Genomic DNA, 55,961 nt, shown 5'->3' on the forward strand with positions numbered 1-55,961 from the left:
GCCAGCCAGACGAGCGCCAGCTCGACGCCGAGGACCCAGGCCTGCGCCGTGGAGTTCCCGTCGAAGAGGCTCGACGGGATGCCCGCGATCGCCATCGTCGGCGGGGTGAGGACGCCGGCCACCACGGTCCGCAGCGCCGGCGACGGGCCACGCCGGGAGCCGCCCGCGAGCCGCACCACCAGGTAGGTCAGCGCGCCGAACGAGACGGACGCGAACAGCAGCATGCTGGTCATCGGCACCGACGCCAGCGCCGGGTGATTCACGATGCGGTTGCCCGGGTTCCACGCCCACCACTTCAGCCGCGGGCCGAGCTGGTCGAAGACCTCGTAGAACACCTGGCACACGAAGGCGACGGCCACCGAACCCGCGAGTGGGCCCCGACCGCGGAACCCGCCCAACGACCGCACGAGCTCATAGGCGAGCTGGCTGAACGCCGGGTAGAACGCGACGATGTACAGCGGCAGCCGGTCGGCCATGAACTGCACGGTGAACCGGTTGTGGGCGAAGATGAAGCCGTACAGGCGATCGAGGCCGAACCACTCCGGGAAGTACAGCGGCGGCTCGGTGACGAAGAGGTAGACCAGCGAAGCCCACCACAGCGCCAGGTTGACCGGATCGCCCGCGCGGTAGCGGCGAACGGCGTGCACCAGCGCGAAGACGGCGCCGCCGACGACGAGCAGTTCGAGCAGCGGCATCGTCCAGTGCGCGAGTGTCCAGGGGAAGCGGACGGAGACGACCGGGGCGACGTCGTGGCAGTCGAAGCCGAGCCCGCGGGTGACGGCGTCGGCGTCCGGCCCGCACGCCACGCTCATCGCGCGGTCGCCGTCGAATAGTCCGTGGCGGGCGGTTCCGCCTGGGCGTCGAAGTCGAACGGCACCCGGTGCCGGCCCAGTGCCGCGCGGACGCGGTAGCGCACCAGCCCGGCGATGACGCGCGGGTTGCGCAGCATGTCCCCCAGCGACTCGTCGAGGTTGAACACCTTGGCGAAGTGCTCGTCGACGACGTCGTCCTCGCGCGCGGCCCCGACGACGAGGCTGAACGCGGGCGCGGAGACGGCCGCGAGGATCCGGCGTTTCCACTCGCGCGGTTTCTCGGTGCCCTCCGCGCATTCGTAGCCCTGGTCGCGGGCCATCGCCAGGCGCCAGGGGACGTTGAGCAGCTTGCGTTGCGCCTTCAGGAAGTTCGCGGCGAACTGCGTACCGAGCCGTTCCGCGCGGGCGAGGTGGTCGCGTAGCAGCAGAGCCGATCCCGCCGCGGAGCTGATGCCCTGGGCGTAGAACGGGTTGAACGCGCAGATCGAGTCGCCGACGAACACCAGCCCCTTCGGCGGGGTGCGCAGGCGGTCGTACCGGCGCCACTTGTTGCCGGTCGAGCGGGTCAGGTGGACTTCCGAGGTGGGCTCGCACCGGTCCATCGCGGCGGCGAACATCGGCGTCCGCACCCGGCGGGCCGTCTCGACGAACGCGTCGGTCGTGCGCGGCATGTCCAGGCCCCACGAGCCCATGCAGGCGATGACGCGGTTGCCCTCGACGGGGAAGAAGTTGACCAGGTACTCGTGTTCGGCGGGGTGCTCGCCCTTGTCCGGCGTCGGCATGATCACCAGGTGGCGCCACCACCAGGTCGCGGGCCGCGGCGCGGGCAGGTCGTACCAGCGCGAGGTGTAGGTGACCTTGGCGTCGAGCGTCCGCACCTCGGGCTCGGGCCAGCCGGCCGCGACCAGCCAGGCGCTGACGGAGGAGCCACGGCCCAGTGCGTCCACGACGAAGTCGGCGTCGAGGTGCCCGCCGTCGGTGCCGACACCGGTGATCCCGCCGTCGCGCGTGGTCAGGCCGGTCACCGTCACCCCTTCGCGGATGACGACGTTCGGCAGCTCGCGCACCTTGTCGCGCAGCACGCGCTCGATGAGGATCCGCGAGCTGTAGACCATGGTCATCGCGCTGCGCTTGCGGGCCGACCAGCCTTCGCCGTCGAGGTAGGCCGCGTCCATCGACGGCATCAGGTGCAGGCCCCCGGCGGCGATGAGGTCGGCTTCGAAGCCGGCGAACAGTTCCCCGATCGCGCGTCGCCCGGAGTTGAGGAGGAAGTGCGGGTGCTTGCTCTGCGGCACGCCGCGGCGGTGCTCGGCCTCGGCGGGCAGCTCGTCGCGCTCCAGCACGAGGACCTCGTCGAAGTACGGGGCGAGCGCGCCGGCGGAGCACAGCCCGGCGGCGCTGCCACCCAGGACGACGGCGGTCTTGCCGAGCCGCATGCGGACCAACTCCCCACGTCGAATCATACAAAGTGACGACGAATGTATGAATGAGGGAGCGGGGGTGTCAAGGCTCCGTTCGCGCTGTGGTCAGTGCTCGGCCCGGCGGCGGTGGGCGAACCGCCGCACGACCCACCGCGTGGTCGACACCGGCAGTTCGGTCCTGCGCCCGGGTCGGGCGCCCAGGTCGGGCGCTCAGCGAGCCGAGCCGTGCGAGCCGCGGATCCGCAGCCCGTCCGACTCGATGATCAGCTCCGTCGGGCAGTCGTTGACCCCGACGCCGGCGAACCGGATCGGCTCGCGGCCGGCGCCCACCAGCGTCGTGGTGCCGTTCTTCTCCTCGAGCCGCACCGTCCGGGGACCCGAACGCGTGTCGAACACGTGCAGGCTGCCGAAAGCCGCGTCGAGGTCCGGCCAGGCCGCCTCGCGCGGGCCGTCCAGGACGACGGACGGCAGCGGTTGCGGCTCGCCGTCGAGGAGGACCTCCATCCGGCCGGACTCGCCGGTGTCGATCCGCAGGCCGGTCTGTTCTTCGCTGTCGAGCGTGAGTTCGACGTACCCGCCGCGCGGCGCCGTCTCGCGGATTTCGAGTTCCCCGCCGGGCCGCACCAGGAACTCGGCCGGGTAGCGGGCCACGACCGCCAGCAGCGGGTGGCGCAGGCCGTTGACGATGCGGATCGACTTCACCCGCTGCACTAGTGATTCGGTCAACGGTCAAACCCTTCGGAGTGGCTGAGATCGGCCGATCGTACCTCCGCTGGTCACGTCTTCGGCGCAACCCTAGGGGTTTGTAGGGGAAGGTCGTGCCCGTCGTTCACCGGATCGAGATTCTTCCGCCAGACGCGCGAGGAAGCCGGCACAGCCTCGACGAACTGCGCGCCACCGAGGTCACCGCATGCGTTCCCTGACGCAGGCGCATCAGCGGCGTCGCGTCACCCGCGGCTGCGGCGTCCGGACGGGTCGGGTGCCCACGTGCTCGCCCGGCCGCGCGGGTGCGGAGCGGGTTCGGCCGCATCGTCGGCGGGCGGCGCCGGGGTGTACACCGGCTGGCGGAACAGGTTCCCGTACCGGTCGTCCTGGGGAGCGGCGAACGCTCCGGACCGGGGTTCCTCGGCGACGGGGTGGCTGAACAGCGAACTGTCCATTGTGGAAGCAGTGATCAGGGGATCCTTTCGTGGACGCCAACGGATGCGGCGTGGGTGACTGGGGTCACGAGAACGTGCTCCGGGACCTCGGTGCCGGCCGCGGGCAAGGCGGGCAGTGCGGCGTACCGGTCACGGGTGGTGTTCGAGCCCGACGCCATGTCGGTGCTCCTGTCTCCGGCTTTCGACATCGGCCGGACCGGAGCCGAGGACGGCGCAGGTTCGACCACTTGCGCACGAAATGCTCTCGGGCACCACCCAGCGTACACGACGCCTTCGCGGAGTGTGTTAAGACTGGCATCTAGCAAAGGGGCCACCGTGCACCAGCTCAGTCTCGGCGTCATCGCGCGTTCACGGAAAGAGAACGAACGGCGGTTGCCGATCCACCCGCACCACCTCGACCGGATCGACGCCGACCTCCGGAAGACCATCTACCTCGAACACGGCTACGGCGAACCCTTCGGCGTGCCCGACGAGCACTTGAAAGGCGTCGTCGCGGGACTGCGCACGCGCGAGCAGCTCATCGCCGAGTGCGACGTCGTCCTGCTGGCCAAGCCGCTCCGCGAGGACGTCGCCGAGCTGCGGCCCGGCCAGGTGCTGTGGGGCTGGCCGCACTGCGTGCAGGACGTCGAGCTGACCCAGCTGGCCATCGACCGGCGGCTGACCGTCATCGCCTTCGAGGCGATGAACCACTGGCGGCGCGACGGCTCGTTCGGCCTGCACGTCTTCCACAAGAACAACGAGCTGGCCGGCTACTGCTCGGTGCTGCACGCCCTGCAGCTGATCGGCTCGACCGGCGACTACGGCCGCCGGCTGCGGGCCGTGGTGATCGGCTTCGGCGCGACGGCGCGCGGTTCGGTGACCGCGCTGAACGCGCACGGGATCCACGACGTCGACGTCCTCACCGCGCGTGGTCTCAGCGCGGTCGGCTCGCCGATCCACTCCGCGACGATGGTGCACATCGACCACGACGCGAACAACCCGGGCGATCTGCGCCGCAGCCACGCGGTCACCGGCCACGGCCGGGTACCGCTGGCCGGGTTCCTCGCCGAGCACGACATCGTGGTCAACTGCGTGCTGCAGGACACCGCCGCCCCGCTGACCTTCCTCATCGAGGACGACCTCGCCGCCTTCGCCCCGGGGAGCCTCATCGTCGACGTCTCCTGCGACGAAGGCATGGGCTTCAGCTGGGCCCGGCCCACGACGTTCACCCGGCCGACCTTCCCGGTCGGCGACGGCGTCACCTACTACGCCGTCGATCACAGCCCCTCCTACCTGTGGAACTCGGCGACCTGGGAGATCAGCGAAGCCCTCCTGCCCCACCTGCGGCCGGTCCTTTCCGGACACTCCACATGGGACGGACACGAAACCGTCCGGCGCGCCGTGGAGATCCGGGACGGCACGATCCGCAACCCGGCGATCCTGTCCTTCCAGCACCGCGCACCGGAATACCCGCACCGGCGCCGCTGACCGCCGAGCGGCCCGTGGGGCGCGGCCTCGGCGGCCGGGGAAGCGCCGGGACGGGCGCATCCGGCGGCGGGCGGTGCTGCTGCCCGGGTGGCGCCCGGCCGGGTCACCGCCGCACGGCCTCGTCGAGAGCCACCGCGCCCAGCATGCCGGTGCCCGGGTGGCAGCCGACGTACTCGAAGTACTGCTCGTCGGCGGCAGCCACCGTCACCTCGTGGTAGAGGCGCAGCCGGGCCGCGGGGCCGAGCGCCGACAGGTACTTCATCGCCTGGCCGAAGATCGCCTTGTGGGTCGGGTGGTCCTTCGCCCACCGGTCGAGGTCGGCGAGGCCGCGCCACCAGCTCATGCCGAAGCTCTTGTCGAGGAAGCCGCCGTCGGCACCGATCAGCCGCAGGTACCGGTTGGCGTAGCAGCCGATCGCGCGCCCGTGATCGCGCAGGAAGTCCATGCCCGCACGCAGGACCGGCTCGACCTCCTCGAGGTACATCCGGCGTTCGTCGCCGTCGGTGCCGGTCCAGTCCTGGCCCGAGCGGATCAGGCACAGGTTGTGCTGCCCGCGCACCACCCGGCGCTCGCCGTCCTCGACGACGGGCGACGGACCGCCGGGATCGAGCGGATCGCGTTGACCGAGCGGAACGCGGTCACGCGCGCCGCCCCAGTACGCGTGCTCGCGCACCTCGCCGCTGAGGGTGTCCGCGAGGTGGGCGACGCCCTCGATGCGGTCGTTCGAGAAGAGCGTCTCGAACCGCGACGCCGACGGACGCACGACCTCGACGAAGAACCCGTTGCCGCGCAACCACATCGGCCGCGCCTCGGCGAACCAGCGCTCGTGCCGGGCGACATCGTCCCAGTAGGCGATGGTGACGACCGTGCGGAAGCCGGCCTCGTCGACGTACCCGGCGCGGTCGACGTGACCGGGCCCGTCCGCGTCCGCGCAGGCCGCGTCGAGGTCGGCCAGCGCGGTGCGGACGAACGCCGGTTCGTCGTCCGACGGGTACTGCACGCCGAAGTAGGCCATGGCCACCTGCGTCACCGAAGGCGCGAAGCGGGCCACAAAGGACGGATAGGGCGGCTGCCAGCCCGGCCGCGGCCCGGGCGCCGCGGTCCGGTCCGTCACCAGGTGCGGGGGGATCGCCGATTCCATGGTCACCGCCCCCTTCAGGCGATCGGTGCGAACTCGAGGGCCGCCGGCAGCTCCTCCGCGGGCATCTCGACGACCGCGGGCGCGGGGTTGCGGTTGACGAGCAGCCGCAGCACGTCCGGGCGGGCGTAGTGGCCGACGGGGTCCGCGGCCGACTTGGCGATCGCGATCAGCGCGGGATCGAGGTCGGCGTAGAGGATGCCTTCGTCCGTCTCCGCCAACGGCTCGGCCAGCGGCGAGCCTTCGGGGCCGTAGATGCGGGCGAAGCCGCCACCGGGCTGGAGCAGCTGCCGCTTGAGGTCGGTGTCGCAGAACAGCTCGAGCGCGGCCGGGCCGATCACGCCGCAGGGCGCGACGACGAACGTCCCGCCTTCGACCGCGTACATCAGGCTGGCCGCGGTGTTGACCTCCGGGCCCAGTGCCCGCGCGGCCCCGCGGTAGACCGAGAAGCTGGGCCACGCGGCGACGTGGATTTCCTCGCCCTGGCTGTACATCGCGTATTTGGTCAGCGGCTGGAGGTGCTCCCAGCAGTTCAGCGCGCCGAGCCGGCCGAGCGGGGTGTCGTGGACCTGCAGGTCGCTGCCGTCGCCTTCGCCGAACACCGCGCGCTCGACGTGGGTGGGCTTGAGCTTGCGGCGCACCGAGATCAGCTCCCCGGTGTCGGCGACGAACGCCTGCGCCATGTAGAGGCTGCCGCCGGCCCGTTCGCTGAACCCGAAGACGACGTGGATCCGGTGCTCGGCGGCGGCCCGGCGGATGCGGTCCAGCTCGGCGCCGTCGCGGGTCATCGAGTTCGCGGCGTACCGCGGGACGAACGCCATCCCGGCCGCGGGCGAGTCGAGCCAGATCCACCACGGGTAGCCGGGGAGGAAGGTCTCGGGAAACGCCACCAGGCGGGCACCACCCGCGGCGGCCGCACCGATCAGGCCGACGACCTTGTCGACACCGGCGGCCAGATCCAGCCAGGCCGACTCGGCCTGGACGGCCGCCACGCGCACGGTTTCCTGCATTGCCGGACTCCTTAGGGGAAGTGCTGGGGCTCCCACGATGCGCCCGGCACACGGCGTCCGGCTGACCGATCGTGCCGCGGTGACTTACCCGCCGTGCCACGTGCGGCGGTGCTCGCCCGCGACCGACGACGACGCCACCACCCGCCGCAGTCCTCCCGGCGACCGGCGACAACGCCACCTACTCCGCGGGCCGCCCGCGGCGGTACTCGCCCGGCGACCGGCCGGTGACCGCGCGGAAAGCGCGGTGGAACCCGGACTCGCTGTCGAACCCGCAGGCCGCCGCGACCGAGCCGATCGTCCGCTGGGGGTCGGCGACCAGGATCTCCCGGGCTCGCTCGATCCGCAGCCGCCGGAGCCGCGCGGCGATGCCCTCCTCGCCGGCGATCCGGTACAGCGTGCGGCGCGAGACGCGGCACGCGCGGGCGACCGTTTCCGCGTCCAGCCCGGGATCGGCGAGGTTGCGGCGCAGGAACGCGAGCACGCGCTCCCGAGCCATCGCTTCGGTGGCGTCCGGGCCGGGCCGGGCGTTCCCGGCGAACGACGCGGTCGCCGAGAGCAGGCCGAGCGCGTGCGGGAGCAGCACCGCGGACTGGCCGGGTGCGGTCCGCGCGACGTCGGCCAGCGAGGTGAAGAACGTCGACACCACGGCGCCCGGCGTGCCGCGGCCGCACGCCCGCGCGGTCAGCCGCCGGGTGTCGCGGACCAGCAGCTCCCGCTTCGGCACCTGGACGACGAGCTGGTGGAACGGGTCGTCGAAGTGCAGCGTGTAGGGCCGCGTGCTGTCGTAGAACGCCAGGTCACCGGGCGAAAGCAGGGCGGTCCGGCCGTCCTGCTCGACCCGGCCGCGGCCGCGCACCTGGATGCTCGCGAGCAGGTACTCCTCGTCCCCGCGCGCGACCAGCGACCGGGTGCGCCGCACGTGCTGGCTCCCGGCGACGACGGTGGACAGCTCGAGATCACCGACGGGGACGTGCTCGATCCGGCCGCTGAACCCGGCGCCGGCGACCGGCTCGGCGTCGAGCCGGACGAAGGTCGCGCAGATCATCTCCCGCCAGTAGGCGAACGCCTCCCGAGCCGACACCATCGAGGTCGTCAGCTCCGCGTAGGCACCCCTGTCCATTGTGGCGGACACGCCCTGAGTATCACCAGGTCAGGGGCACGCTGTCCAGCGGGCGTAACCTCGGCGGGGTGGCACGGATCTTCGTCACCGGCTCCACCCAGGGTCTCGGGCGCCTCGCCGCCGAGGCCCTCCTCGCCGACGGCCACCGCGTGGTCGCCCACGCGCGGGACGCCGGCCGGGTGGACGACCTGGCCGCGCGCGGCGCCGACGTGGTGACCGGCGATCTCGCCGACCTCGGGCAGACCCGCAGCGTCGCCGAGCAGGTGAACCGGCTCGGGCGGATGGACGCGGTGATCCACAACGCGGGGATCATGACCGGCCCGACGGTGCTTCCGGTCAACGTGGTCGCGCCCTACCTGCTCACGGCGCTCGTCGACCGGCCCGCGCGCCTGGTCTACCTCAGCAGCGGCATGCACCGCGGGGGCCGGCCCGAGCTCGACGGCCTCGACTGGTCCGGCGCCCGGCCGACCGCGTCCTACTCCGACAGCAAGCTGCTGCTCACCACGCTCGCGGCGGCCGTCGCCCGGCGGTGGCCGGAGGTCCGCACCCACGCCGTCGACCCCGGCTGGGTCCCGACCCGGATGGGCGGCGCGGGCGCCCCCGACGATCTGCGCCTCGGCGTGCTGAGCCAGACCTGGCTCGCGACGAGCGAGGCACCGGAAGCGCGCACGACCGACGGCTATTGGCACCACCGGCACCGCGTCGACCGGCACCCCGTGGCCGGCGACCACGATTTCCAGGATCGGCTCCTCGACGCACTCGCCGACCACACGGGGACGCCGCTTCCCTGAACTCCTCGGCACTACGAATGGGTCTCCACGACAATTCCTCCGTCCTCGCGGCAGCGGATTTCCTCGTTCACGGTCGCAGCACGACGGGCGGGTCACCATCGCTCGCGGAGTGACGGAATCGCGCCGGGGCCTCATCATGGGACGGTGCCCTCGGACGATTCCGGAAAACCGGCCCGGCTCCGGGTCGACGCCGAGACGACGCTGATCCTGCGCGAGGCGTTCCACAAGATCGACGCCCATTACCGCACTGACCACTACGGCCTTTACGACTACGCCCGCGCCGTGATGAGCAAGATCGTGCCCCTCGACCATTTCTACATCGGCTTCTTCCACGGCGCGAACCGCGTCCGCTACCCCTACGGCTACGACGGCGGCATGTACACCGATCCGGAGTCGCACATCTACGGCCCGCACGGCCAGGCCGCGTGGCTGCTGAGGCACCGCCAGACCTACCGGATGCAGTACGACAACGGTGCCGCGCTCAACGCCGGCGTCGCGTCCGGGGACACCAGCCGCGCGTCCGCCGACGCCGTCACCACTCCCCTGTTCCGCCGCGGCCGCGACGGCGAGCCGGCGGTGTTCGGCATGATGTCCATGCAGAGCTACGAGCCCGACGTGTTCGACGACAATTCCGTCCGCGCCTTCGAGTGGCTGGCCGATCTGGTGGCCCGCGTGCTGACCACGGAAGCCGACGACCTCGACGCGCTGCGCCGGCTCCCCGCCGACGTCGAAGGCGCGCCCCAGCTCGTCACCGCGGACCACATCGTCGAGCTGCTCTCCTCGCGCGTGGCGGACGTCCGGCAGCGAGCCCAGGACGCGCTCGCCGCACCCGACGCGGGTTCGCTGCGCGAGGCCCTGCAGCGCATCGTCACCGACTGCCAGCAGCTGCAGTCGGACCTCGTCGAGCTCACGCTCAACATCGACAACGGCCCTGAGGAACGCTTCCGCTCGCTCACCGCCGCCGAGCAGGGGGTCGCGGTGCACCTCGCCGGCGACCTGCACAACGAGCAGATCGCCCACGAGCTCGGCATCAGCCTCCACACCGTGAAGACCCACGTGCGCAACATCCTGGCCAAGTACCGGATGAGCGGCCGCGCCGGTGTCGCCGACGACGTCCGGAAGCACCTGGCGCGCTGACCGGTCGGGCCGCCGGACGCACCCGGGTGACGAGGTTCCGCACGGTGGCGAGGGTTTCGTCCGGGTGGCCGAGCGTGCACGCTGCGCGGCGCGCCCGGCCGGCTGACGGCTTCGCCGCCGAACGCCGCCGCGACCCAGGACACGAATGGGCAACTTCGGCCCCGGGTGTCACACGCCGGGCGAGAATGATCGCTCCGCAACGGACGACGAGGAGTGGCGGGCGATGGCGTGGGGTGCCGCCGAGCGTGTCAACCGGCGGCTGGTCGTCGCGTTCCTCGAGCCGGGCACGGACCTCGCGGGCACGTGCGACGGCCTCGGGACCGCGGCGGACGGCACGCTGGCCCTGATGCTCTGCCGCGACGGCGACGACTTCAAGAGGTACGGGTGCTCGCGGCTGCCCGGCGACGACGCCGGCGCGTTCGGCAAGTCCTTCGTCTCCGAGCAGCTGATCGGCAACGGCGTCGACGGGTTCACCGACCGGCCGCTCGAAGCGCTGAAGGTCGCGGTCGTCAACTACGACCTGCTCGTGAAGACCGGCCAGGTGCCCGACGGCGCGCGCACGGTCAGCCCGTCGCTGCCGCGCTACCTGGTCGCCGCGGCGGCCGTGACGGCGGTCGTGCTCGGCGCGGCGGCGCTGTACCTCGCGGGCCGCCGCGCCGCCCGCACGACGCTCGCCCGCCGCGAACGCCGTGACGCCGCCGCCGACGCCCATGCCGGACTCGCGGCCGCGACCGCGGTCCTGGCCCAGCAGATCATCGACCTCGACACCCGTTACGCCCGCGAAAGCCGGTCCGAGAAAAGCGGTTTCGCCCGCGGCTACCGGCGCCTGGTGGCCGACTACACCGCACTCCTGCCCGCCCTCGGCGCGGACCACCCGGACGTGCCCGCCCTGACCGGCCGCGTCGAGGAAATGCTGCGCAGGTCCCGAAAACTGGCCACCGCACCCCGCCGCTGACACCGGACCGACCACAGTGGTCAGGCGAAGCTGTCCGTCCCCAGAACGGTGAGCAGGGCGAGCTTTTCGTGGCTTTCGGTGCCGGGCGTCGCGGTGAAGACGAGCAGCGACTGGCCCTGGTCCGGCTCGAGCAGCAGCTGGCAGTAGAGCTCCAGCGGCCCGACCTGCGGGTGGGCGAACCGCTTGGTTTCGCTCCACCGCAGGCCCACTTCGTGCCGCGCCCACAGCCGGGCGAACTCGTCACTGGCGCGCCGCAGGACGTCGGCCAGCTCCGCCGAAGGTGAACCGGCGCCGTCCCGGGTGACGGCGCCCCGCAGCAACGCGACGTTGACTCGGCTGTTCTTCTCGTGCTCCTCGGGGTGGTAGCGCTCGCGGGCGGCCGGATCGGTGAACCAGCGGTACGCGGCACTGCGGGCGTGGCCGGTGTAGCCGGTCTCGTCGCCAAGCAGCGCCACCGCGGACGGCGTCTGCAGCAACGTCTCCCCCAGCGGGCCCATGACCTGCGCGGTGCTGCCGGTCAGGCGGTCCATGACCCGCATGAGCCCGGGGCTGACGTGCTGCGAGCGCAGGTCGCGGCGGGCGGTGCGGTAGCCGGCGAGCAGGAACAGGTGGTCGCGTTCGTCCGGGGTCAGCCGCAGGCCCCGGGCGATCGCCGCGACCATGGGCTCCGACGGCTGCGGCCCGTTGCCGCGTTCCAGCCGGGCGAAGTAGTCGGCGGACATGGTGCACAGCTCCGCCACCTCCTCGCGGCGCAGTCCCGGGGCACGGCGGCGGTGCCCGCGGCGCAACCCGACGTCCTCCGGCTGCAGCGCCGCGCGCCGGGTGCTCAGGAACGCGCCGAGCGACGCGCGGTCGAAGGTGTTCATGATCCTCATCGTCGGCGGCCGGGCCGGGTTTGGCCACGCTCTGGCAGTCAGTGGACAACCGTGTCCTTCCTCGGTCCCCGGCGGCTGCCTTCACTGGTGGAGCGATCACCGATCGCCTCGGCCCACGGACTCGGGAGCGGAAATGGCCAAGTGGACAGCGGAAGACCTGCCGGAGCTGAGTGGCCGGACGGTCGTGATCACCGGCGCGGGCCGCGGGCTCGGGCTGATCACGGCGCGGGAACTGGCCCGGGCCGGCGCCCGGGTCGTGCTGGGCGTGCGGAACGTCGGCAAGGCCCGCGACGCGGTCGCCGGGCTGCCCGGCACCTTCGACGTCCGGCCGCTCGACGTCGCCGAGCTGGCTTCGGTGCGGGCGTTCGCCGGCTCCTGGTCCGGCCCGCTCGACGTCCTGATCAACAACGCCGGCGTGATGGACGTCCCGGCCACCCGGACCGCGGACGGGCTCGACCGGCAGACCGCCACCAACCACACCGGGCCGTTCCTGCTGACGAACCTGCTGCTCGGGCACGTCACCGACCGGGTCGTCCACGTGACCAGCCAGCTGCACCGGCTGGGCCGGATCGACCTGGCCGACCTGGACTGGCGGACGCGCGAGTACCACGGGATGGCCGCCTACCAGGCGTCGAAGCTCGCCGTCGTGCTGTTCTCGCTGGAACTGCAGCGGCGGCTGACCGCGCAGGGCAGCGGCGTCCGCTCGGTGCTGGCCAGCCCGGGGATCGCGCGTACCGGCCTGGCCGCGCAGTCACGGTCGAACGTGATCAACCGCGTCAAGTTCCTCACCAACCCGCCGGAGCTCGGCGCGCTCTCGGTGCTCTACGCCGCGACCCAGGACGTGCCCGGCAACGCATACGTCGGACCGGACGGCCTCGCCGGCCTCCGCGGCCATCCGGCGGTCGGACGGCAGAGCAAGGCCGGTTTCGACGGGGAGCTGGCCGGACGGCTGTGGGACGCGACCGCCGGCCTCGTCGGGCTCGGCAAAGCCGGTCAGAAGCCGGCCGCGAGGTAGTGGGCGAAGCTGACCGGCGGGGCGACGTCCACCGTCTTGTCGTGGCACGCGTCCTGGCGGCTCAGCTGCCACTGGGTCAGGTAGAAGACCACCTGGCCGGTGTCCTTGATCGCCTGGGCGATGCCGGTCGCGGCGGTTTCGTCGTCGTAGTAGCCCTCGCCGATGATCCAGCCCTGGTGGTAGCCGTGGCTCGCCAGCTCGTTGTGCGCGTCGACGAACTGGTGGTACTCGTCGCCGTTCCAGTCGTCGCCGTAGAGGTGGACGTCGAACACGTTCGGGACGTCGCCGCCGTAGACGGCCGGGATCTGCTGGGCGCGGCCGGCGATCCACACGGTCATCGAGAACCCGACCGTGTCGCCCTTGCCGTACGCGGCGGTGTAGTCGGTCCACAGCCGGTGGGCGTACTGGAGCAGCACCGGCTGGTCGCTCATCGGCATGCCCTCGTTGAGCAGGTCCAGCTGGTACGGGACCCCGGCCTTGGCGACGATCCCGCGGACGTTGCCGACGAGCTTGCGGTTCTCCTGGTACTGGGTCTCGTCCCAGCTGCTCCAGCCGTGCGGGTCGGCGGCGCCGATCGGGAAGAAGCCGAGCTCGATCTCCTGGAACCCGGCGGCCTTGACGGCGGCGAGCAGGTTCGCCAGGTTCCGGCGGTTGGCGGCGGACAGGTCGCCGCCGGTCGAGTTCATCACCGTGCCGGAGTCCGCGCCGTGCTGGTGGAACAGGCCCAGCCGCAGTCGACGCTGCCCGGCGGCGTACATCTGCTTCAGCTGGGCAGCGATCGTGGCCGGGGCCTTGTCGTAGCTGTTGATCACGCCGTACGGCTCGCGGTCGCAGCCGCCGGGGTCGTGGTCGAGCTGGTAGAAGTCGTAGTTCGAGCCACCGTGCCCGGTGGTCACGGGTGTGGCCGCGGTCGCGGACGCGGGGACCGCGCAGAGGGTCAGCAGGGCGCCGAGCAGCACGGGAAGAAGACGCTTCACGGCCGTCAGCCTGCCCGACCGGACAGCCGCTCCGGAAGGCCTTTCGACCGACGTTGCAAGGCTTGCGCGCGTCACGGGCACAGGTTCTCCTGGGGCCGGTCGGGAACGTAACGCGCCCATTCCGCGGGAGAAAGCGGTTGCCCAGCGAGCGAGCAGATCCGCGCGGCGACGTCGTCGGCGTCCGTGCTCCACAGCCGCGCGGTGTGGTCGTCGCCCGTGGTGGCGATCTGCCTTCCGTCGGGGCTGAACGCCACCGCGTTGACCGGTCCGGTGTGGCCCGTGAGCTCGGCCAGCTGCTGCGGCTTCGCCCGGTCGGTGACGTCCCAGACCCGGGCGGTGGCGTCGTCGTCGGCGGTGGCGAGCAGGTGCCCGTCCGGGCTGAAGGTCACCATCGTCACCGGCGCCGACGGTCCGGTCAGCTCGGCGAGCTGCACCGGGTGCGCCGGGTCGCGCACGTCGAGCAGGTGCACGGTGTGGTCCTCGGACGCGGTGGCGAGGGTCGTCCCATCCGGGGCGAACGCGACGGCCGTGACGCCGTTGCTGTGGTCGGCCAGCCGCGCCAGGAACCGCGGTGCCCGCGGATTCGACACGTCCCAGATCCGGCTCGAGTAGTCGTCGCTCCCGGTCGCGAGCAGCCGTCCGTCGGGGCTGAACGCCAGGCCGTTGACGGCGTTGGTGTGCCCGGTGACCGCGGGCAGCGGCTCCGGGCGCGCCGGGTCGGTGGTGTCCCAGAGGGTGACGTCGTGGTCGGTGCCGACGAGGGCGAGCAGGCCGCCGTCGGACCGGAACACCGCGTTGTAGACGGTCGAGACCGCCCCGAGCGAAGCGAGCACGCGCGGGTGCGCCGGATCCGCGACGTCCCACAGGCGGGTGACGCGGTCGTCGCCGGCGACCGCCAGGATCGGCAGGCGCGGGTGGTAGGCCACGATCCGGACCAGCCCGGGGCCGCCGTCGAGCACGCCGATCTCGCGCCGGTCGGCGAGCGCGTGCAGGTGGACCCGGCCGTCGTCGGCCCCGATCGCGAGCTGCGGGCGGTGCGGGTCGTAGGCCACGTTCGTGGTGCCGTCGCGGTCGGCGAACGACGGCGGCGGGAGGTGCCACAGCCACAGCTCGCCCAGGTCGTTGCCGGTGGCCAGGACCGTGCCGTCGGAGCTGAACACCGCGCTGCGGGCGGGGGCGGGCTGGGACACCGACGTAACCGCGCCGGCGTCCGCGGTGTTCCACAGCCGGACCGTCTGGTCGTCGCTCGCGGTGGCGACCGTGCGCCCGTCGGGGGCGAAGGCGAGCCCGCGGATGGCGTTGGTGTCCCCGGTGAGCTCGCGCAGCAGCGTCGGGTGCGCGCGGTCGGCGATGCTCCACAGTGCGACGATCCGGTCGTCGCTGCCGACCGCGGCCGTGGTCCCGTCGGCGCTGATCGCCACGGTCCGCACGGTCGCGGTGTGCGTCGCGAAGACCGCGAGCGGTGCCGCGGCGCCCGTGACGTCCCACAGGCGGCCGGTCGTGTCGTCCCCGCCCGACAGCAGCACCGGTGCCGTGGGCGAGAAGGCCAGGCTGCGCACGGTCTTCTGGTGCGCGGCGAAGGTCTGCCGGTGCACCGGCCGGGCCGGGTCGGTGACGTCCCAGAGCTCGACGCCGCCGTCGTCGCGGCCGATCGCCAGCAGGGTCCCGGCCGCGTCGAAGGCCAGCGCGCTCGCCTGCCCGGTGCCGGGCACCGTGCCGAGCAGCGCCGGCCGGTCGATCGACGACGTCGACCACAGCCGGGTGGCCTGGTCCTCGTCCGCGGTGGCCAGCAGCGCGCGGCGAGGCGCGACCGCCAGGCCGGTGACGGACTCGGCGCCGGCCCGCAGCACCGCGTGCGGGACCGGGGCGCCGGTGGCGGCCAGCGTGAAGAAGCGGGTCGTGCCGTCGAGCCCGGCGGTGACCAGGGTGCGGCCGTCGCCGAGGAAGGCGAGGTCGGTGATGCTGCCGGGGTGGGCCTTGAACCGGGTGACCGCGGGGGTGCCCGACGCGCCGATCAGGCTGCCGCGCGCCTGCGGCGTGTCCGCGGCCCGGTAGGCGGCCAGGCCCAGCTGGGTGGCGACGCCGGGGTCGGTGAGCAGGAGCTGGTCCGCCTCGGTCGCCAGCTCGCGGGAGACCGCCTGGTCGCGTTCGCGGCCGGCGGCCTGGCTCTGCACGACGGCGATCGACGCGGCCACGGCGACCAGGACGGTCAGCACGGCCAAGCCGGTGACCAGCAGCCGCAGCCGCCGGGTGTGCCGCCGCTCGCGCAGCGCGGTCGCCTCCGCGGCCGCCCGGCTCGCCGCGAGGAAGTCCCGTTCGACGGCGCTGAGCTGGTCGTCGTGGTCGGCGGCCCAGTCGGCCGCCACCGCCAGCCGCGAGCCCGTGACGAGCAGGGCCGGGTCGTGGTCTTCGCCGTCCCAGGTCTCCGCGGCCTCGGTGAGCCGGTGGTGCACGCGCAGGCTCTCGCGGTCCGCGTCGATCCAGCCGCGCAGCCGCGGCCACGCGTGCAGGAGCGCTTCGTGGGTGATGCTGGCGGTCTCGGCGTCGACGGTCAGCAGGCGCGCGGTCGTGAGGTCCTGCAACGCGGTCGCGGCCTGCGCGGGCAGCTGCCGCAGCAGCGCGCCGCGGTGCACCGGCCGCCGGGTGTCCTCTTCGTGCTCGCCCACGCGGACCAGCCGCAGCAGCAGCCGGCGGGCGGCGTCCTGCTCGTCGGCGTCCAGCGAGGCGAACGCCTCTTCGGCGGTCGAGGAGACCGCGCCGTCGATGCCGCCCGCGCGGCGGTAGCCGGCCACGGTCAGCGTCGAGTCCTCGCGTTCCTGCCAGGTGGCCAGGAGCGCGTGCGAAAGGAGGGGCAGCGTGCCCGCCGCAGTGGGGCCGACGTCGGCCAGCAGCAGCTCGACGAGCCCGGGCTCGAGCGTCAGCCCGGCCGCGTCCGCCGGGCCGGTGATGGCGGCGCGCAGCTGCGCCGGGCTCATCGGGCCGACGGTGACCTGGCCGGCCCGCGACGCCTCGAGCAGCTCCGGGTAGGCCAGGCACCGGCCGTAGAAGTCGGCGCGCAGGCTCAGCACGACCAGCCCGGCGCGGGCCCGGGCGGCGAGCGCGGCGACGAACGCCCGCCGGTCCGCCTCGGCTTCGCAGAGGGTGAACAGCTCTTCGAACTGGTCGACGAACAGCACGCCGCCGGTGCTGCCCGGCCCCGCGGCCGGTGCCGCCGTGGGCGTCCTGGTCTCGACCACCCGGCCGCTCCGGGCGAGCACCGGCAGCAGCCCGGCACGCACGAGGGAGGACTTCCCGACGCCGGACGGGCCGACGACGAGCAGCAGCCGTCCGGCCGCTTCGGCGGTCGCGGCCGCTTCCACCAGTTCCGTGGTCGCCTCGCCGCGGCCGAAGAACCAGGCTTCGTCGGCGGCGCCGAACGGTTCGAGCCCGCGGTAGGGGCACACCGGCCGCCGCTCGGCCTCGACCAGCTCGATGAGCGCGCCACCGGTCCCGAGCACCTCGTCGAGGCGCCGGGCGAGGTCCGCCGAAGCCGGCTTGGCCCCGGTCTCCAGCTTGCTCAGGTAGCCCTTGCTGTAGTGCGTCCGCTCGGACAGCCCCGCGAGGGAGATGCCCTGCTCGGTCCGGACGTGACGCAGGCGCGCCCCGAACAGCGACGGCGCTTCCATCGCTTTTCTCCTGCTCAGCTTCGGTTTCCCGCCATCTCGGGCGAAGAGGCAACGCTGCGGCTCTTCACATCCGGGTGCGGCGCCGCTCATGATCGAGCCGGCCGCCGCACAGGCTATCCGACCGCGCCGGCCCGCCGCCGCGTCCACGTCCCGAGCTTCCGGAAAGGTGCCATGCTGCGCATCCGCTTCTCCACCGCGGACCTCACCCGCGTGACCCTGGCGCCCCGGCCGGACCAGTTGTGGGAGGTGCTGCTGAGCCTGCACGCGCTGCAGGCCCCGCGGCCCGAACCGCACCTGGCCCGCTGGCGGGCCGACGTCGCGACCGGCCCGAAGGTGCGGGCGCTGGCCCGGCTGGCGCCGCCACGCGGCTACTCCCCCGACTTCCTCACCCCCGGCGACGCCGAAGGAGGCCTGGCGAGCGGGCTCGACGCCGTCCGCCGCACGCCGTCCCGGCGCCTGAGCGCCGAGCTCTGCCTGCTGGGCGGCGGGCAGACGCCGCCGGCCTGGGCCCGCCGGCTGGCCGCCGGCGACCGCCACGAGCTGGTGGAGCTGACGGCCGGCCTCGGCGCCTACCACCGGCAGGCGCTGGTCCCGCACTGGGAGCGGATCGAGAAGGTCGTCGACGACGAGGTCGTGGCCCGGACCCGGGTGCTCGCGACGCGCGGCACCGACGAGTTCCTCGGCTCGCTGCACCCGGCCCTGACCTGGCGCAACCCGGTCCTGGAACTGGCCGGCGACCACGTGACCGGCGAGCTCGACCTGGCCGGGCGCGGGCTGCGGCTGGTGCCCGCCTACTTCTGCCGCCAGGCGCCGACGCTGCTGGCCGACCCGGGCCTGCCGCCGGTCCTGATCTACCCGGCGGATCCCGAGCGGCGCCGGCCCCCGGCGAGCGCCGCGCCGGCGGACCCGGCCGCCGTGGCCGCGCTGGCGGACCTGCTCGGCGGCACGCGCGCGACCGCCCTGCGCGCGATCGGCGACGGCTGCACGACCACCGAGCTCAGCCGGCGGCTCGGCCTGAGCGCCTCGGCGGCCAGCTACCACGCGACGATCCTCCGGTCGTCCGGGCTGATCACCACCGAGCGCGTCGGCCCGGCCGTCACCCACCAGCTCACCGTGCTCGGCTCGGACCTGCTGTCCCAGGGACGAGCCCGCCGGTGACTGGGTCGCTTCGCCGGCGTCACGCGTGTCGTGGGGGTACGCGTGACGCCGGTGAAGTCACCCTGCCGGGGCGAAGGCCGGCGTGATGTCCATGTGGACGCGGTAGTCGGCGACGCGGTCTCCCGCGAGCCGGATGACCGTCACGCACGGCAGGGCCAGCGGAGTGCCGTCCGGGGCCGCCGTCTCGATGGTGAAGCGGCAGAACAGCTGGTCCTCGCCGACCACCGCGACCTGGTCGACGACGTGGCGGACCCACGGCAGCGCGCCCGCCGCGCCGGCCGTCGCCGCGGTGATCGCGGCGCGCCCGGTCAGCGGCTCGCCGTTGCCGAAGGCGTACGTGGCGTCGTCGGCGAACCACGCCGCGAACGCCTCGGCGTCCCCCGCGTCGACGGCCGCGCACATCGCGCGGACCAGCCGCTCGTGGTTCACTTCCGCAGCTCCAGGCCGTAGCGCGTCATCACTTCGGCGACCAGCTTCAGGTCGCGCCCGGGCGGCAGCCGGGACAGCTCCCGGTAGTAGTTCTCCAGGCCCGGCGGCGAAACCACGGCGATGATCCGGGTTTCCGCGTCGAACGGGTTGCGGAACACGTGCGGCACCCCGCGCGGCATGAGCAGCGAATCGCCCTGGCCGAGGACGTGGCGGACACCGTCCAGTTCGACTTCGACCTGCCCCTGCACGCAGGTGAACAGCTCGTCCTCACGCGTGTGGACGTGGGTCGGCGGGCCGCCGAGGCCGGGCGGCACGACGTACTCGAACAGGGAGTACGCGCCGTTCGTGTCGGCGCCGGTCAGCCGGGCGTGGATGCCCAGCCCGATCGCGCCGAGGTTGGTGCCGTCGCCGGGGCGGCTGACGTGGTGGCCGGTCGCGGTGCTCATCGGAACTCCTCTGCTACAGCGGGGCTTTCGCGGGTTCGGGGGTGTCCTTCAGCCGGGTCAGGACGGCGGGCGTCAGCGACCGGTAGGCGGCCGGCGCGACCGGGTTCAGCCAGTGCGTGAAGCGGGTGAAGCGGCCGAGCTGGGCGCCGAGGTCGCCGAGCACCTCGTCGACGTTGTGGATGGAGAACGGGATGATCTTGGTGCCGCGGCAGTGGTGCGCGCCGGTCGCGACGTCCAGGAAAGCCAGCTGGGCGACGACGTCCGCGCGCCGGGCCGCCTCGTCGGGCAGCGTGAGCGCGCCCGCGAGGTCGGCCGCGATCCACAGCGCCGCCATCTCGGCGTTCAGCGGGCTGAAGAACGACGAGTTGTAGCCGTTGAAGTACAGGCCCGGCGCGGCCAGGGGCTGGATTTGCCGGTACAGCAGGAAGTTCCCGCGTTCGTCGAAGAGCCGCTCCTGGACGGCGGCGGGCAGGAACGGGACGCCCTGGGTGAACCCGGTCGCGCAGACGACCAGGTCGGCGGGCAGCACCGTGCCGTCGGCCAGCTCGGCCTTCGGCCCGCCGTCGGCGGACAGCCGGGTGATCACCTGGTCGCGGTGGACCCGGATCGAGCCGTCGGCCACGCCTTCGAAGAACCCTTCGGTGGCCAGGCCGATCGCGTTCTTGACGATGTCCTCCATCCGCCCGCGCGGCACCAGGTCGTGCCTGGCGAGCCCGAACTGCCGCACCGACACCGAACCGATCGAGTTGAGCATCGCCCGCCGCAGCCGGTTTCCGGGGCCGTGCAGGAACTTCTCGAAGCCGCGCAGCCACCGGTAGCGGAACAGCGCCTCGCCCAGCCGGGTCAGCAGCAGCATCTTGAAGTTGAGCACGCCGGCGATCTTGCGCGGCACCTTCCACAGCAGCTGGCGGGCGATGACGTCGGTCGTCCCGGCGACGCCGCTGAGGGCGACGGTCACGTCGCAGGCGGACTTGCCGTAGCCGACGACGAGCACGTGCTTGCCCCGCGCCTCCGAGACGTCGTGGAAGTCCGAACCCGCGAGCAGCCGCCCGCCCGCCGCCTCGAACTCCGCGCGGCCCGGGTAGTCCGGCAGCGCGGGCTCGCAGAACACGCCGTTGGCGACGACGACGCGGTCGACCACCGAGGCCCCGTGCGCCCCGGTGGTCACCACCCACCGCGCGCCGTCGGGGACCACCGACTCGACGGTCGTCCCGAGCCGCAGGTGCGGCGTGACGCCGAACTCGTCGGCGTAGGCCGCGAGGTACTCCTGGACCTGTGCGCCGGTCGGCCACTCCGGGAAGTCCTCCGGCATCGGGAAGTCCGAAAAGGAGTACTGGGCCTTGGGGCTCTGCGTGGTCAGTCCCGGGTAGCGCCGGGTTCGGCTCCACACCCCGCCGACGTCCGGCGCCTTGTCGAAGACCTCGACGTCGTGCCCGGCCTGCACCAGCACCTTGGCCGTGGTCAGCCCGGCGAGCCCGGCCCCGATGATCGCGACGCGCATGCCTGATCCTCCTCGTCGAGGCATCCGTGCCGGGTGCCCGGCTCGGCGTGCGCCACAGCGTGGATCAGGCGCGGGTCCCCGGCCAACCGGGAGTCCTGGTCACTGGGACGGCAGCTCCGGGCGGGGCACCGCCCACCGCCGGGCGGAGTAGGCGCGGCTCGCCGCCGCGGCCGCCATCCGCACCGCCGGCCCGATCCGATCGGGCTGCACCGCGGCGCTCGGCCCGGTGACCGACAGCGCGGCGGTCACGCCGCCGGTGAAGTCGAAGATCGGGGCCGCGACGCAGCTGATGCCGACGTTGCCCTCCTCGCGGTCGAAGGCCCAGCCCTGCTCGTGGACGACGGCGAGCTCGCGCTCGAGTGCGTCGGCGCCAGTGATGGTGCGCGGGGTCCGCCGGGTGAGGCCCGCCGCGACCACCGCCGCGACGACGTCGGCGCCGGACCAGGCCAGGATCGCGCGGCCGAGCCCGGAGCAGTGCGCCGGGATGAACCCGCCGACCTGGTCGAGCATCGGCAGCTGCCGGTGCCCGCTGATCTTCTCGACGACCAGCACCCGGGTGCCTTCGAGCACGCCGAGCTGCACGGTCGTCTTGGCCGCCGCGTAGAGGTCCTGCAGGTAGGGCAGGACGGCCTCGCGCAGCTCGTGGCGCACCGGCACCAGGCCGGACAGCTCGAACAGGCGGGTGCCGATCCGGTACTTCTCGCCGGGCTTGTCCAGCCAGCCGAGCTCGATCATCCGGGCCGCGGTGCGGTGCACGGTCGAGCGCGGCAGGCCCGAGCGCTCGACGAGCCGCGACAAGGTCAGCTCGCGGTGGTTCGCGTCGAAGGCGTCCAGCAGCGCGGCGGCGCGTTCGAGCGCGCCGGACGCGACGGAGTCTCCGGAGTCTCCGGAGTCCCGGGCAGTGGGACTCATCCTTGGTCGCCGGGGGTCATGGCCCGAATGTAGGTCAGATCATGGAGACCAACCAGTCCTTCGCGAAACGCCGTCGCGTCGCGCTCGTCGGCGGCGGGGCCGGCGGCATCGGCTCGGCCTGCGCGGCCGCGCTGCTGGCGACCGGGCACCACGTGGTGCTCGCCGGCCGCACCGAGGCGACCCTGGCCGAAACGGCGTCGACGCTCGGCCCGGGCGTCGACTACCTCGTGTGCGATCTCGCCGACCCGGCCGCCGCGGCGGACGCCGTGGCCCGGGTGCACGAGCGCCGAGGCTCGCTCGACGTCCTCGTGGCCAACGCGGGCGGACCGGCACCCGGCCGCGTGTTCGACGTCCCCGGCGAGCAGTGGCACCACGACCTCGACCTGCTGGTCCTCGGCCCGCTGGCCCTGCTGCGCGCGGCGCTGCCCGTGATGGCCGAGCGCGGGTTCGGCCGGGTCGTCGTGATCAGCTCGACGGCCGTCCGGCAGCCGCAACCCGAGCTCGCCGCCTCCACCGTGCTGCGCTCGGCGACGACGTCGGCGGCGAAGCTGGCCGCGCTCGAGTACGCCGACCACGGCGTCACGGTCAACTGCGTCGCGGTCGGCGCGACGCTCACCGCGCGGCGCCTGGAGATCGTGCGCAGCCGGGCCGGGGCGGCGGGCATCGACGTCGCGACCGCGATGGCCGAGGACCTCGCCGCCATCCCGGCCGGTCGGGCCGCCGCGCCCCGGGAGGTCGCGGCCGCGGTGGCGTTCCTGGCCTCGCCCGAAGCAGGCTATGTCAACGGATCCGTGCTGACTGTCGACGGCGGCCGCACGGAAAGCCCCGCCTGAGCGGAAGGTGCGCATGACCACGTCCGGACCCGGCTTCGCCATGACCGACTTCCTCGCGAGCATCAGCCACGCCGTCCGCCCCGACGGGCGGCGGCCGCTCGTGGTGCACGACGGCGACCTCGAAGAGATCCCGCCGGGCGCCGTCCCGAACCCGACGTCGCTGCGGATCGCCGGCACGCTGCCGACCGCGACGTTCGAGCTCTTCCGGCAGGTCATCCCGCCCGGCGAGAGCTCGGACCTGCAGCGCCACCACCACGAGACCGTCCACTTCGTCCTGACCGGCGACGGCCACAGCGAGATCGAGGACGAGACCGTGAGCTGGACGACCGGCTCGTTCGTCTACACCCCGCCGTGGACCTGGCACCGCCACCACAACGACTCGGCCGGGCGTCCGGTCGAGTTCCTGACCATCGAGAACTCGCGGCTGCTCGGCCTCTTCGGGCTCAACTGCCGTCAGAGCGCGGGACCGGCGACCCTCGCCGAGGCCCGCGGCCGCTTCGACCACCGGGAGGACCAGTGACCGAGCCGATCCCCGACCACGTGAGCATCTGGGGCGAGCTGAGCCGGCTCGAGCACACGCTGCGCTACGTCGACGTGCCGCTGGACGGGCGTCCCGTGCGGACGCGGGTCCTGCAGGCGGGCACCGGGCCCGACCTGGTGCTGCTGCACGGGACCGGCGGGCACCTCGAGGCCTACGCCCGCGACCTGGCCGGCCTCGCGGCCGACTTCCGCGTCACGGCCTACGACATGGTCGGCCACGGCTGGTCGGACCTGCCCGACCGGCCCTACACGATCGACGTCCTGTCCGCGCACCTGGTGTCCCTTTTGGACGCTCTCGGCATCGGGCGCGCCCACCTGTCCGGCGAGTCGCTCGGCGGCTGGGTGGTCGCCTGGACCGCCGCGCACCACCCGGACCGCGTGGACCGGTTGGTGCTCAACACGCCCGGCAACATCGCGAACAAGCCCGAGGTGATGGCGCGGATGCGGGACAGCACGATGGCCGCGGTGCTCGACCCGAGCGACGAGACCGTGCGCCGTCGCGTCGAGTTCCTGTTCCACCACAAGGAGATGGTGACCGACGAGCTGGTCAACCTGCGTCGCCGGGTCTACTCGCGACCTGGGTTCGTCCGGGCGATCGGCAACACGCTCGTGCTGCAGGATCCCGAGGTGCGCAAGGACTTCGCGTGGGATCCGGCGTGGGTTTCCCGCGTCAAGGCGCCGACCTTGCTGCTGTGGACCAGCCACGACCCCACCGGCGGGCTCGACGAAGCGGACCTGCTGCTCGGCTGGCTGCCCGACGCGCTGCTGCACGTCATCGACGACGCCGGGCACTGGCCGCAGTGGGAGAAGGTCTCCGAGTTCCTCGACGTCCACCGCACCTGGCTGCTGACCGGGAAGGACCCGTCCTGATGGCCGTGATCGCCGGGTTCGCCGGCATGTCCCACAGCCCGTTCGCGACGCTGCTGCCCCCGCCGCCCGAGGGCGGCCCGGGCGCGCGGTTCCTCGCCGACGCTTCGCGGGCCCGCCGCGCGGTGGAGGCCCTCGCCCCGGACGCGATCGTCGTCATCGGCCCCGACCACTTCCACGGCAACTTCTACGACGTGATGCCGCCGTTCGTGCTGGGCGTCGAGCACGCGGTGGGGTTCGGCGACTTCGGCAGCACGGAAGGCCCGCTGCCGGTCGACGGCTCACTGGCGTGGTCCGTCCACACCGGACTGACCGAGGCGGGGTTCGACGTGTCGCTGTCGTATTCGCTGACCGTCGACCACGGGATCGTCCAGACCTACGAGATGCTCACCGGCGGCACGACGCTGCCGATGGTGCCGGTGGTCGTCAACACGGCCGCGCCGCCACTGCCCACCTTGCGGCGATGTGTCGCGGTGGGACAGGCGTTGAGGACGGCGCTGCGGTCGGCGGACTTCCCCGGCCGGGTGCTGGTGGCGGCGAGCGGCGGGCTGTCGCACTGGCTGCCGTCGAACGACCCCCGCGAAGTGGCGGGCGAACGCCGCGAGTCCCTGATCCACGGCCGCGCGGACGTCCGCGCGTTCGCGGCGGCCCGCGAACCCCGCGTCCGCGCCATGGGCGGCGACCCGGGCGCGCGGGTGAACACGGAGTGGGACCGGTGGTTCCTCGACCGCCTGACCGCCGACGACGCGGAATCGGTGGCCGGCCTCGGCCACGAGAAGCTGGAAGCCCTGGCCGGCAGCGGCGGCCACGAGGTGCGCTGCTGGCTGATCGGCCAGGTCGCGGCGGGGCGGCCGCTGAGGTGGACGAGCTACGAGCCGGTCCCCGAGTGGATCACCGGCATGGGCATCGGCACCACGTTCCCGGTGCCCTGACCCCCGGCGGCGTGCCCGCGGGCCGGCATCGGCCACGCCCTCCCCACCGCTCCCACCCCGGCGACGTGCCCGCGAGGCCGCCGCGGGGCATCATGGCGGCCATGCCGCACCGTGTCCTGCTCGCCGACGACGACCGTGCCATCCGCGAGTCGCTCGTCCGGGCCCTCGACCTCGAGGGCTACCGGGTCACCGAGGTGACCGACGGTGTCAGCGCGCTGGCCACCGCCCGCCGCGACGGCTTCGACGTGCTGATCCTCGACGTCATGATGCCCGGCGTCGACGGCCTCGGCGTGTGCCGCGTGCTCCGCGCCGAAGGCGACCAGACGCCGATCCTCATGCTCACCGCACGGGTCGAAACCCCCGATCGGGTGGCCGGGCTGGACGCCGGGGCCGACGACTACCTGCCCAAGCCGTTCGAGCTGGACGAGCTCCTCGCCCGGCTGCGCGCCCTGCTGCGCCGCACGTCGGCGGAACCCGATGCGCGCCGGACGCTCCGGCTGGGCGAGCTCGCCGTCGACCCGGCGGCGCGGCGGGTGTGGTGGCAGGGCACCGAGATCACGCTGTCCAAGACCGAGTTCGACCTGCTGGAACTGCTCGTGCGCAACGCCGGGATCGTGCTCGACCGCAGCACGATCTACCAGCGCATCTGGGGCTACGAGTTCGGCGCGGACTCCAAGAACCTGGCCGTCTACATCGGCTACCTGCGGCGCAAGCTCGACCAGGCCGGCGCCACCGAGCTGATCCACACCGTCCGCGGCATCGGCTACTCGGTGCGGCCGGCGTGAACCTGCGCAGCAAGCTCGCGATCGCGTTCGCCGGGGTCGGCGCGGCGGCGGCGATCCTCGTCGGGGTGCTCAGCTACCAGGCCGCCTCCCAGCGGATCGACGCCGAGCTCGACCGGTCGCTGCTCACGACATCGGCGGAGGTCGCGGCCGGGGCGACGCAGGTCCTGGCGCCGAGCCCGGTCACCCGCGGGCCCGATGACGACGACCACGACGAAGCCCAGCCGATGGTGGCCCAGGCGATCGCCCCGGACGGCACCGTCCGCCCGCTCGGCGGCCGCCCGGTGCGCCTCGACGTCGACGACGCCGACCGGGCGCTGGCCGCGACCGGCTCCCTCGGCGACCACCGCTACTGGGACTTCACCGCCGGCCGCGACGACTACCGGGCGATCACCGTGGCGCTCGGGCCCGGCCGCGGCGCCGTCGAGCTCGCCATCGACGTCGACGAGTCCCGGAACGTGCTGAGCGAGCTGGCCACCCGCATCACCGGCGTCAGCGCCCTGGTCCTGTTCGTCGCGGCCCTGGCCGGCTGGCTGCTGGCCCGCCAGATCACCCGGCGGCTGGTCCGGCTGACCCGGGTGACCGAGCAGGTCAGCGACGGCCGCCTCGACGACCTGGCCGTGCCGACCGGCGGCCGCGACGAGGTCGGGCGGCTCGCGACGTCGTTCGACCGGATGCTCGGCCGGCTCGCCGACGCCCGGGCCGACCAGGAACGCCTGGTCCAGGACGCCGCGCACGAGCTGCGGACGCCGCTGACCAGCCTGCGCACCAACGCCACCGTCCTGCGCCGGTTCGCCGAGCTGAGCCCCGAGTCGCGCGCCCGCCTGCTCGACGACGTCGACGGGGAGAGCCGCGAGCTGACCCACCTCGTCGACGAGCTGGTCGAGCTGGCCACCCGCCGCTACGAGGCCGAGGAGGCGGCGCCGGTCGGGCTGGGCGAGCTCGTGGAGCGCGCGGCCGACCGCGTCCGGCGCCGGTCGGGGCGCGCCGTCACCGTCACCGCCGACGCGTCCGCGGTGACCGGTCAGGCGAAGGCGCTGGAGCGCGCGGTGGCGAACCTGCTGGAGAACGCCGTGAAGTTCGCGCCCGAGGGCCCGATCGAAGCCGACGTCCACGACGGACGGGTGCAGGTGCTCGACCGCGGCCCGGGCATCGGGGCCGACGAAGCGCCCCGGGTGTTCGACCGCTTCCACCGCGCGGACGGCGCCCGCGGCCTGCCCGGTTCCGGCCTCGGGCTGGCCATCGTGCGGGACATCGCCCTGGCCCACGGCGGCAGCGTGTTCGCCGAGCCGCGGCCGGGTGGCGGCGCGGTGGTCGGGTTCACCGTCGGTGCCGATCTTCTCTTACCGAACTCTCACCCTGGTCACGTCGACGGCTAACCGGGCTCCGGGAGGGTGGATTTCGTAACGATCCCCGAGGAGCCCGATGTCCACCCTGCTCGCCCGCCGCGTGGCCCCGCCCGCGGTCCGCGCGTGGTGGCGCGACGCCGCCGGCTTGACGGCGTGGCTGAGCGTGCTGTTCGTGGTCGCGCTCTGGGTGTCCGGGCGCGGCCTGCAGGACCTCGGCACCGACTTCTTCACCTCGGCCGGACGGCTGACCGGGCTGCTGTCGGCGGACCTGCTGCTGCTCCAGGTGCTGCTGATGGCGCGCATCCCGTGGGTGGAACGCAGCTACGGCCAGGACGAGCTGGTCCGCCGGCACCGGCTGACCGGGTTCACCTCGATCACGCTGCTGGCCGCCCACCTGGTGTTCATCACGCTCGGCTACGCGGCGACCGACCGGTCCGGCGTCCTCGGTGAGGCGTGGGACCTGGTCACGACGTACCCGGGCATGCTGCTGGCGACGGCCGGGACCGCCGCGCTCGGCATGGTCGCCGCGACGTCGGTGCGCGCGGCCCGGCGGCGGCTGCGCTACGAGTCCTGGCACCTGCTGCACCTCTACGCCTACCTCGGCGCCGGCTTGGCCCTGCCGCACCAGCTGTGGACCGGCGCCGACTTCACCGCTTCCCCGGTCGCGACCGCGTTCTGGTGGACGGCCTACGCGTCGGCGGCGGGCGCCGTGCTCGTGTTCCGCGTCGGGCTGCCGGTGTGGCTCAACGCCCGGCACCGGCTGGTCGTGGAGCAGGTCGTGCCCGAGGGCCGCGGCGTGGTCTCGGTGTACCTGCGCGGGCGCGACCTCGACCGGCTTCCCGTGACGGCGGGCCAGTTCTTCGTCTGGCGGTTCGCGGCCGGCCCGGGCTGGACGCGGGGCAAGCCGTTTTCCCTCTCGGCCGCGCCGGACGGGTACCGGCTGCGGATCACGGCGAAGGACCTCGGGCCGGGCAGCCGCCGCCTCGCCACCCTGCGGCCCGGCACCCCCGCGCTGTTCGAAGGCCCGTACGGCCGCCTCACCGGTACTGTCCGAAAAGGACGGAAGATCGCGCTGTTCGCCTCCGGGATCGGCATCACGCCGCTGCGCGCCCTGCTGGACGAACTCCCCTACCGCCCCGGGGAAGCCGTGCTGTTCCAGCGCGCCGGCCGGGCAGCGGACCTGCTGTTCCGCCGGGAAATCGAAGATCTCGCCGCCCGGCGCGGGATCCGGATCCACCCGCTGCTCGGACGGCGTTCGCGCGACCGCGCGTCGTGGCTGCCCGCCGGGTACGCGACGGTGCCCGACGAGCAGGTGCTGCGCCACCTCGTGCCCGGCATCGCCGAACACGACGTCTACGTATGCGGGCCCGACGCCTGGACCCACGCGGTGGTCGAGAGCGCGCGCCGCGCCGGCGTCCCCGCCGACCGCGTCCACTCCGAACGGTTCGGCTGGTAGGAAAGGAACTCCGATGCGCAGGATCGCCATCGCCTTCGCGGCGACGGTCTCGGTCGTCGTGCTGCTGTTCAGCTACCGCACCAGCACCGACGCGAACCCGGTCGCCGCCGGCCGCCCGCTCGGGCGCACCCAGCCGTCCCACACCGCGGCGCCGCCGACGGCTTCCGGCACGGCGGGTGCCGGCACGGCGGGTGCCGGGACCTTCACCGGAGACGCCGCCGACACCCGCTACGGGCCGGTCCAGGTGCAGATCACCGTCAGCGGCGGCAAGATCACCGACGCGCAGGCCGTCCAGTACCCCCAGGAAAGCGGCCGTGACGTCCGGATCAACTCCTCGGCCGTGCCGGAGCTGAACCAGGAGGCACTGCAGGCGCAGAGCGCGCAGATCGACACCGTCAGCGGCGCCACCTACACCTCCGAGGGCTACCAGCAGTCGCTGCAGTCGGCACTCGACCAGGCCGGCCGGTGACGCCGACCACCTGCCATCCCCGCATCCCGTCCCGTCACTATCCACAAAGGACACCATGACCACGCTCAACGGCCTGCCCGCCCACGTGCTGCTCGTGCACGCGATCGTCGTCCTGCTGCCGTTGTCCGCGCTGCTGCTGGTGCTCAGCGCGCTGTGGCCCGCCGCGCGCAGCAAGCTCGCCGGCCCCAACGCGATCCTGTCCGTCGTCGTCGTGATCCTGGTCCCGATCACCACGGACGCCGGCGAATGGCTGGAGCGCCGGGTCGCTTCGACCCCGCTCGTGCGGACGCACACCGAACTCGGCGACACCGCGCTGTGGGTCGCGATCCCGGTGGCGGTGCTCGCCCTGCTCGTGTGGTGGCGCGGGCGCGAAACCCGCGGGTCCCAGGGCCGCACGTTCCTCGGCCCGGCTTCGAAGGCCGTCACGGTGGTGCTCTCGGTGCTGTCGATCGCGGCCGCGGGCGCGGCGGTCTGGGACATCTACCGCATCGGCGACTCCGGTGCCCAGGCCAGCTGGCAGGGTCAGTTCAGCTCGACCCCGGCACCGCGTGGCCCGGGTCACTGAGCGCACGAGGAAACCCTTGATCGTCCACAACGGACGGTCAAGGGTGCACGGCACGACGGCCCGGTGCGTCCGGAACCGACGGCGTATCATAGACGCCTCACAGGAACCGCCCAACCGGAGTACAGGTTCATGCCGGACAAAGGAGGCATGACCTCCGTTCACCCGGCCCCCGTCCGGCCGCTCGCGCCCCCGGCTCCCGCCGCGGCGCCCGCACCGGCGAGGGCGCACCCCGGCGCCGTCCTGGCCGTGATCGCGGCGGGCGCGCTCGCCGCGATCGGCCTGTGGTGGGCCGACACGCCGTCGGTGCACGGCTTCGGCGACTGGCTGACCAACGCCGGGCGGATCACCGGTCTCCTGGCCGGCTACGGCTTCGTCGTGCTGGTCGCGCTGATGGCGCGGATTCCGCCGCTGGAACGCGGCGTCGGCGCGGACAAGCTGGCCCGCTGGCACGCGATGGGCGGGCGGTACGTCGTCTCGCTGGTCGTCGCGCACGGGCTGCTGATCATCTGGGGCTACGCGGTTTCCGCGCACACCGGGGTCCTCGGCCAGACCGCGACGCTGCTGCTGAGCTACCCGGACGTGCTCGCCGCGACCGTCGCCGGACTGCTGCTGGTCGGCGTCGGGATCAGCTCCGCCCGCGCCGCCCGCCGCCGGCTGCGCTACGAAACCTGGTACTTCCTGCACTTCTACACCTACCTCGCGATGGCGCTGGCGTTCAGCCACCAGTTCGCGACCGGCGCGGAGTTCATGGCGAACCTCAGCGCCCGGATCGCCTGGTCGACGCTGTACGCCGTGGTCGGCGCGGCGATCCTGTGGTACCGGTTCGTCACCCCGGTGCGGCAGGCGCTGCGGCACCGGCTGCGCGTCGAATCCGTCCGGCCCGAAGCCGCCGGCGTCGTGAGCGTCGTCGTCACCGGCCGGCACCTGGACGAGCTGCGGGCCGAGGCCGGGCAGTTCTTCCGGTGGCGCTTCCTGACCCGGGACCTGTGGTGGGTGTCGGCGCCGTACTCCCTGTCGGCGCCCCCGCGGCCGGACCGGATGCGGTTCACGGTCAAGGCCCTGGGCGACCACAGCGCCGCCCTCGCCGCCCTGACGCCGGGCACCCGCGTGGTCACCGAAGGTCCGTACGGGGCCATGACGCCGTCCGCCCGGCGCCACCGGAAGGTCCTGCTCGTCGCCGGCGGCGTCGGGATCACCCCGGTCCGGGCGCTGCTGGAGGCCCTGCCGGCCGCGCCCGGCGACCTCACCCTCGTCTACCGCGCCAGCCGCGAAGCCGACGTCGTGTTCCGCGAGGAGCTCGAACGGCTCGCCGCCGCCCGCGGCGCCCGGCTGTGGATCCTGACCGGCACCCGCGCCGAGCACGGCGGCGACCCGCTGACCCTGCTCCGGCGGCACGTGCCGGACGTCGCCCGGCACGACGTCTACGTCTGCGGGCCGCCCGGCATGACCGACGCCGTGCACGCCGAGCTGCGTGCCGCGCGGGTCCCCCGCCGTCAGATCCACCACGAGAGCTTCGAGTTCTGAGAAGGGCCTCCCCCCATGAAACGGGTCATCTTCGCCTTCGCCGGCACGGTCACCGGGCTGGTGCTGCTGCTGTCGTTCAAGACCCAGCCCACGACGACGACGGCCGCGGTCAGCCCGCCGGCCGCCGTCAGCGGCAGCGGCGGCACCACCGCCACGCCGACGGCCGGGAGCGGCACGTCGTCCAGCACCTCGCCGGGCACCTCGTCGGGCACCGTGGACGGCGACGCCGCGGACACGCGGTTCGGGCCGGTCCAGGTCCGCATCACCGTCGCGAACGGGAAGCTCACGTCGGTCACCGCCCTCGAGTACCCGACCGAGAACCCGCGGGACCAGGAGATCAACTCCTACGCCATCCCGCAGCTCAACCAGGAGGCCGCGCAGGCGGGCAGCGCCCACATCGACGTGGTCTCCGGTGCCACCTACACCTCCGACGGCTACGTCAAGTCGCTGCAGAGCGCCCTCGACAAGGCCGGCCTGTCGTGACCGAGCCGGCTCGGACCGTGCACGTCGAGCACTGCATGGGCACGGTGTTCAGCATCGACGTCCGCGACCCCGGCGACTGGGCCGGACCGATCGAGGAGGTCGTCGCCTGGCTGCACCGCGTCGACGCGCTGTTCAGCACCTACCGGCCGGACAGCGACATCAGCCGGATCGGCCGCGGCGAGCTCACGATCCCCGGCGCCGACCCGCTCGTCGCGGAGGTGTTCGGCCTCTGCGCGCAGTTCGAAGCCGAGACCGGCGGGTACTTCACGGCCCGCTGGCGCGGCACGCCCGACCCGACCGGCCTGGTGAAGGGCTGGGCGATCGAGCGCGCGAGCACGCTGCTGCGCGAGCACGGCAGCCACCACCACGCGATCAACGGCGGCGGCGACGTCCGGCTGGCCGGCGAGGCCGCACCCGGCAGGCCGTGGCGGATCGGCATCAGCGACCCGGCCGACCGCGGCCGGGTCCTCACGGTCGTCACCGGCCGCGACCTCGCGGTCGCGACGTCCGGCACCGCCGAACGCGGCACGCACATCGTCGACCCGCTCACCGCGACCCCGGCGGTCGACCTACTGTCCGTCACGGTCACCGGCCCGTCCCTCATCCGCGCCGACGCCTACGCCACGGCCGCCGTCGCGATGGGACAGCGCGCCTTCGACTGGGCCCGGGAGCTGCGGGACCACGACGTCTTCGTGGTGGACGCAGCGGGTGAGCGGTGGATCACGCCGCAGTCCGGATGACGGGTACGCGTGGTTTCCCCGGTCGACGCGTGACGCCGCTGCTGTCGGGACGAGTGGCGTACGACCCCGGCCCGCTCGAGCCGCCCGAGGAGGGCGAAGCCCTCGTGTGCTGCGCCGGCCCCGTCGTCCTGGGCTGAAAGTCCCCTCCGGGCTGTAGTCGGCCGAAGGGATGCGGTACGCGAGGCACCAGCAGGCGCGCTCGTTCCCACTGGGGTTAGCCAGGCGATTTGTCGACTCCGGTCACAGTCGGCCATGGCCCGGCGGCCGCCTTCGCGGCAGCGCCGGTCAGCCCGGGCACGGTGCCCGCGGCCGGTCCGGCGACGGCCGGGGCGGCGGCGGTCGCGGCCATGGCGGTCGTGGCCGCGAAAGCACAGCAGAGGACGGCAAGCAGTTTCCGCATCGGCGCATCTCCTCGTCCTTGGCGGACGGGTGAGCGCCCGCGGGACCCGGATGCTAGGCACCGATTTCCCTTGCCGGACACCGACTTTCGGCGGGGTGGCGAGGATCGCGGCCGGTCGGGGCGGCGATGCGATTCGCGGCGTGGCCGCGTTATGCCGCCGTCCGGCGCAAGCGGCTCGCCGCGGCGGCCTTTCCCTTGGCGACCGCGTCTTCGAGCGCCTGTCGGCCCGCGGTATCCGGCTATCGGTCGGACCCGGCGCAGGCGGCGTCCGCCGGCCCTCGATGCCGGACGGGCACGATGCGGGTCAGCGCCACGGGCACCGGTGGCCCGGAGGCGGCCAGCACCGTGGTGTAGACCGTTATACGGGTCACCTGGACGAGTGAGACCGGCGCGCAGGTGGATGCCGAGACCGCGGCGAGCGCCACGCCGGGATAGCCCTGGTCAGTTCAGGTTCGCTGCCCCGCAGGGCAGCCGGCGCCTCCGATGCAGTGGGCGTAGAGCAGTCCGGCGGCGCCCACCACGGCCAGCCGTCCCGGGATCGTCCTCGTGCGCTTGCGGAAAATGTGCACCGCCCCCTCGCCCATTCACATCAGTTGGTGAACTCGGCGGCGATCGTAAGCTGACGTGACCGGCCGGGTCAACTGAGGTGGACCGGTAGCCCCGAACCGGTCTCACCACAGTTGGCGGCGCGGTAGACTCGGGACATGCCGGAGGAGATCGCCGCGGGGACTCTCGCCGCGAAGCTGAACCACCTGTTCGGCGTCGTGCGGCCCGCCGACGGCGACGAGTACACCTTCGACGAGGTCGCCGAGGCGATCCGGGCCCAGGGTGGTCCCACCATCTCCGCCACCTACCTGTGGCAGCTGCGCAAGGGCCTGCGCGACAACCCGACCAAGCGGCACCTCGAAGCACTCGCGGGGTTCTTCGGCGTGCCACCGGCGTATTTCTTCGACGACGCCGAAGCCGAGCGCATCGACGCCGAGCTGACGCTGCTCAGCGCGTTCCGCGACGCACCGGTCCGTCAGATCGCCCTTCGCGCGCGCGGGTTGTCGCCGAAGAGCCTCGAAGCGATCAGCGACATGGTGGACCGGGTCCGCGAGCTCGAGGGCCTGCCCGAACCGGCGGGCGACGCCGAACGATGAGCTCGCGCGGGCGACGGCAGCTGCGTCACCGGTTCACCGCGGTGCTGCGGGACCTGCGCCTGCCGGCGTCGTTCGACGTGCCGACGCTGTGCGCGGCCCTCGGCGAGCGCCGCGGCCGCCCGATCCGGCTGCTGCCGCTGCCGGGGCTGTCGGAGGTGTGCGGCCTCTGGATCGCGACCGAGACGACCGACCTGATCGCCTACGAGCGCCACACGAGCGCGCCGCACCAGGACCACATCGTATTGCACGAGATCGGCCACCTGCTGTGCGACCACTACCCGGCAACGCTCACCCCGGCCGAGCAGCTGCGGCTGCTGCTGCCGAGCCTGGACCCGGAGATGGTCCGCCGGGTCCTGGGCCGCGCGGGGTATTCGAGCGTCGAGGAGCGGGAGGCGGAGTTCTTCGCGTCGATGCTGGGCCAGCACACAGGATCGGCACACCGCGGCGATTCGGTCGCGGACCGCCTGCGCTCAGCCCTCGACGACGGAATCGATCGTGGGTGAGAGGAAAAGCCGCACGGCGGCGACCTCGGCCGAGCCCGACCTGCGTGCCCTCATCGCGCCCGCGATCGAGGGCGGGGCCATTCCCGGCAGCGCCCCCGCCCCGCGCGAGCCCATCCACCGCCCCGTCCCCACCCTGCCCGCAACCCCGGACGAGCCCGTCCCCGACACCATCCCCACCCGGCCACCGCTCGGCGCCCCCCGTGGGTGAGGCCGTCCGCCGCTACGGCCCCGCCGCGCTGGCGTGGGTCCTGCTCCTGGTCCTCCGGCCCGGTCCGGCGCGCGGGCGGCGGCTCGTGCGGTTCTGCGTGCTGGGCCTCGCCGTCTCGCAGACCGCGCTCACTCCGGCCTTCCGCGGCCTCACCCGCACCCTCGGCATCCCCGACGTCGAACTGCTCGTCGCCCACCTCGCCATGGTCGGCGCGGTCTGGGCCGGGGCCCAGCTCCTGCTGCGCCTGCACGGGCTCACGGCCCGCGCCCGCAAGCACACGGCGTGGGCCGTCCTCGGCGGCGCCGCGATGGTCGTGACCTTCACCCTCGCCCCCGACGTGATGCCGCAGACGCCGTTCGTCATGGAGTACTGCATCGCCTACGCGGTCGCGCTCCTGCCCGAGTTCGCGGTCATCGGGCGGCTGTGCCTGCAGGACGCGCGCAAGGCGCCGGACCGGATCCTGCGCGCCGGTCTCGGCCTGATCGTCGCCGGAGTCGTCGCCGCGGCCGCCTACATGGTGGTCCGGACCGTCGTCGCGATGACCGCGCGCCTTCCCTTCGACTTCGACTACGGCCGGGGTTTCCTGCTGAGCAAGGCACTTCCCACGTCGGCGCACCTGCTCGTGCTCGTCGGGGTCGGCGTGCCCGCGGCGGCCGGCTGGCTGCACCGCTACCGCCAGTACCGCCGCCTCGGCCCGCTCTGGCTGGCCCTCTACCGGGCCGAGCCCGCGATCGCGCTGGAAGCGCCGCGCACCACCGACTTCCCCACCCGGCTGCGGCTCTACCGCCGGGTCATCGAGATCCGCGACGGCCTGCTCGTCATCCGCCCGTACCGCGGCGGGTCGAGCACCGGGGAACAGCAGGAGGCCGCCGAGATCCTGGCCGCCCTGCGCGCCCGGGAAGCCGGCCTGCCCCCGCGGTCCCCCGACACGACCGTCCAAGGTGGACAGGACTTCGGCAGCGACACCGAGTACCTCTGCCGCGTCGCCGACGCCTTCCGGGAGCTCAGCCGCCGGGCGCCGGCCGACGTGTCCTGATCACTCCACCGGCGGCGTGCCGTGCGTGTGGAACGACTCGATCGTCTTGAGGCCCCACGCCTGCCCCTTGGCCCGCTCGGCCTCGGTCCACGTGACCGGTTCCCAGTCCGGCGCGAAGATCAGCCTGCCGGTCGGGTTGCACAGCTCGATCCGGTTGCCGCCGGGCTCGTACAAGTACAGGAAGAACGTCTGCTGGATCGCGTGCTTGTGCGGCCCGGTCTCGATGTGGACGTCGTTGTCGAGCGCGATGTCGGCCGCGCGCAGGATGTCTTCGCGCGTGTCGGTGGCAAACGCGATGTGGTGCAGGCGCCCGCCGGCCTTCGTCCAGTCGTTCGTGTACACGATGTCGTACGACTTCTGCCCGAAGTGCGTCCACTGCCCCGAAATCACGCCGCTGTCGAGCTGGATCTGCTCGGTGACCCGGCCGCCGAGCGCGTCGCAGATGAACCGGCCGTTGACCTCGGCCTCCCGCGCCAGGTAGTTGACGTGGTCGAGGCGCCGGACGCCGACCCCGCGCCCCGGGTAGGCCTGCGCCTGGTTCTTCAGCGCCGGCCGCAGGTGCTCGGGCGGCCGGTAGCGCTCGGTTTCCCAGTAGACCTCGAGTTCGTGGCCGTCCGGGTCGCGGAACAGGTACGTGGGACCGATTCCCGTGTCGCCGTCGACCCAGCCGACGCCGAGTCCGCGCTCCTCGAGGGCGACCACGCGCCGCTTCAGGGCCTCTTCGCTGGACGCGCGCACCGCCGTCCGCCCGACGCCGGACGTCTTCGCCGCGGTCAGCTTCAGGCTGTGGTGCTCGTAGTCGTCCCAGGTGCGCAGGTAGACGGAGTCGCCGGCGGTGCCGTTCTCGGTCAGCCCGAGCACGCGGACGAAGAAGTCGAGGCTCTTCTCCGGCTCGGGCGTGAACAGCTCGACGTGGCCGAGGTGCGCGATTTCGTGGCGGGGTGAGGGCTGGGGCATCGTGGTCTCCTCAGGGGCGGGGGAAGACGGTGCCGTCGAACAGCTTCCGCGCGGTGCGGAGCACCGTCGACCGGCGGACGCGGGACCCGTCGAACTCGATCGCGACCGCGAGCTTGCCGCTCGGGTGCTCGATTTCGACGGGCGCACCTCCGGCCGGGGCTTCGAGCAGCTCGCTCCCGACGGCGCCGTCGAGCAGCAACGCCGTGACGACGCTGACGCCGCCGAGCACGCCGATCGACGGGTGCGGCTTGACCGGGATGAAGGTCCGGGTGCAGATGGCGCCGCCGTCGCGGGGCGCGGCGACGAGCGTGGTCTTGGGCACCGAACTGCCGCTGACGTCGCCGAGCCCCATCAGCTTCCCGGCTTCGACGCGCAGCGCGTCGATCCGCTCGGCGAGGCCGGTGTCGGCCAGCTCGTCCGGGTCTTCGTAGCCGGTGACGCCCAGGTCCTCGGCCCGCGCCACGACGACCGGCATACCATTGTCCACACAGGACACCGCGATGCCGCCGACGTCGTCGCGGACGTTGCCGGTGGGCAGCAGGCTGCCGCAGGCGGACCCTTCGGTCTCGGTGAAGTCGAGCTCGACCGGAGCGGCGGTGCCGGGCACGCCGGAGATGGCCGTGTCGCCGCGGTAGTCGACTTCGCCGCCGGGGGTGGCGAACGTCGAGACGGCGACGGTGCCGGTGTTGACCAGCCGCACGCGCACGGTGGTGCGCTCGGGCCCGGCGGGCACGAGCCCGCGTTCGACGGCGAACTGCCCGACGCCGGCCAGGAGGTTGCCGCAGGTCTGCCGATCGGAGACGGTCGCCTTCTCGACGCCGAGCTGCAGGAACAGGTAGTCGACGTCGTGGTCCTGTCCGTCCGCTTCGGACACGACGGCGACCTTGCTGGTGACGGGCTGGGCTCCGCCGACGCCGTCGATCTGGCGCGGGTCGGGGGTGCCCATGATCCGCAGCAGCAGGTCGTCGCGGGTCGCGGGATCGGCGGGGAGGTCCTCGGCGAGGAAGTAGGCGCCCTTCGAGGTGCCCCCGCGCATGAGCATGCAGCGCACGCCGGTCATGCCTGCTCCTTCTCGTACTCCTCGGCGGTCAGGTAGCGGACGCCGAGGGCGTCGAGCTTCTCGCGCAGCCCGTAGCGGTCAAGGCCGAGGTGTCCTTGCGCGAACGCTTCCCTTGCGGCGGCTTCTTTTTCGAGCCGGGCCTGCGAGGCGTCGAGTCCGGTTTGGACGTCTTCGCGGCGGACGCACATGACGCCGTCGTCGTCGGCGAGGACGGCGTCACCGGGGCGGACCAGCTGCCCGCCGATGACGACGGGAACGTTGACGGCCCCGGCGGTGGCCTTGACGGTGCCTTGCGCGCTGACGGCGGCCGACCAGACGGGGAAGCCGAGCGCGCGCAGGTCGGTGACGTCGCGGACGCCGGTGGTGGTGACGAGGCCCCGCACGCCGCGGTAGCGCAGCGCGGTGGCGAACAGCTCGCCGAAGAGCCCGTCACGGCAGGGAGAAGTGGTGGTGACGACGAGGACATCGCCGTCCCGGCACTGCTCGACGGCGGCGTGGATCATGAGGTTGTCCCCGGGCCAGCAGAGCGCGGTGACGGCGGTCCCGCCCATGCGCGCGCCGTCTTGGATCGGCCGGAGGTCCGGGCCGAGGAGCCCGGAGCGCCCGAGCGCCTCGTGAACGGTGGCAACGCCGTAGTCGGCCAGTCGCGCAACCTGCTCGAGGTCGGCACGCGGCGGATCGGTGACGATGACGGGCTTCATACAGGCTACGGTACGGTTCGGTAGACGAAATTGTCAACAATTTTGGCGGACAAGTGGGCGCGCGGGTTGGCGACGAGCGGAGGCAAGCCCCAGCGGTCGGCGATGGCGGGCTTCGGCGCTGCTTCACGCGGCAACTCCCGCCAGGCAGACCGAGACTTCACGCGGCAACTCCAGCCAGGCAGACCGAGACTTCACGCGGCAACTCCAGCCAGGCAGACCGAGACTTCACGCGGCAACTCCAGCCAGGCAGACCGAGACTTCACGCGGCAACTCCAGCCAGGCAGACCGAGACTTCACGCGGCAACTCCAGCCAGGCAGACCGAGACTTCACGCGGCAACTCCAGCCAGGCAGACCGAGGCTTCACGCGGCGACTTCCGACGGGCAGCCCCGGCGCGGCGACTTTCGGCCGGGCAGCCCCGGCGCGGCGACTTTCGGCCGGGCGGTCCTGCGCAACGGCAATTCGGGCGAGCGCCTCGCGATCACCCCCAGCCGCGACACCTCTCCCGGCGCTCCCCGATCACGGGTGCAGCGGCGAGACCTCCGCGTCGGTTGCCTTGAGGGCCTCGATCACGCTGCCCAGATGGTCCCGCGCCGCCTGGGCTGCTCGGTCCGGGTGGTGGGCGCAGATCGCGTCGATGATCGCCAGGTGCTCCGGCAGGGACACCTGCGGGCGGCCCGGGCGCATCGCCAGGCGGAACTGGTGGCGCACGCTCTGCCCGCGCAGCCGCTCCAACACCTGCGCCGCCGTGCGCTGGCCGCTGATTTCGCGGATCCGGCGGTGCAAACGCTGGTTGAGGCTCGAATAGCCGACCACGTCCCCGCCCGCCACCGCCTGGTGCATCAGCTCGCCCAGCTCCTTCAGCTCGCCGATCTCCGCGTCGGAAACGCGCTCCGCCGCCTTCGCCGCGCACAGCGACTCCAGCATCATGCGGACCTCGGAAATCTCGACGGCCTCCTCCAGCGACACCGCGCGCACCCGGGCGCCCCGGTTCTGCACGCGCTCGACGAGCCCCTCGTTCGTCAGCTCGATCAGCGCCGCCCGCACCGTGGCGCGGCTCGCGGCGAACTGGCCGGAGAGGTCCGCCTCCACCAGCCTCTGGTTGGGCACGAACTCGCCGCGGACGATCGCGTCGCGGATGGCCGCCACCACGGAACGCTCCCCCGGCCGCCCGGCCGCAGCACTCTGCGTCATACCCCGACCCCGTCTGTTGAGATTACTTTTGTTGACAATTTTGTCGCGCACATCGTGTACTCGATCGTAGCTGGTAAGGAGGATTCTGCTATGTCCGGAACCATCGCGATACTCGGGCTCGGCGAGGCAGGCAGCGCGCTCGCCCGGGATCTGGCCGCCGCCGGAGCCGTCGTACGGGGCTACGACCCGGCCGTTTCGGCCGGCGAAGGCATCGTCGCAACCGGCTCCGAAGCCGAAGCGGCCGAGGGCGCCGACCTGGTGCTCAGCGTGAACAGCGCGGCCGCGGCCGTCGACGCGCTCGAAGCCGGCTTGAGCGGTCTCGGGACCGGCGCCGCCTGGGCCGACCTGAACACCGCCTCCCCCGGCACCAAGCGCAGGCTGGCCGCCATCGCCGCCGAGCACGACGTGCCGTTCGCCGACATCGCGATCATGGCGCCGGTCCCCGGCCGCGGCCTGCGGGTCCCGATGCTCGCTGCCGGTGTCGCCGCCGAAATTGTCGCCAATACCTTGAACACGTTCGGCGCCGCGGTCGAAGTCATGGCCGGCGAAGCCGGGCTCGCCGCCGAGCGCAAGCTGCTGCGCAGCGTGTTCTTCAAGGGCATGTCGGCCGCCGTGGTCGAGGCGCTGGAAGCCGCGCGCGCCGCAGGCTGCGAGGACTGGCTGCGCAAGATCATCGTCGACGAACTCACCGCGGCAAACGCTTCCACCGTGGACCGGCTCGTCGACGGCTCGGTCAAGCACGCCGTCCGCCGGACGTCCGAAATGGCGGCGGCCGCGGAGATGCTCGGCGAGCTGGGCGTGCGCGCGGACGTCGCGTCCGCCGCTCGTGACCAGCTTGCGCACATCGCTGATACACAGGATTGTCAACAATCTTGACGCAACTCTTGTGTTCAATATCTCAGCCGATGTAGCTTCGGACTCCTTCGCTGCCCCGGACGAAAGGGACGAGGATGTCCACACGAGAACTCGGCGGCACGGCCGCCGCCACGGTCCGGCTCTCCATCCGGGTGACCGCGTTGTGCTGGGTCCTCGTGCTGCTGGACGGGCTGGACCTGTTCGTCTACGGGGCGACGCTGCCGGGCGTGCTGGCCGACAAGAGCTTCGGCCTGACGCCGGTCAGCGGCGGGAACATCGGCAGCCTGACGACGTTCGGGATGATGCTCGGCGCGCTCGGGGCCGGCATCCTCACCGACCGCACCGGCCGCCGGAAGATCATCATCACCGGCGTCACGGTCTTCTCCCTGGCCGCGGCCGCCTGCGCCACGGCACCCACGGTCGAGTTCTTCGGCGCGGCGCGGTTCGTCGCCGGGATCGGCCTCGGCGGCCTGCTGCCGTCGGCGATCGCGATGGTCATGGAGTACGCGCCGGCGTGGCGGAAGAACCTCGCCGTCACCACCGTGATGACGGCCCACCAGGCCGGCGGCGCGCTGGCCGGCGCGCTGGGGATGACGCTCGTCCAGTCGATGGGCTGGCGCTCGGTGTACTGGATCGGCGCGCTGCTGCTCGTGGTGGTGCTGCCCGCGGTCGTGTTCCTGCTGCCGGAGTCGATGACGTTCCTGCTGGCCAAGGGCCGCACCGACCGCGCGCGGGCGATCGCGGACAAGTTCGCGGTCTCGCTCGGCACGTTCGCGCCGGAGCCGGCCGAAGACCGGCGTGGTGGCCTGCGCGGCCTCTTCACGCCGTCGGTGCGGACGACGACGCTGCTGTTCTGGATCGCGTCGTTCGCCGGGCTGCTGCTGGTGTACGGCGTGAACACCTGGCTGCCGACGATGATGCGCGGCAGCGGCTACAACCTCGGCTCGGCGATCAGCTTCCTGCTGGTGATCAACCTGGGCGGGATCGCGGGCATGCTCATCGCCGGGCGGCTCGCGGACCGCTTCGGCGCCCGGCCGGTGGCGATCATCTGGTTCGCGCTGACCGCGGGCGGCGTCGGGCTGCTGGCGGTGCACCTGCCGCTGGCCGTGACGTACGTCGTCGTGTTCCTGACCGGCGCGTGGCTCTTCAGCGCGCAGACGCTCGTCTACGCGGCGGTCGGCGCGTACTACCCGGCCGACAGCCGCGCGACGGCGCTGGGCTGGGTGTCCGGCGTCGGCCGGCTGGGCGCGGTGTTCGGGCCGTGGCTGGGCGGGATCCTGGTCGCGGGCGGGCTGTCGTCGCTCGGCTTCGTGGTGTTCGCGATCGCGGGCGTGCTCGGCGCGGTGATGGTGGCCCTGGTGCGGCGGAAGGGCGCGTTCGCGACGGAAAGCGGGCAGGCCGAGCGGAGGCCGGTGCGGGAATCGCACAACGCTTGAGGCTCGGCAGACCCGGTTCGCGACGCCGTCCGCGAACCCCGGCCGGAGTCGCGGAACCGCCACAGCCGCGAAGGCGGTCCAGCCCGAAAAGGCGCGCTCACCCCCACTCGCTGCCTCGCTCCGGCGCACCGGAGCGGGGCAGCTCCGCGTCGATCACGGATCAGTCTCAGCCGGGTCAATCTCGTCGTAGATATTGTCAACAATTTCATCGACGATTAGTGTGCGAGTATCAAGCATGCGAAGCGACGAGGAACCACCTTGATCATCGACTGCCACGGCCACTACACGACCGCGCCCCCCGCCCTCGCGGCGTGGCGCGACCAGCAGATCGCGTCGCTGGCCGATCCCGGCGTCAAGCCCGCCCAGGCCGACCTGCGGATCAGCGACGACGAGCTGCGCGAGACGATCGAACCGAACCAGCTGCGGCTGATGGACGAACGCGGCATCGACCTGACGATCTTCTCGCCGCGCGCGTCGTTCATGGCCCACCACGTCGGCGGCTTCGAGACGTCCGCGGAGTGGGCGGCGATCTGCAACGAGCTGTGCCACCGCGTCAGCACCCTCTACCCCGAGCGGTTCGCGCCGGCCGCGATGCTCCCGCAGTCACCGGGCGTCGACCCGGCCACCTGCCTGCCCGAGCTGACCCGCTGCGTCGAGGAGTACGGCGCCGTCGCGCTGAACCTGAACCCCGACCCCAGCGGCGGCCACTGGACGGCGCCGCCGCTCACCGACCGGTCGTGGTACCCGATCTACGAAAGGATGGTCGAGTACGACATCCCGGCGATGGTGCACGTCAGCACGAGCGTCAACCCCGCCTTCCACACCACCGGCGCGCACTACCTCAACGCCGACACGACCGCGTTCATGCAGCTCGTGCAGGGCGACCTGTTCACCGACTTCCCGACGCTGCGGCTGGTCATCCCGCACGGCGGCGGCGCGGTCCCCTACCACTGGGGCCGGTTCCGCGGCCTCGCGATGGCGCTGGGCAAGCCGGAACTGGAAGATCACTTGCTGGGCAACGTCTTCTTCGACACCTGCGTCTACCACCAGCCGGGCTCAGACCTGCTCTTCGACGTCATCCCGGCGCGCAACATCCTCTTCGCGTCCGAGATGATCGGCGCCGTCCGCAGTGTCGACCCGCGAACCGGCCACCACTTCGACGACACGCGCCGGTACGCCGAAGCCGCGAAACTGTCCGAAGAGGACTGGGCCGCGATCCGGGAGCACAACGCCCGGGCCGTCTACCCCCGGCTGGACGCCCTCCTGAAGGGCCAAGGCCGGTGACCGCGCCGAAGACGCCCGGCTGGCTGGACTGGTCCGCGGATCCGTCCACACCGGACTTCGAGCTGCCGTGCGGCACGGTCGACGCGCACTGCCACGTGTTCGGCCCGCACCAGGAGTTCCCGTTCGCGCCGGAGCGCAAGTACACGCCCTGCGACGCGAGCAAGGACCAGCTCTTCGCCCTGCGCGACCACCTCGGCGTCGCGCGCAACGTCATCGTCCAGGCCACCTGCCACGGCGCGGACAACGCCGCCATGGTCGACGCCGTCCGGGCCGCGGACGGCCGGGCGCGCGGGATCGCGACCGTCCGGCCGGACGTCGGCGAGAAGGAGTTGCGCGAACTCGACGCCGCGGGCGTGCGCGGCGTGCGGTTCACCTTCGTCAAGCGGCTCGTCGACGCCTCGCCCAAAGAGGACCTGAGCACGATCGCCAAGAAGATCGCGCCGCTCGGCTGGCACGTCGTGCTCTACTTCGAAGCCGCCGACCTGCCCGAACTCGAGGACTTCTTCGGCACGCTGCCCACGCAGCTGGTGATCGACCACATGGGACGCCCCGACGTCGCGAAACCGCCGGAAAACCCGGAGTTCGAGAGGTTTCTCGGCTTCGTCGAGGAGAACGACGCCTGGGTGAAAGTCAGCTGCCCGGAACGCCTCACCGTGACCGGACCGCCGGCCCTCCACGGCGAACGGCACGCCTACACCGACGTCGTCCCGTTCGCCCGGCGCGTCGTGACGGAGTTCCCGGACCGGGTGCTGTGGGGCACCGACTGGCCGCATCCGAACCTGAAGGACCACATGCCCGACGACGGGCTGCTCGTCGACTACATCCCGCAGATCGCGGACACGGCGGACCTGCGCCGGAAGCTACTGGTCGACAACCCGATGCGCCTCTACTGGCCCGGCGAAACCGCCTGAAACCCCCGAAATCCTTGAAGGGCATGCAATGCAGCACGCCAACGCGTTCAACCGGCTGAACCGCCTGCCGATCTCGCGGTTCCACAAGGTCACCCTGCTGGCCGTCTCGTTCGCCTACTTCTTCGAGTTCGCGGACATCAACAGCTTCGCCACCACCGCGCCCAAGCTGATCAAGCTGTGGGGCGTGACGGTCGACCAGGTCGCCTACGTGACCTCGCTGTCGTTCGTCGGGATGTTCTTCGGGTCGATCATCGCGAGCAAGCTCGCCGACCGCTTCGGCCGCAGGAACGCGCTGGTGTGGACGACCGTGTGGTTCGGCGTGTTCTCCCTCGCGGCCGTCTTCTCCTGGGACATCGTGTCGCTGGGCGTGTTCCGCGTCCTGACCTCGGCGGGCCTCTCGGCGATGACGGTCGTCGCGGTCATCTACGTCAGCGAGCTGTACCCGGCGGCGAGCCGCGGCAAGTACCAGGCCTACGCGATCGTGATCGGCATCTGCGGCACGCCGGTGACCAACCTGATCGCGAGCGCGGTCGTGCCGATCAACTCCTGGTCGTGGCGGCTGGTGTACCTGTGGGGCGCGCTCGGCGTGCTGCTGGTGCTGTTCACGCGGCAGCTGAAGGAGTCGCCGAGGTGGTACGAAAGCCGGGGCGAGCACGCCAAGGCGGACGCGGTGCTGCGGGAGATCGAGGAGCGCGTCGCGGCGGAGAAGGGACCGCTGCCGGAGCCGGCGCCGCCGGTCGAAGAGGCGCCTGTGGCCAAGGCACCGCTGCGCTTGCTGCTGAAGAAGAAGTACCTGATGCCCACGTTGCTGCTGACGGTCTTGTGGGTGACGCAGACGATCGGCTTCTTCGGCTATTCGAGCTGGGCGCCGACGCTGCTGGCCAAGGAGGGCTTCAGCGTCGAGAAGTCGGTGTTCTACGTGGCGCTGACGACGGTCGGCGCGCCGCTCGGGTCGTACCTGGCGGCCCTGGTGACGGACCGCTTCGAGCGCAAGTGGTGCCTGGTCGCGTTCGGCGCGGTCATCGCGCTGTGCGGCCTGCTCTACGGGCTGACGTTCACCCCGGTCCTCATCGTGGTGTTCGGCTTCCTGGTGAACCTGTTCGAGCGCGGCTACACGGCTTTGGGGTACGCGTACTCGCCGGAGCTGTTCGACACGCGGGGCCGGTCATTGGGCACCGGCGTGTCGTACGGGCTCGGCCGGCTGTCGAACGCGGTCGGGCCGTTGATCGTGGCCGGGTTGTACAACGGCAGCGGGTACCGGAGCGTGTTCTTCTTCATCGCGGGGACCTGGCTGGTCGGCGCGCTGGTGCTGGCGGCGTTCGGGCCCCGCACCCGGGCGGCCCGGCTGCAGTCGGCACCGGAGGCGAAGCACGCGGGCGTCTGAGCGCCTCACTCCCGCAGCTTCCGCAGGGTCCCGGCCGCGGTCCGACGGCCGTGGCGGTCGCGGACCGCGGTCGTCGTCTCCTTCCCCGGAACCGCGGCCGCGATCAAGCCCTGGTGGTCGAACAACGGTGCCACCAACCGGTATTCGAACTCCAGGGCGCCTTCGACGCCGCAGGCGCGAGCGGCTTCGGCCATCGCGACCGCCTGCAGCGGGCCGTGGGTGAGCAGGCCCGGGTAGCCCTCGACCGAACGGCTGTAGTCGCGGTCGTAGTGGATGCGGTGGGCGTTGTACGTCAGCGCGGAGAAGCGGAACAGCAGCGTCGGGGTCACTTCGATCGGCCACTCCCCCGGCGCGGGCGGGACCTCCGGGCCGTCGTCCGGGGGTGCCCCGACGGCGGCACCGGCGCGGTACACGATGTCCTGCTCCTCGTCGACCACCAGCCGGCCCGACTGGGTGATCCGGTGCGCCACCGTGACGAACGTGAGCGGCCCGGATCGGCCCGCCTTTTCCTGCACCGCAAGGACTTCCGACTGCCGGGTGGCGGGCTCGCCGAAGCGCAGCGCACCGGGCGTGCGGACGCGGCCGCCCGCCCACATGCGGCGGCGGCCCGGGCCCGGCGGGGCCAGGACCGCGTTGCGGACCGGGTGGCCGTCGGGGCCGAGGTCGGCCTGAGCGGGCCGGTCGAGCAGGTAGAGCCAGTGCCACAGCAGCGGCAGGGCGCCGTCCGGCTCCGGGACGTCGAGCAGGGACGCGAGCGCGTGCGCCGGTCCGGGCAGGATCGGTTCGGAAACGTCCACGTCAGAGCCCCTTCAGCGCGTCACGGCCCGCGTCGAAGCTGCGCAGCGCGGCACCGACCGCCGCGGCCACCGTGACCTCGAAGACCTCGTCCTCCGTGTGGCCCGCCGCGAGCAGGCGCCGGACGTCGTCGTCGGTGACGCGGTGGGAGGCGTCGCGGACCAGCGCGGCGTAGGCCCGCCACGACTCCTCCAGCCCGTCGCCCGTCCCGGCCGCCCGCCGTAGCGCGGGACTCGTTTGCGCAGGCTGCTCGAAGACGCTCTCGCGCAGGTCGTCGGGGCCGTCGGCGAGCAGGAAGCCCGGGAACCGGTAGCCCGCGCGGTGCAACGCCTTCGCGCCCACCTTCAGCTGGCCGTCGAGCAGCTCGAAGCCGAACGCGTTGGCGAGCCGGTTGACGATGTTCCACACCAGGTTGACGTTCAACGCCTCCAGCACGGCGTGCGCGGGCACGTCGCGCGGCGGTGACAGCGTGCGGTTCCGGGAGACGTCCTCGACGAACCGTTGGACGGCAAGCAGTTCCGGCCGCGCGTCGGCCGGGCGGTCCGGGTCGATTTCCCCGTGACCCGCGATCCGCGTCAGCTCGGCGTGCGTGACGACGCAGAACGGGCACTCGTGCACCCGGGCCGTGCTCATCGCGAGGTATTCGCGTTCACCGGCGGTCCAGTGGGACTCGCCGCGCATCGCGGGCGCCGTCAGCTCCAGCAGCGGCCGGGTCAGGAAGCCCGGCCGGTACAGCAGCAGCTTGACGATGTCGGGGCTGGTGACGCCGGACAGCTTGCCGGTGACGGCCATGAAGAGCCGGGCCCGGCGCCGGTGGCCGGTGTCCAGGACGGACAGTCGCATCAGGACTCCAGTTCGTGCATTCGGGCGGTGAGGAAGCGGCGGTCGGCCGGGGCCTGAGCCAGGTCGCGGGCCCGCCGGTACGCGGCCACGGCCTCCTCGGGACGGCCGAGGCGGCGCAGCAGGTCCGCGCGGGCGGCGTGCCAGAGGTGGTAGCGGTCGAGCCCGTCGATCGCCTCGACCAGGGCGAGCCCGGTCTCGGGACCGTCGGCCATCGCGACGGCCACGGCGTGGTTGAGCGCGACCACGGGCGACGGCGCGAGCGTCCGCAGCTGCGCGTACAGAGCGGCGATGCGGGCCCAGCCGGTGTCGGCGGCGTCGCGGGCCTGCGCGTGCTGGGCCGCGATCGCCGCCTGCAGCTGGTACTGCCCGACGACCCCGTGGCGCAGCGCCCGGCCGAGCACGCCGAGGGCTTCGGCGATCTCGCCCCGGTCCCAGCGGGTGCGGTCCTGGTCTTCGAGCAGGACGACGTCACCGCCGGGCGTGTAGCGGGCGGCCGAGCGCGAATCCTGCAGCAACAGCAACGCGACCAGGCCGAGCGCCTCCGGTTCGTCCGGCATCAACGCGGCCAGCAGCTTCGCCAGCCGGATCGCCTCGCGCCGCAGCCCGGCCGGTTCGTCGCGGCCCGACGGCGAGGTGTAACCGCGGGTGAAGACGAGGTAGATCACCGCGAGGACGCCGGAGAGGCGGTCGGGCAGCAGGTGGTCGGGCGGGACGCTCAGCGAGATGCCCGCGTCGCGGATCTTCCGCTTCGCGCGCACGAGCCGCTGTGCCAGCGCGGGCTCGGCGACCAGGAACAGCCGGGCGATCTGGGCGGCGGTCAGGCCGGCGACCGCCTGCAGCGTCAGCGCCACCCGCGCGTCTTCGGCCAGAGCCGGGTGGCAGCACGTGAAGAGCAGGCTCAGCCGGTCGTCGCCGACTTCGGCGAGCCGGTCGTCCGGCGGGCTCATCGTCGTCACCCCGCTCTCCCCCGCCGCGAGCCGCGCGAGCTTGGCCTGCCCGACGCGGGCGCGGCGGATCCGGTCGACGGCACTGTTGCGCGCCGCGGTCAGCAGCCAGGCCGCGGGGTCGTCCGGGACCCCCGCGTCCCACGTCCGCAAGGCCTGGGCGACCGCGTCCTGGAGGGCGTCCTCGGCGAGTTCGAAGTCGCCGAGGACCCGGACGAGGGCGGCGAGCAGCCGGGCGCGGTCCTCGCGGTAGACGCGCTCGACGACGCCGGCCGCGCGATCACCCACGGGCGGCCCGGTGGTCGAGCCCCGGCACGCCGGCGACCGGGCGGACCTCGATCGAGCCCTGGGCGGCCATCGGGCACAGCGCGGCCAGCTCCAGGGCCTCGTCGAGGTCGCGGCAGTCGAAGACGTACACCCCGCCGAGGTGCTCGTGGGTCTCGGCGAAGGGCCCGTCGGTGATGAGCGTCCGGCCGTCCTTCACCGTCACCGTGGTGGCGGTGTGCTCGCCCTGCAGCGGGTGCCCGGAGACGAACACCCCGCGTCGCCGGCACTCGTCGGCGAAGGCGTTGACGGCGGTCAGCGCCTCCTCGAAGCCGGGGTCACCCGGCTCGGGCCGCTCGCAGTCGTAGATCAGCAGCATGTAGAGCACGTGCGCTCCTTCGTCCGGGGGCAGGTCGAAGAGGATGACGAACGGGATGACGGTAACTCGACAGGCTCGGCCGGACCCGGCGAAATCGGGGCCGCGGAAATTACCAAAGGTAAGTTCTGTGCCGGTCTTGACATGACCAATGGTCAGGAGGAAAGTCCTCGCCACCTGATTCGTCTAGACCAATCAGGGAGCTCTCCCGGCGGACGGCCATCCTCAGGAGGAGACCCATGTCCCGCAGAATCCGGACCACCACAGCAGCACTGACGAGCGTCGCGACCGTGGCGGCGACCGCCCTGATCCTCTCCGGTGGGGCCGACGCCAGCACCACGGCCGCCGCCGACTGCGGTGTGCTGTTCGACGACTTCCACTACGCCTCCCCCACCGACTCCGCGTTCAGCGGCGCCGGCTGGACCACCCGCAACGACGTCGGCAGCCCCGGCGTGGCCGGCGCGCGCTGGCTCACCAGCAACGTCACCTTCCCGACGGTGAACGGCGACCGCGTCGCGCAGCTCGCCGCCAGCACCGACGGCAGCGCCGCCGGCACGACGCACTCCGAGATGTACCAGAACCAGCTGCGGTTCCTCGACGGCACGTACGCCAGCCGGGTCCGCTTCACCGACGCGCCGGACAGCGGCACGGACGGCGACCACGTCAACGAAACGTACTTCACGATCTCGCCGCTGCGGTACGACCGCGACCCGCTCTACAGCGAGCTGGACTTCTCGGAGTACCTGCCCAACGGCGGCTGGGGCGGCCCGACGGCCGACTACCAGACCAGCTGGTACACCTACTGGAACAACCCGTCGTGGGACGGGCTGCGCACGTCCACCGCGCAGAACCGCAGCTTCGCCGGCTGGCACGACATCGTCACGCAGGTGTCGGGCGGGCACGTGAAGTACTTCATCGACGGCGTCCAGACCGCGGACCACACGACCGACGCCCAGGGCGACCCGGTGTACCCGCGGACGCCGATGTCGATCAACTACAACATGTGGTTCATCGACACGGCCGGGCACACGAGCGGGAACAGCGTCTACACCGAGCAGGTCGACTGGACGTACTACGCGGGCGACCAGGTGGTGTCCCCCGCGGACGCCGTCGCTCGCGCCGGCTCGTACCGGACGGCCGGAACGTCCCATGTGGACACGGTGAACGGGTGCACCACGCCGACCAGCCCGCCGCCGACCACCCCCACCACCCCGACCACGGTTCCGACGACGCCCACCACGCCGTCCCAGCCCGCCGACTGCTCGACGGCGCCGGAATGGGACTGGGGCACGGTGTACCTCGGCGGCCAGCGGGTGAAGCACAACGCGCACCTCTGGCAGGCGAACTGGTGGACGCAGGGGTCCGAGCCCGGGCTGACCGCCCAGTGGGCCGACCTCGGCCACTGCTGACGTCCGACACGCCGCCGCCGACCTGGCCGCGGCCCGGGTTCCAGGGACCGGCCCGGACCGCGGTCACCCTTCCGTCCCCACCCCGTCGTGAGTGGGAAACAGGGTTAGAACACTGTTTCCCACTCACGACCCCGCCGCCGCCATTCCAGGAGTTTCCCGTGCGCAGACGCACCTTCGCCGCCGCTCTGGCCGTCGCCGCCGTGACCGCCACCGCCGCCTGCGGTTCCGACGCCCCCGCTCCCGCCGCCCAGGGCGGCGGGCAGCTGACCGTCTGGCTGATGAACGGCGACCTCAGCGACAAGGCCGCCGCGGCGATCAACGCCGCGTTCGAGAAGGCCACCGGCGCGAAGGTCACCGTGCAGGTCCAGGAGTGGGACAACATCAACACCAAGATCAGCACCGCGCTGGCCCAGGACAACACCCCCGACGTCATCGAGATCGGCAACACCGACGTGCCGCTCTTCGCCGCCAACGGCGCCCTCACCGACCTGAACCCCCACCGCGACGAGCTGGCCGCCGGGCAGACCTGGCTGCCCGGTCTCGCCGGACCGGCCACTGTGGACGGACACGGCTACGGCGCCCCGCTGTTCGCCGGCAACCGCGCGGTCATCTACGACAAGCAGGTCTGGGCCGACGCCGGGATCACCGCGCCACCGAAGACGTTCACGGAACTCACCCAGGACCTCGACAAGATCAAGGCGAAGCACCCGGCGGCGGACTACTCGGCCTTCCACTTCCCCGGCAAGTACTGGTACGGCGCGCTGCAGTTCGTCTGGGACGCCGGCGGTCAGCTCGCCACGCAGAAGGACGGCAAGTGGACCGGCGCCCTGGAAAGCCCGGAGGCGCAGAAGGGCCTGCAGGCCTGGAAGGACTTCCAGAACGCCTACTCCTCCGCCGCGTCCCGCAACGTCGACACCAAGGCTCCCGACCAGGCCGCGATCTTCTCCGCCGGCGGCGCCGGGGCGATCCTCGACACGAGCGTCAACACCGTCGTCAAGAACAAGCCGGAGCTGAAGGACCGCCTGGGCACCTTCCCGTTCCCCAGCGCCACGCCCGGGAAGACGCAGCCGGTGTTCCTCGGCGGGTCCGACCTCGTCGTCGCGGCCAAGAGCCGCAACCAGGATCTCGCCCTGGCCTACCTCAAGGCCGCGACGAGCCCCGCCGTGCAGCGCGACGCGATCGTCGGCATCGACGGCTGGACCCCGATCTCGACCGAGCTGATCGACCAGGTCACACCCACCCTGCCGCCGCTCAACGCCGCCTTCGCGACCGCGGCCAAGACCAGCGTCGCGACCCCGGCCGCCCCGGGCTGGGCGACGATCGAGAGCGACAAGTCGATCAACACCTTCTTCGCCGACATCGCCACCGGACGCCGGCCGATCGCCGACGCCGCCAAGGACTTCGACGCTCACCTGACCGAGGCACTCAACGCCCGCTGACCGGCGGGGCGGCCCGGCCGACTGCCGTCCCCAACCGGGCCGCCCCGCCCCTTTTCGCGAAGGAGTCCTCCTGTTGCCAATCCGACCAAAAGTAGGCCGGCCCTCGAGCGGTACGAGCCATTGCCACGAAAGCCATCCGGCCGTGACTGTGGTCGGATTGGTAACGAACGGCACAGGGCTGGAGAAAGCGCCGCCCGGCGCCCCGCCGAGACCGGCCACGCCGCGCCGGCGTCGCTCGCTGCTGCCCTACGGCTTGCTGCTGCCCGCGACCCTGCTCCTCGGGCTCGTCCTGGGCTACCCGCTGGTGCGGCTGGTCGTCATCTCGACGCAGCGGTACGGCCTGCGGTCCCTGTTCACCGGCACGACGACGGCCGCGGGCTGGGACAACTACGCCGCCGTCCTCGGCGACGACCAGCTCCTCCCGGTCCTCGGGCGCAGCATCGGGTTCTGCGCGGCGCTGGTCCTCGGCACCCTGGTCATCGGCTTCGGCGTCGCGCTGCTGCTGCAACGGATCGGCCGCGGCATGCGCACGGCCGTCACGCTCTGCCTGATCGCGGCCTGGGCGCTGCCGAACGTGGCGTCCACTTTGGTCTGGCAGTGGCTCTTCCAGCCCGGCTACGGCGTCGTCAACTGGCTGCTCACCCGGGCCGGCTTCGGCGACCTCACCCAGCACGACTGGACCACCTCGCCGGCGTCGGCGTTCACCCTCGTCTGGCTGCTGGTCGTGTGGCAGTCGGTGCCGTTCGTCGCGCTCACGCTCCACGCGGGCCTGTCGCAGATCCCGCGCTCCTACTACGAAGCCGCCGCACTCGACGGCGCCGGGCCGTGGCGCGTCCACCGGACGATCACGTTCCCGTTCCTGCAGCCGATCCTCGGCCTCGTCACCATCCTCTCGGTGATCTGGGACTTCACCGTGTTCAACCAGATCTGGATCCTCACCCAGGGCGGCCCGAACGACGGCACGACGACGCTGGGCATCTGGACGTTCACGAGGGCGTTCAGCCGCAACGACTTCGGCCAGGGCGCGGCGATCGCGGTCGTCTCGGTCGCGCTGCTCGTCGCGATGACGGCCGTGTACGTGCGCCGGCTCGTCCGCTCCGGGGAGGACCTGTGATCCGCCGGATCGGCCGCAACACGGTCGCCACCGTCTTCTGTCTCGTGTGGATCTTCCCGGTCTACTGGATGGTGCTCACCGCCTTCAAGCCCGCGGGCGAGATCCTCAGCCCCACCCCGCGGTTCCTGCCGTTCGACGTCACGCTGGACAACTTCGCCGACGCGCTCGCGAAGCCGGGGTTCGTGCAGGACCTCGTCAACAGCGTCGTGATCGTCGTCGCGGTCGTGGCACTGTCCATTGTGGTCGCCTTCCTGGCCGCGACGGCCTTGACGCGCTTCCGGTTCTTCGGGCGCCGCAGCTTCCTCATCGGCGTGCTGGTCCTGCAGATGGTGCCGGTGCCCGCGCTGGTCATCCCGCTGTTCCTCGGCCTGAAGAGCGCGCACCTGCTCGACACGCTCTTCGGGTTGATCCTGACTTACGTCGCGCTCGTCCTGCCGTTCACCATCTGGACGCTGCGCGGCTTCCTGCACGGCATCCCGGTCGAACTCGAGGAGGCGGCGATGGTCGACGGCGCGACGCGCGGGCGCGTCATGCGCTCGGTCCTGCTGCCGCTGGTGCTGCCCGGCCTGATCGCGACCAGCGTGTTCGCGTTCATCACCGCGTGGAACGACTTCCTGTTCGCCTACGTGATCATGAAGGACAGCTCCGGCTACACGCTGCCGGTGTGGCTGGTGTCGTTCAGCACCAGCACCGGCACCGACTACGGCGGCCTGATCGCCGCGTCGACGCTGTTCGCGCTGCCCGTCGTCGTCTTCTTCGCGCTCGTGCAGCGCCACCTGGTCGAGGGCATGACCGCGGGCGCGGTGAAGGGCTGATGATCATCCCCCACCCCACGCGGCTGACCCGCCGCGCCGGTTCCTTCGCGCCCGCCGGCGGGCTGCGCGTGCTCGCGAGCCGCGGTGCCGAGCGCGCGGCCCGCCTGCTGGCCGGGTACCTGCCCCGGCCGACGATCCACCACGGTCCCGCCATCCGCCTCGACCTCGTGCCGGGCGCGAAGCACGGCTTGGAGGGGTACGAACTCGACGTCACGCCGGCGGACGCGCTGCTCACGGCGTCCACCGAAACGGGGCTGCGCAACGGCGTCCAGACCCTCCGGCAGCTGGTGCCGCTGCACGGCCCGCCGCGGCTGCCGTGCCTGCACGTCCGCGACGCGCCCCGGCTGCCCTGGCGCGGCGTGCTGCTGGACGTCGCCCGGCACTTCATGCCGCTGGAGTTCCTCCGCGAGTTCGTCGACCTGCTGGCCCTGCACAAGTACAACGTCCTGCACCTGCACCTGACTGACGACCAGGGCTGGCGGATCGAGATCGACGGCTGGCCCCGGCTCACCGAGATCGGCGCGTGGCGCACCGAGTCGATGGTCGGCGCGGCGGGCAGCGACGTCTACGACGGCGTCCCCCACGGCGGGTTCTACACCCAGCGCGAGCTGCGCGAGCTGGTCGCCTTCGCGGCCGACCGGGGTGTGCGGATCGTGCCGGAGATCGACCTGCCCGGGCACGTGCGCTCGGCGCTCGCCGCCTACCCCGAGCTGGGCAACCGGCCCGGCGTCACGCTGCAGGTGTGGACGGCGTGGGGCATCAGCCCGGACATCCTCGGCGTCCACGACGGCGCGTTCGCCTTCTGCCGGGAGGTGCTCACGCAGGTCGCGGACGTCTTCCCGGCGCGGCACCTGCACATCGGCGGCGACGAGTGCCCGACCACGCAGTGGGCGTCGAACCCGGTCGCGCGGGAGAGGGCGGCGCGGCTCGGCTTGAGCGACACCGCGGAGCTGCACCCGTGGTTCCTGAGCGAGCTGCACGGCGTGCTCGAAGGCCTCGGCCGGCAGGCCGTCTGCTGGGACGAGACCGGCCACGCCGCGGGCCGGCTGCCGCCGGAAATGGTCGTCACGGCCTGGCGCGACGCCGCGCACGGCGCCCTTGCGGTGGCTCGCGGCCACCAGGTCGTCATGGCGCCGCACACGTCGACGTACTTCGACTACCGGCAGAGCGAGGAGCCCGGCGAGCCACCGCGGGCGGACGTGACGACACTCCGGGACGTCTACCGCTTCGATCCCCTCGCGGGCGGCCTCCCGGTCAGCGACGGGACGCGGCCCGGAGTGCTGGGCACGCAGGCCCAGCTGTGGACCGAGCACGCGCCGACCCCCGACCACGTGCGTCACCTGGCGTTCCCGCGGCTGTGCGCGCTGGCCGAACGCGCGTGGTCGCCGCCGGACCGCCGTTATGCTGACTTCCAGGAGCGCCTGCCCGGTCACCTCGAACGGCTGCGCGCCCTGGACGCCCTGCCGAAGGAGCGCGTCCGGTTCGCCGGCGCGCTCGGAGTATCCGGGAAGACGGTGCCTTGACCGCGGTCGACGAGCCGGCGGACCGCCCGCCCACGGTGAAGCGCGACCGCGTCCGGCGGCACCTGCTGAAGGTGATCGAGAACGCCGGCCCCGGCACCGGGCTGGCGTCCGAACGCGACCTCGCCGCGGAGCTGGGCGTGTCCCGCCCGACCGTCCGGGCGGCGATCGACGAGCTGACCCGCACCGGGCTGCTGGTGCGCCAGCGCGGCCGGGGGACGTTCACGAGCCCGCAGAAGGTGACGCAGGAACTGGCGACGGGCCTCGCCGTCCCGCCCGCCGAGGGCCATTGGACCAGCCGGGTGGTCGCGTTCGGGATCTCCCCGGCCCCGCGGTCGCTCGCGGCCGACCTGGAACGCGAGCCGGGGACACCGGTCCTGCGCGTCACGCGGGTCCGGCACGTCGACGACGAGCCGATCGCGATCGAGCAGCTGGCGCTGCCGGCTGCCCTGGTCCCGGGACTCGCGGTCGCCGACCTGGAGTCGGGCAACTTCTACCGGCTGCTGCGGGAGCGGTTCGGGATCGTGGTGTCGGACGCGGTGCAGACGATCGAGCCGGCGGTGACGAACCCGGAGCAGGCCGAACTGCTCGAGATCGCCGTGTACGCGCCGATCCTGCACATCGAGCGGCTGACCCGCGACACGACGGGGCAGGTGGTCGAGCTGACGCGTTCGGTGTACCGCGGCGACCGGTACCGCATCACGTCGAAGCTCCGCTTCGACGCCGAATCGGGCTGACCCCTGAGCGGCACACCCGATCTCGGCCCACTGCCGCAGCGCGTCACGGAAGAGGGTGAGCTTGCCGTTCGCAGGGTCGTGAGTGAGAAACAGGGTTAGCACACTG

The 55,961-nt window shown here is 72.6% G+C and carries 56 protein-coding genes (1 of these 56 cut by a window edge); 33 read left to right on the top strand and 23 right to left on the bottom strand.

The genetic code is table 11. From position 1 onward, the window contains the following. The 4 genes from OG738_RS39755 to OG738_RS39770 form a co-directional block, all read right to left on the bottom strand. Positions 1-812 carry the 5' portion of a hypothetical protein gene (locus OG738_RS39755; protein ID WP_329048834.1) on the bottom strand. The gene continues 223 nt to the left of window position 1, outside the view, so 812 of the gene's 1,035 nt are visible here — the first part of the coding sequence; it begins with the start codon at positions 810-812; its stop codon lies beyond the left edge, outside the window. Further along, positions 809-2,248 (bottom strand): FAD-dependent oxidoreductase, encoded by a 1,440-nt coding sequence (locus OG738_RS39760; protein WP_329048835.1) that lies wholly within the window; start codon positions 2,246-2,248, stop codon positions 809-811. The genes OG738_RS39755 and OG738_RS39760 overlap by 4 nt, the downstream gene beginning before the upstream one ends. 195 nt (positions 2,249-2,443) lie before the next feature. Continuing rightward, positions 2,444-2,959, bottom strand: coding sequence for a hypothetical protein (locus tag OG738_RS39765; protein WP_329048836.1), 516 nt, complete (start codon positions 2,957-2,959; stop codon positions 2,444-2,446). Between the two features lie 221 nt (positions 2,960-3,180). Next, the gene (locus tag OG738_RS39770; protein ID WP_329048837.1) at positions 3,181-3,393 is read right to left on the bottom strand and encodes a hypothetical protein; all 213 of its coding nucleotides are present in this window, start codon (positions 3,391-3,393) and stop codon (positions 3,181-3,183) included. 315 nt (positions 3,394-3,708) lie between these two features. Between OG738_RS39770 and OG738_RS39775 the strand changes: the two genes are divergently transcribed. Beyond that, positions 3,709-4,860 carry a N(5)-(carboxyethyl)ornithine synthase gene (locus tag OG738_RS39775; RefSeq protein ID WP_329048839.1) on the top strand — a complete coding sequence of 384 codons (1,152 nt, stop codon included), beginning with the start codon at positions 3,709-3,711 and terminating at the stop codon, positions 4,858-4,860. Between the two features lie 103 nt (positions 4,861-4,963). Here OG738_RS39775 and OG738_RS39780 read toward each other — a convergent pair whose 3' ends face one another. From OG738_RS39780 to OG738_RS39790, 3 genes are all read right to left on the bottom strand, one after another. Further along, on the bottom strand, positions 4,964-6,001 hold the full coding sequence (locus OG738_RS39780) for a phenylacetaldoxime dehydratase family protein (protein WP_329048840.1): 1,038 nt from the start codon (positions 5,999-6,001) through the stop codon (positions 4,964-4,966). Between the two features lie 14 nt (positions 6,002-6,015). Next, positions 6,016-7,008 (bottom strand): carbon-nitrogen hydrolase family protein, encoded by a 993-nt coding sequence (locus tag OG738_RS39785; protein ID WP_329048842.1) that lies wholly within the window; start codon positions 7,006-7,008, stop codon positions 6,016-6,018. A gap of 178 nt (positions 7,009-7,186) precedes the next feature. After that, a complete protein-coding gene (locus tag OG738_RS39790) occupies positions 7,187-8,140 on the bottom strand; it encodes a helix-turn-helix domain-containing protein (RefSeq protein WP_329048843.1) in 954 nt (317 codons plus the stop codon). Positions 8,141-8,196: 56 nt separating this feature from the next. Between OG738_RS39790 and OG738_RS39795 the strand changes: the two genes are divergently transcribed. From OG738_RS39795 to OG738_RS39805, 3 genes are all read left to right on the top strand, one after another. After that, complete coding sequence (locus OG738_RS39795; protein WP_329048844.1) at positions 8,197-8,919, top strand: SDR family NAD(P)-dependent oxidoreductase; 723 nt, start codon at positions 8,197-8,199, stop codon at positions 8,917-8,919. Between the two features lie 144 nt (positions 8,920-9,063). Further along, a complete protein-coding gene (locus OG738_RS39800) occupies positions 9,064-10,056 on the top strand; it encodes a LuxR C-terminal-related transcriptional regulator (protein WP_329048845.1) in 993 nt (330 codons plus the stop codon). A gap of 223 nt (positions 10,057-10,279) precedes the next feature. Further along, a complete protein-coding gene (locus OG738_RS39805) occupies positions 10,280-11,011 on the top strand; it encodes a hypothetical protein (RefSeq protein ID WP_329048846.1) in 732 nt (243 codons plus the stop codon). A gap of 20 nt (positions 11,012-11,031) precedes the next feature. On the opposite strand, the gene OG738_RS39810 is transcribed toward OG738_RS39805, so the two are convergent. Continuing rightward, on the bottom strand, positions 11,032-11,880 hold the full coding sequence (locus tag OG738_RS39810) for a helix-turn-helix transcriptional regulator (RefSeq protein WP_329056972.1): 849 nt from the start codon (positions 11,878-11,880) through the stop codon (positions 11,032-11,034). Between the two features lie 139 nt (positions 11,881-12,019). Here OG738_RS39810 and OG738_RS39815 point away from each other — a divergent pair, with 139 nt between their 5' ends. Then, positions 12,020-12,901 (top strand): SDR family NAD(P)-dependent oxidoreductase, encoded by an 882-nt coding sequence (locus OG738_RS39815; protein ID WP_329048847.1) that lies wholly within the window; start codon positions 12,020-12,022, stop codon positions 12,899-12,901. On the opposite strand, the gene OG738_RS39820 is transcribed toward OG738_RS39815, so the two are convergent. Both OG738_RS39820 and OG738_RS39825 read right to left on the bottom strand, forming a co-directional pair. Further along, complete coding sequence (locus OG738_RS39820; RefSeq protein ID WP_329048849.1) at positions 12,880-13,878, bottom strand: hypothetical protein; 999 nt, start codon at positions 13,876-13,878, stop codon at positions 12,880-12,882. The genes OG738_RS39815 and OG738_RS39820 overlap by 22 nt on opposite strands. Positions 13,879-13,949: 71 nt before the next feature. After that, complete coding sequence (locus OG738_RS39825) at positions 13,950-17,543, bottom strand: nSTAND1 domain-containing NTPase (protein ID WP_329048850.1); 3,594 nt, start codon at positions 17,541-17,543, stop codon at positions 13,950-13,952. A 171-nt stretch (positions 17,544-17,714) separates the two neighbouring features. On the opposite strand from OG738_RS39825, the gene OG738_RS39830 reads away from it, so the two are divergent. Then, positions 17,715-18,701 (top strand): ArsR/SmtB family transcription factor, encoded by a 987-nt coding sequence (locus OG738_RS39830; protein WP_329048852.1) that lies wholly within the window; start codon positions 17,715-17,717, stop codon positions 18,699-18,701. A gap of 57 nt (positions 18,702-18,758) precedes the next feature. On the opposite strand, the gene OG738_RS39835 is transcribed toward OG738_RS39830, so the two are convergent. From OG738_RS39835 to OG738_RS39850, 4 genes are all read right to left on the bottom strand, one after another. After that, positions 18,759-19,130 carry an SgcJ/EcaC family oxidoreductase gene (locus tag OG738_RS39835; protein ID WP_329048853.1) on the bottom strand — a complete coding sequence of 124 codons (372 nt, stop codon included), beginning with the start codon at positions 19,128-19,130 and terminating at the stop codon, positions 18,759-18,761. Beyond that, complete coding sequence (locus OG738_RS39840; protein ID WP_329048854.1) at positions 19,127-19,576, bottom strand: cupin domain-containing protein; 450 nt, start codon at positions 19,574-19,576, stop codon at positions 19,127-19,129. Before OG738_RS39840 ends, OG738_RS39835 begins: the two co-directional genes overlap by 4 nt. Before the next feature lie 13 nt (positions 19,577-19,589). Beyond that, positions 19,590-21,077 (bottom strand): flavin-containing monooxygenase, encoded by a 1,488-nt coding sequence (locus OG738_RS39845; RefSeq protein ID WP_329048855.1) that lies wholly within the window; start codon positions 21,075-21,077, stop codon positions 19,590-19,592. Positions 21,078-21,176: 99 nt separating this feature from the next. Next, complete coding sequence (locus OG738_RS39850) at positions 21,177-21,989, bottom strand: IclR family transcriptional regulator (RefSeq protein ID WP_329048856.1); 813 nt, start codon at positions 21,987-21,989, stop codon at positions 21,177-21,179. A gap of 41 nt (positions 21,990-22,030) precedes the next feature. Here OG738_RS39850 and OG738_RS39855 point away from each other — a divergent pair, with 41 nt between their 5' ends. From OG738_RS39855 to OG738_RS39910, 12 genes are all read left to right on the top strand, one after another. Then, the gene (locus OG738_RS39855; RefSeq protein WP_329048857.1) at positions 22,031-22,822 is read left to right on the top strand and encodes an SDR family oxidoreductase; all 792 of its coding nucleotides are present in this window, start codon (positions 22,031-22,033) and stop codon (positions 22,820-22,822) included. A gap of 13 nt (positions 22,823-22,835) precedes the next feature. Then, positions 22,836-23,342 (top strand): cupin domain-containing protein, encoded by a 507-nt coding sequence (locus OG738_RS39860; protein WP_329048859.1) that lies wholly within the window; start codon positions 22,836-22,838, stop codon positions 23,340-23,342. Further along, on the top strand, positions 23,339-24,232 hold the full coding sequence (locus OG738_RS39865) for an alpha/beta fold hydrolase (RefSeq protein ID WP_329048861.1): 894 nt from the start codon (positions 23,339-23,341) through the stop codon (positions 24,230-24,232). The genes OG738_RS39860 and OG738_RS39865 overlap by 4 nt, the downstream gene beginning before the upstream one ends. Next, positions 24,232-25,161 (top strand): 2,3-dihydroxyphenylpropionate 1,2-dioxygenase, encoded by a 930-nt coding sequence (locus tag OG738_RS39870; RefSeq protein WP_329048862.1) that lies wholly within the window; start codon positions 24,232-24,234, stop codon positions 25,159-25,161. The genes OG738_RS39865 and OG738_RS39870 overlap by 1 nt, the downstream gene beginning before the upstream one ends. Before the next feature lie 92 nt (positions 25,162-25,253). Further along, the gene (locus OG738_RS39875; protein WP_329056974.1) at positions 25,254-25,946 is read left to right on the top strand and encodes a response regulator transcription factor; all 693 of its coding nucleotides are present in this window, start codon (positions 25,254-25,256) and stop codon (positions 25,944-25,946) included. Beyond that, the gene (locus OG738_RS39880) at positions 25,943-27,322 is read left to right on the top strand and encodes a HAMP domain-containing sensor histidine kinase (RefSeq protein ID WP_329048863.1); all 1,380 of its coding nucleotides are present in this window, start codon (positions 25,943-25,945) and stop codon (positions 27,320-27,322) included. Before OG738_RS39875 ends, OG738_RS39880 begins: the two co-directional genes overlap by 4 nt. A gap of 46 nt (positions 27,323-27,368) precedes the next feature. Then, on the top strand, positions 27,369-28,748 hold the full coding sequence (locus tag OG738_RS39885; RefSeq protein WP_329048864.1) for a ferredoxin reductase family protein: 1,380 nt from the start codon (positions 27,369-27,371) through the stop codon (positions 28,746-28,748). Between the two features lie 13 nt (positions 28,749-28,761). Next, positions 28,762-29,217 carry an FMN-binding protein gene (locus tag OG738_RS39890; protein ID WP_329048865.1) on the top strand — a complete coding sequence of 152 codons (456 nt, stop codon included), beginning with the start codon at positions 28,762-28,764 and terminating at the stop codon, positions 29,215-29,217. A 55-nt stretch (positions 29,218-29,272) separates the two neighbouring features. Continuing rightward, entirely contained in the window at positions 29,273-29,782 is a 510-nt protein-coding gene (locus tag OG738_RS39895) for a DUF2231 domain-containing protein (protein WP_329048867.1), read from the top strand. Positions 29,783-29,929: 147 nt separating this feature from the next. Next, positions 29,930-31,306 (top strand): ferredoxin reductase family protein, encoded by a 1,377-nt coding sequence (locus OG738_RS39900; protein ID WP_329048868.1) that lies wholly within the window; start codon positions 29,930-29,932, stop codon positions 31,304-31,306. Between the two features lie 15 nt (positions 31,307-31,321). Further along, positions 31,322-31,789, top strand: a complete 468-nt coding sequence (locus OG738_RS39905; RefSeq protein ID WP_329048870.1) for an FMN-binding protein — start codon at positions 31,322-31,324, stop codon at positions 31,787-31,789. Beyond that, on the top strand, positions 31,786-32,529 hold the full coding sequence (locus OG738_RS39910; RefSeq protein WP_329048871.1) for an FAD:protein FMN transferase: 744 nt from the start codon (positions 31,786-31,788) through the stop codon (positions 32,527-32,529). The genes OG738_RS39905 and OG738_RS39910 overlap by 4 nt, the downstream gene beginning before the upstream one ends. 214 nt (positions 32,530-32,743) lie before the next feature. On the opposite strand, the gene OG738_RS39915 is transcribed toward OG738_RS39910, so the two are convergent. Beyond that, positions 32,744-32,929, bottom strand: coding sequence for a hypothetical protein (locus tag OG738_RS39915; RefSeq protein WP_329048873.1), 186 nt, complete (start codon positions 32,927-32,929; stop codon positions 32,744-32,746). 704 nt (positions 32,930-33,633) lie between these two features. Here OG738_RS39915 and OG738_RS39920 point away from each other — a divergent pair. Genes OG738_RS39920 through OG738_RS39935 form a run of 4 tightly spaced genes read left to right on the top strand, consistent with a single transcriptional unit; the run spans position 33,634 to position 35,818 of the window. Then, on the top strand, positions 33,634-34,071 hold the full coding sequence (locus tag OG738_RS39920; RefSeq protein ID WP_329048874.1) for a helix-turn-helix domain-containing protein: 438 nt from the start codon (positions 33,634-33,636) through the stop codon (positions 34,069-34,071). After that, on the top strand, positions 34,068-34,574 hold the full coding sequence (locus OG738_RS39925; protein ID WP_329048876.1) for a hypothetical protein: 507 nt from the start codon (positions 34,068-34,070) through the stop codon (positions 34,572-34,574). Before OG738_RS39920 ends, OG738_RS39925 begins: the two co-directional genes overlap by 4 nt. Next, positions 34,567-34,782: a hypothetical protein gene (locus OG738_RS39930; RefSeq protein ID WP_329048877.1), complete on the top strand. Its 216-nt coding sequence runs from the start codon at positions 34,567-34,569 to the stop codon at positions 34,780-34,782. Before OG738_RS39925 ends, OG738_RS39930 begins: the two co-directional genes overlap by 8 nt. Continuing rightward, positions 34,775-35,818 carry an MAB_1171c family putative transporter gene (locus OG738_RS39935; RefSeq protein ID WP_329048879.1) on the top strand — a complete coding sequence of 348 codons (1,044 nt, stop codon included), beginning with the start codon at positions 34,775-34,777 and terminating at the stop codon, positions 35,816-35,818. The genes OG738_RS39930 and OG738_RS39935 overlap by 8 nt, the downstream gene beginning before the upstream one ends. On the opposite strand, the gene OG738_RS39940 is transcribed toward OG738_RS39935, so the two are convergent. The 4 genes from OG738_RS39940 to OG738_RS39955 form a co-directional block, all read right to left on the bottom strand. After that, positions 35,819-36,775 (bottom strand): VOC family protein, encoded by a 957-nt coding sequence (locus tag OG738_RS39940; RefSeq protein ID WP_329048881.1) that lies wholly within the window; start codon positions 36,773-36,775, stop codon positions 35,819-35,821. Between the two features lie 10 nt (positions 36,776-36,785). Next, a complete protein-coding gene (locus tag OG738_RS39945; protein ID WP_329048883.1) occupies positions 36,786-37,835 on the bottom strand; it encodes a 4-oxalomesaconate tautomerase in 1,050 nt (349 codons plus the stop codon). Next, positions 37,832-38,536 (bottom strand): 4-carboxy-4-hydroxy-2-oxoadipate aldolase/oxaloacetate decarboxylase, encoded by a 705-nt coding sequence (locus OG738_RS39950; RefSeq protein WP_329048885.1) that lies wholly within the window; start codon positions 38,534-38,536, stop codon positions 37,832-37,834. Before OG738_RS39950 ends, OG738_RS39945 begins: the two co-directional genes overlap by 4 nt. Positions 38,537-39,054: 518 nt before the next feature. After that, positions 39,055-39,729: a GntR family transcriptional regulator gene (locus tag OG738_RS39955; protein ID WP_329048886.1), complete on the bottom strand. Its 675-nt coding sequence runs from the start codon at positions 39,727-39,729 to the stop codon at positions 39,055-39,057. Positions 39,730-39,783: 54 nt separating this feature from the next. Here OG738_RS39955 and OG738_RS39960 point away from each other — a divergent pair, with 54 nt between their 5' ends. From OG738_RS39960 to OG738_RS39980, 5 genes are all read left to right on the top strand, one after another. Next, positions 39,784-40,605 carry an NAD(P)-dependent oxidoreductase gene (locus tag OG738_RS39960; RefSeq protein ID WP_329048888.1) on the top strand — a complete coding sequence of 274 codons (822 nt, stop codon included), beginning with the start codon at positions 39,784-39,786 and terminating at the stop codon, positions 40,603-40,605. Positions 40,606-40,679: 74 nt separating this feature from the next. Then, positions 40,680-42,020, top strand: a complete 1,341-nt coding sequence (locus OG738_RS39965) for an MFS transporter (protein WP_329048889.1) — start codon at positions 40,680-40,682, stop codon at positions 42,018-42,020. 258 nt (positions 42,021-42,278) lie between these two features. Further along, positions 42,279-43,304, top strand: a complete 1,026-nt coding sequence (locus tag OG738_RS39970; protein ID WP_329048891.1) for an amidohydrolase family protein — start codon at positions 42,279-42,281, stop codon at positions 43,302-43,304. Next, complete coding sequence (locus OG738_RS39975; protein WP_329048892.1) at positions 43,301-44,215, top strand: amidohydrolase family protein; 915 nt, start codon at positions 43,301-43,303, stop codon at positions 44,213-44,215. The genes OG738_RS39970 and OG738_RS39975 overlap by 4 nt, the downstream gene beginning before the upstream one ends. A gap of 28 nt (positions 44,216-44,243) precedes the next feature. Then, the gene (locus tag OG738_RS39980; RefSeq protein ID WP_329048894.1) at positions 44,244-45,599 is read left to right on the top strand and encodes an MFS transporter; all 1,356 of its coding nucleotides are present in this window, start codon (positions 44,244-44,246) and stop codon (positions 45,597-45,599) included. Positions 45,600-45,604: 5 nt separating this feature from the next. Here the strand turns inward: OG738_RS39980 and OG738_RS39985 are convergent, their stop codons facing one another. Genes OG738_RS39985 through OG738_RS40000 form a run of 4 tightly spaced genes read right to left on the bottom strand, consistent with a single transcriptional unit; the run spans position 45,605 to position 48,833 of the window. Next, entirely contained in the window at positions 45,605-46,396 is a 792-nt protein-coding gene (locus OG738_RS39985) for an FAS1-like dehydratase domain-containing protein (RefSeq protein WP_329048895.1), read from the bottom strand. 1 nt (position 46,397) lies between these two features. Further along, a complete protein-coding gene (locus OG738_RS39990; protein WP_329048897.1) occupies positions 46,398-47,237 on the bottom strand; it encodes a hypothetical protein in 840 nt (279 codons plus the stop codon). Continuing rightward, the gene (locus OG738_RS39995) at positions 47,237-48,469 is read right to left on the bottom strand and encodes an RNA polymerase sigma factor (protein ID WP_329048898.1); all 1,233 of its coding nucleotides are present in this window, start codon (positions 48,467-48,469) and stop codon (positions 47,237-47,239) included. The genes OG738_RS39990 and OG738_RS39995 overlap by 1 nt, the downstream gene beginning before the upstream one ends. Further along, on the bottom strand, positions 48,462-48,833 hold the full coding sequence (locus OG738_RS40000) for a YciI family protein (protein ID WP_329048899.1): 372 nt from the start codon (positions 48,831-48,833) through the stop codon (positions 48,462-48,464). The genes OG738_RS39995 and OG738_RS40000 overlap by 8 nt, the downstream gene beginning before the upstream one ends. Positions 48,834-49,060: 227 nt before the next feature. Between OG738_RS40000 and OG738_RS40005 the strand changes: the two genes are divergently transcribed. From OG738_RS40005 to OG738_RS40030, 6 genes are all read left to right on the top strand, one after another. After that, on the top strand, positions 49,061-50,230 hold the full coding sequence (locus OG738_RS40005) for a carbohydrate-binding protein (RefSeq protein ID WP_329048900.1): 1,170 nt from the start codon (positions 49,061-49,063) through the stop codon (positions 50,228-50,230). Positions 50,231-50,388: 158 nt separating this feature from the next. Next, the gene (locus tag OG738_RS40010) at positions 50,389-51,669 is read left to right on the top strand and encodes an extracellular solute-binding protein (RefSeq protein ID WP_329048901.1); all 1,281 of its coding nucleotides are present in this window, start codon (positions 50,389-50,391) and stop codon (positions 51,667-51,669) included. A 157-nt stretch (positions 51,670-51,826) separates the two neighbouring features. Then, positions 51,827-52,783, top strand: a complete 957-nt coding sequence (locus OG738_RS40015; protein ID WP_329048902.1) for a carbohydrate ABC transporter permease — start codon at positions 51,827-51,829, stop codon at positions 52,781-52,783. Continuing rightward, complete coding sequence (locus OG738_RS40020; protein WP_329048904.1) at positions 52,780-53,598, top strand: carbohydrate ABC transporter permease; 819 nt, start codon at positions 52,780-52,782, stop codon at positions 53,596-53,598. The genes OG738_RS40015 and OG738_RS40020 overlap by 4 nt, the downstream gene beginning before the upstream one ends. Next, positions 53,598-55,121 carry a beta-N-acetylhexosaminidase gene (locus OG738_RS40025; RefSeq protein WP_329048906.1) on the top strand — a complete coding sequence of 508 codons (1,524 nt, stop codon included), beginning with the start codon at positions 53,598-53,600 and terminating at the stop codon, positions 55,119-55,121. Before OG738_RS40020 ends, OG738_RS40025 begins: the two co-directional genes overlap by 1 nt. After that, a complete protein-coding gene (locus OG738_RS40030) occupies positions 55,118-55,855 on the top strand; it encodes a GntR family transcriptional regulator (RefSeq protein WP_329048908.1) in 738 nt (245 codons plus the stop codon). The genes OG738_RS40025 and OG738_RS40030 overlap by 4 nt, the downstream gene beginning before the upstream one ends. The last annotated feature ends 106 nt before the right edge of the window (positions 55,856-55,961 follow it).

It is taken from the genome of Amycolatopsis sp. NBC_01488, assembly GCF_036227105.1.
Lineage (GTDB): Bacteria > Actinomycetota > Actinomycetes > Mycobacteriales > Pseudonocardiaceae > Amycolatopsis.

Bases quoted from the DNA above. Each gene is read 5' to 3' on its own strand.
- OG738_RS39760 (WP_329048835.1), bottom strand. From the start codon at position 2,248: ATGCGGCTCGGCAAGACCGCCGTCGTCCTGGGTGGCAGCGCCGCCGGG.
- OG738_RS39770 (WP_329048837.1), bottom strand. From the start codon at position 3,393: ATGGACAGTTCGCTGTTCAGCCACCCCGTCGCCGAGGAACCCCGGTCC.
- OG738_RS39780 (WP_329048840.1), bottom strand. From the start codon at position 6,001: ATGGAATCGGCGATCCCCCCGCACCTGGTGACGGACCGGACCGCGGCG.
- OG738_RS39785 (WP_329048842.1), bottom strand. From the start codon at position 7,008: ATGCAGGAAACCGTGCGCGTGGCGGCCGTCCAGGCCGAGTCGGCCTGG.
- OG738_RS39805 (WP_329048846.1), top strand. From the start codon at position 10,280: ATGGCGTGGGGTGCCGCCGAGCGTGTCAACCGGCGGCTGGTCGTCGCG.
- OG738_RS39815 (WP_329048847.1), top strand. From the start codon at position 12,020: ATGGCCAAGTGGACAGCGGAAGACCTGCCGGAGCTGAGTGGCCGGACG.
- OG738_RS39825 (WP_329048850.1), bottom strand. From the start codon at position 17,543: ATGGAAGCGCCGTCGCTGTTCGGGGCGCGCCTGCGTCACGTCCGGACC.
- OG738_RS39830 (WP_329048852.1), top strand. From the start codon at position 17,715: ATGCTGCGCATCCGCTTCTCCACCGCGGACCTCACCCGCGTGACCCTG.
- OG738_RS39840 (WP_329048854.1), bottom strand. From the start codon at position 19,576: ATGAGCACCGCGACCGGCCACCACGTCAGCCGCCCCGGCGACGGCACC.
- OG738_RS39845 (WP_329048855.1), bottom strand. From the start codon at position 21,077: ATGCGCGTCGCGATCATCGGGGCCGGGCTCGCCGGGCTGACCACGGCC.
- OG738_RS39850 (WP_329048856.1), bottom strand. From the start codon at position 21,989: ATGAGTCCCACTGCCCGGGACTCCGGAGACTCCGGAGACTCCGTCGCG.
- OG738_RS39855 (WP_329048857.1), top strand. From the start codon at position 22,031: ATGGAGACCAACCAGTCCTTCGCGAAACGCCGTCGCGTCGCGCTCGTC.
- OG738_RS39860 (WP_329048859.1), top strand. From the start codon at position 22,836: ATGACCACGTCCGGACCCGGCTTCGCCATGACCGACTTCCTCGCGAGC.
- OG738_RS39870 (WP_329048862.1), top strand. From the start codon at position 24,232: ATGGCCGTGATCGCCGGGTTCGCCGGCATGTCCCACAGCCCGTTCGCG.
- OG738_RS39875 (WP_329056974.1), top strand. From the start codon at position 25,254: ATGGCGGCCATGCCGCACCGTGTCCTGCTCGCCGACGACGACCGTGCC.
- OG738_RS39885 (WP_329048864.1), top strand. From the start codon at position 27,369: ATGTCCACCCTGCTCGCCCGCCGCGTGGCCCCGCCCGCGGTCCGCGCG.
- OG738_RS39890 (WP_329048865.1), top strand. From the start codon at position 28,762: ATGCGCAGGATCGCCATCGCCTTCGCGGCGACGGTCTCGGTCGTCGTG.
- OG738_RS39895 (WP_329048867.1), top strand. From the start codon at position 29,273: ATGACCACGCTCAACGGCCTGCCCGCCCACGTGCTGCTCGTGCACGCG.
- OG738_RS39900 (WP_329048868.1), top strand. From the start codon at position 29,930: ATGACCTCCGTTCACCCGGCCCCCGTCCGGCCGCTCGCGCCCCCGGCT.
- OG738_RS39905 (WP_329048870.1), top strand. From the start codon at position 31,322: ATGAAACGGGTCATCTTCGCCTTCGCCGGCACGGTCACCGGGCTGGTG.
- OG738_RS39915 (WP_329048873.1), bottom strand. From the start codon at position 32,929: ATGCGGAAACTGCTTGCCGTCCTCTGCTGTGCTTTCGCGGCCACGACC.
- OG738_RS39920 (WP_329048874.1), top strand. From the start codon at position 33,634: ATGCCGGAGGAGATCGCCGCGGGGACTCTCGCCGCGAAGCTGAACCAC.
- OG738_RS39925 (WP_329048876.1), top strand. From the start codon at position 34,068: ATGAGCTCGCGCGGGCGACGGCAGCTGCGTCACCGGTTCACCGCGGTG.
- OG738_RS39940 (WP_329048881.1), bottom strand. From the start codon at position 36,775: ATGCCCCAGCCCTCACCCCGCCACGAAATCGCGCACCTCGGCCACGTC.
- OG738_RS39945 (WP_329048883.1), bottom strand. From the start codon at position 37,835: ATGACCGGCGTGCGCTGCATGCTCATGCGCGGGGGCACCTCGAAGGGC.
- OG738_RS39950 (WP_329048885.1), bottom strand. From the start codon at position 38,536: ATGAAGCCCGTCATCGTCACCGATCCGCCGCGTGCCGACCTCGAGCAG.
- OG738_RS39955 (WP_329048886.1), bottom strand. From the start codon at position 39,729: ATGACGCAGAGTGCTGCGGCCGGGCGGCCGGGGGAGCGTTCCGTGGTG.
- OG738_RS39965 (WP_329048889.1), top strand. From the start codon at position 40,680: ATGTCCACACGAGAACTCGGCGGCACGGCCGCCGCCACGGTCCGGCTC.
- OG738_RS39980 (WP_329048894.1), top strand. From the start codon at position 44,244: ATGCAGCACGCCAACGCGTTCAACCGGCTGAACCGCCTGCCGATCTCG.
- OG738_RS39990 (WP_329048897.1), bottom strand. From the start codon at position 47,237: ATGCGACTGTCCGTCCTGGACACCGGCCACCGGCGCCGGGCCCGGCTC.
- OG738_RS40005 (WP_329048900.1), top strand. From the start codon at position 49,061: ATGTCCCGCAGAATCCGGACCACCACAGCAGCACTGACGAGCGTCGCG.
- OG738_RS40025 (WP_329048906.1), top strand. From the start codon at position 53,598: ATGATCATCCCCCACCCCACGCGGCTGACCCGCCGCGCCGGTTCCTTC.